The following is a 54,807-nucleotide window of genomic DNA, read 5'->3' on the forward strand; positions in this document are numbered from 1 at the left end:
CGTCGCGGGGAGGGTGACGCGCAGGCCGTCGTATTCCAGCAGTGTCATCAGGAGTCCCTCCCCGCGAGACGGTCGCCGAGGTCTTCCCCGACGACGTTGAAGGCGACGACGACCAGGACGACGGCCACGGCCGGCGCGATCGCGGACAGCGGCTGCCCCTGCAGGACGGCCGTCTGGCCCTGATTGATCATGGCGCCCCAGTCGGGGGTGGGGGGCTGCACACCGAGCCCGAGGAAGGAGAGCGCGGCGAGGTCGAGCAGCGCGTAGCCGAAGTTGACCGTCGACTGCGCGAGCAGGGTCGGGGCGATGTTGGGCAGCAGCCTGCGGACGGTGACGTACAGGGCGGAGTGGCCCTGCACCCGGTAGGCGGCGATGTAGGGGCGGGACTTCTCCTGCAGGGCGAGTCCGCGGACCACGCGCGCCGTGTACGGCATGTAGGCGATCGCCATGGCGAATACCGGAGCCGTCATCCCCTTGCCGAACAGGGCCACGGCGAGGATCGCGAGCAGCAGCGCCGGAAAGGCGAACAGGACGTCGAGCGCGCGGCCGACGGCGGTGTCCGTCCAGCCGCCGCGCCAGGCGGTGAACAGGCCGACGGCGATGCCGAGGACGGTGGAGAAGAGCACGACGGCGAGCGGGCCGGTGAGGCTGGTGCGGGTGCCGACGATCAGCGCCGAGAGGGTGTCGTGTCCGCCCTGGTCGGTGCCGAGCCAGTGCCCGGCGCTCGGCCCGAGCAGGGTGTCGCCGAGAGCGCCGAAGGCCGGGTCCTGCGGGGCGACCCAGGGGGCGAACAGCGCGACCAGGACGAAGAGGACGAGCAGGACGAGGCAGGTCCGCTGGAGCGGGCCGCCGCCGAGGCGGCGGAGCCGGGCGAACCGGTCGGGCCGGGTGCGCACGGGACGCGGGGCCTGCGGGGTGCGGGCGCCGGTGCCGGTGCCCGCTTCGTGAAGGGTGCTCACCGGGCGCTCCCCGCCGCGGCCGAGCGCGGGTCGATCAGCGGCTGGAGGAGGTCCACGAGGGCGTTGACGATCACGAACGCGGCCACCACGAGCAGCACGATCGCCTGCACCACCTGGAAGTCCAGCTGGTCCACGCTCTGCACGAGCAGGGAGCCCACTCCGGACATGCCGAAGGCGGTCTCCACGATCGCGGTGCTGACGAGCATCCCCGAGACGAGCAGCGCGGAGACGGTGACGATCGGTCCGAGCGCGTTGCGCAGGACGTGCCGCCTGATGACGGTCCGCCGCGGGGTTCCCCGGCTCAGCGCGACCTCCACGTGTTCGCGTCGCAGTTCGTCGAGCATGGCCGAGCGGGTCACGCGGGTGACCAGGGCGGTGAAGGTTACGGAAAGGGCCGCGGCCGGAAGGATCACGTGGTGCAGCCGGTCCAGGACGCCTTCGCCGTTGCCGATCGTCGGGAACCAGCCGAGCCGTACGCCCAGGAACGACCTGAGCAGCAGGGCCGCGACGAAGGCGGGCGCGGCGGCGCCCACCGTCACCAGGAGCATGAGCCAGCGGTCGGTGCGCGATCCGCGGCGCAGTGCGCCGACGACCCCGGAGCCGATGCCGAACACGGCGATCATCAGGGCGGACACGCCGATCAGGAGCAGGGAGGAGGGCAGCCGCGACCAGATGACCGTGCTCACGTCCTGGTGGAAGAGGTAGGAGCGGCCGAAGTCGCCGTGCAGCACTCCTTCGAGCCAGTTCCAGTAGCGGACGAGGAACGGTTGGTCGAAGCCGTACTGGTGGCGGATCTCGGCGAGTTGCCCGGGGCTGGGGCTGCGGCCCTTGGTGAGGAAGCTCGCCGGGTCCCCGGGCGCGAGGAAGAGGGAGGAGAAGACGAGGAAGGAGGTGACGAGCAGGGTCGCCGCCATGGCGGTCAGCCGGCGCAGCACCCGTCCGGCCCGGGCCAGGACGGCGGTCGCCGCCGGGGCCGTCATCCCCTGGCCCCGATCTCGGCCGCCCACGGGTAGTAGAGGTAGGCGATGGAGGGCTGGACGCCGGTGATCCTCTTGCCGAGGAAGACGCTGACGGGCTGGGTGTACAGGGGCAGCCAGGGCAGTTCCCGCAGGGCGGTCTTCTGGGCCTCGGCGTTGGCCTCCGCGTGCAGCTCCCGGTCGTAGGTCGCGGCGGCCTTGTCGACGGCCGCGTCGAAGGCGGGGTCGGACCAGTTTCCGTAGTTGCTGTAGGCGCCGGTGCGGAGGGAGCCGTACATGTCGAGCGGGTCGGTGATCGACGTGTACCAGAAGGTGAGGAACAGGTCGATGCCCTCGCGTGCGGCCGGGTCGGTGAAGAGAGTGCTGTACTTCTCGGCGGAGAGGGAGTTGATCTCCGGCTTGAGGCCGATGGCCGTGGCGGCCTGGGCAATGGCCTGGGTGATGATGGTCGTCTGCGAGTCGAGCGGACTCGTCGCGATCACGACTTTCTGGCCGTTCACCCCGGCCTCGGCGGCGAGCGCCTTGGCCTTGGCCGGGTCGTACGGGTACTTCGGCAGGTCCTGCAGGAACTTGGCGCGGGTCGCGTCGGAGGCCTCGGCCCAGAGGTTGTCGGTGACGAGCGAGTCGGCGACCTCGCCGACACCGCCGACGCCGGCCTTCACGATGCCCTTGCGGTCGGTCGCCATCAGCAGGGCCTGGCGCACCCGGGGGTCGCCGAGGGGGCCCTTGAGGTTGCTGACGATCTCGTCGGCGACGCTGGTGTTGCGGCCGAAGTAGAGCGTTCCGGCCTGCGTCGAGCCCAGTTGGGCGTATGCGTTGGGCGGTACCATCCAGCCGCCGTCGACCTCTCCGCTCTGGAAGGCGTTGACCCGGGTCGCGGTGTCGGCGAGGAAGACGAACTTGGCCTGTCCGGCCTTCGCCTTGAGTGCCGGGTCCCAGTAGTCGTCGAACCGCTTGAGCGTGAGGGACTGGCCGGCCGTCCAGTTCTCGAAGGCGAACGGGCCGGTGCAGTTCACGCCGGTCTGCGGATTGCCGTAGTTCTTGCCGGACTTGGCGAGGGTGGCGGCGGACTCCACGGTTCCGGGGCCGGCGGCGAGGTACTTGTTGAAGGTGGCGTCGGGCTGCGAGAGGGTGACGGTGACTTCCAGCGGCCCCGTCCTGTCGACTGACTTGACGTTGCGGAAGGGGTAGGCCCAGACGCTGGCCGTCTCCGGGTCGAGGTGGCGGCGCAGTGAGGCGACGACGTCGTCGGCGGTGAGCTTCGTACCGTCGTGGAAGCGCACGCCGGGGCGGATCTGGTAGACCCAGGTGGTGGGGGTGGGGTTGGTGTACGAGGTCGCGAGGTTCGGCGAGGTCGTCAGGTCCGGGTTCCAGCGCAGCAGGCTCTCGCAGACGTTGGCGAGGATCTGGTTCGGCGGGTAGTCGAACGCGAAGGCGTAGTCGATGGTGGCGGGTTCCGCGAAGGTCGACCAGGTGAAGGAGTCGATGTTCCCGGCGGCGGCCGGCGTCCGGTCCGTGATCTTGTACGGGGTGGCCTGGTCCTTGGCGGGGTGGGCGGTACCGCTGCAGGCGCTCGTGACGAGCATCGCGGTGGCGGCGAAGGCGGCGGCGGTGAGGGTGCGGCGGGTCAGCGGGGTTCTCTTACGGGCTGATGACATCGTCTGGCTCCCTGAGGGATGAGCTCTGCGGGGTGGGTGACGCCCGGCCGGGGGCGGACCGGTCGTGATGCTCAGTCGGTGACGGCCGTGCCGGGGGGGCTCAGCGGGTGGCGGCGAAGACCAGTTCGCCGTCGATGTACGTGCGCAGGACGCGGGTGTCGGCGATCTCCAGCGGAGGGTGCTCGAAGGGGTCCCTGTCGAGGACGACGAGGTCCGCGTACTTGCCGGGCTCGACGGTGCCGGTGACGTGGTCGAGGTGGTTCACCCACGCGCTGCCGGCGGTGTAGGCGGTCAGGGCCTGGGAGAGGGTCAGGGCCTGCTCCGGGAAGAACGGCGGCGCCGGTTCGAAGGTCTCGGGCGAGCCCGGGGCCTCGTCCGGTACGGAGCGGTTGACGGCCACGTGGATGCCCCACAGCGGGTTGGGGCTGCTGACGGACCAGTCGCTGCCCGCGACGAGCCGGGCCCCGGCGCGCCGGAGGTCGCCGAACGGGTACTGGAGGCGGGCCCGTTCGGGGCCGAGGAAGGGGATGGTGAGCTCGTCCATCTGCGGCTCGTGCGCGGCCCACAGCGCCTGGATGTTGGCGGCCGCCTCCAGTTCCGCGAAGCGGCCGATGTCGTCGGGGTGGACGACCTGGAGGTGCGCGAGGTGGTGGCGGTTGTCGTTGGTCCCGTTCGCGGCGCGGGCCACGGCCAGCGCGTCGAGCACCTCGCGGACGGCGCGGTCGCCGAGGGCGTGGAAGTGGATCTGGAAGCCCGACCGGTCGAGGCGGGACACGGCCTCGGTGAGCACGTCGGGGTCGATGAAGCTGAGCCCTGAGTTGCCGGTGGGGCAACCGCAGCCGTCGAGGTAGGGCTCCAGCATGCCGGCGGTGAAGTTCTCGGCGATGCCGTCCTGCATCATCTTCACGCTGGTGGCGTTGAAGCGGCCGGCCCGGCCGGTGCGGCGGCGCTCCTCCAGGTCGGGGATCTGCTCCAGGCCGCGTTCCCGGTCCCACCACAGGGCGCCCACGACCCGGGCGCGCAGGGAGCCCTCGCGCGCGGCGCGCAGGTAGACGCCGTAGTTGTCGGGGTGACCGGGGAAGGCGCCGATCATGGCGTCCTGCCAGCTGGTCACACCGAGCGAGAACAGGTGCTCCTGGGCGGCGAGCAGTCCGGCGAGCGCCTCGTCGGGGGTCGCGATGGGCACGTGGCGGGCGACCAGCTCCACGGCCCCCTCCTGGAGGGTGCCGGCCGGGCCGCCGTCCGCCTCGCGCTCGATGCGGCCGTCGGCCGGGTCGGGGGTGGTGGCGTCGACGCCCGCGACTTCGAGAGCCCGGGTGTTGGCCCAGGCTCCGTGGCCGTCGCGGTTGGTGAGCAGCACGGGCCGGTCGGGGACGACCGCGTCGAGCATGGCGCGGGTGGGGGTTCCTCCGGGGAAGACGTCCATCGACCAGCCACCGCCGCGGATCCAGTCGGCCTCGGGGTGGGCCTCGGCGAAGGCGGCGACCACGGCCAGGTAGCCGTCGGTGGTGCGCTCCCCGCTCAGGTCGCAGCCGAGCATCTGGACGCCGGCCACGACGGGGTGCACGTGGGCGTCCTGGAAACCGGGGATGAGGAGGCCTCCGGCGAGGTCGACCACCTCGGTGGCGTCGTCCGCGAGGGCACGTACCGCGGCCTCGTCGTCGACGGCGAGGATCCGGCCTCCACCGACGGCGACGGCCGCGTCGACGGGGGTGGGTGAGGTGCCGGTGAAGACCCGCCCCCCGGTGAAGACGATGTCGGCCCGCTGCCTGGTGTTGCCCATCCGCGCATCCTCCGGCTCGGCGGGTCGCAACCCGCACGGCGTGTTCGTTGAGGAGGAGTGAACGGGAGCGCAACAGTGTTGTCAACGGTGTTGCGCCCGCTCCGGTCCAAATCGATACACTGGCCGCACCATGCCGAAGTCATCTGAGACCACCCCCCGGTCCAAGCGTTCGGGCAGCCAGCTCACACCCGACGCGATCATCGAAGCGAGCCTGCGCATCGCGGCCCGCGGCAGCGAGGACGCCTTCACCGTCCGGCGTCTGGGAGAGGAACTCGGCGCGGACCCGACGGCGATCTACCGGCACTTCCGCGACAAGGACGAGCTGCTGCTCTCCGTCGCCGACCGCACCCTCGGCGAGGTGCTCGACAGCATCCCCGAGGGCCTCGGGTGGCAGGACCGCCTCCGGGCGCTCGCCGACGGTTCCCTCGAAGTCGCGCTGAAGTACCCGGTGGTCGGCTCCACCATGGCCAGCCGGACCACCCGCCGGCCCAACGAGTTCCGGGTCGTCGAGCTGATCCTCGGCGCGGTCACGGAAGCCGGACTCGAAGGGGCCGAGGCCGCCGTCCACTACCGGATGGTCGGTGACTCCCTGCTCGCGTACGTCGGCCAGCGCGCGGCCTACCTGCTGTTCGCCCCGGAGATCCGGCAGGCCGACGAGAACTCCTGGAACCGCGAGTACCGCCTGGTCGACCCCGAGGGCTTCCCCCACATCACCCGGCTGAGCGGCGAACTGGCCGAGGTGACGGACGAACAGATCTTCCGGGCCCGGGTCGAGGCGCTCATCACCTCCGTCGAGACCCGGGTCCGCACGCTGCGCGGAGCGTAGCCCCCGCGTCTCACCGACCCCCCCTTCCGCGCCTCTGCACGCCCAAAGTGGCGCAACACCGTTGACAACAGTGTTGCGCCACCGCTTCACTCCCCCTCAGTCCGCATCCGTGCCCGTCTCCGCAGGATTCCGAGAAGAGGGACCACATGCAGCACGTGCCCCGGCCCGCCCATCGCGCGGGCATCCCCGACCCACTGCGCCGCGCGTTCTCGCTCCACGCCGAAGCCCGCCGCCGCGGCATGCCCGTCGCCGAAGTCGCCGGGGAGCACACCGAGCACGCCCGGCGCACCCGCGTCGAACGTGCCCGCCGCGCCGCCGAAGCGGACTCCGGCCGTACTTCCGCGCCCAGCCGCCGCCGGATCCTCGGCGCCGCGGGCGCGGCGGCCCTCGCCTCCGCCCTCCCCGGCGGCCTGCTCTCCCCGCGCCGGGCCGCGGCGGCCACCGGCCCCACCGCCCCGCGCATCGTGATCGTCGGCGCGGGACTCGCCGGACTGCGCTGCGCCCACCGGCTCTGGAACGCGGCGAACCCGGTCGCCACGACCGTGTACGAGGCGGACCCCGCCCGCATCGGCGGCCGCTGCTGGTCCCTGCGCGGCTTCTTCTCGGCGGGCGCCGTCCACGAGCACGGAGGCGCCTTCATCAGCTCCACCGACACGGCGGTCCTCCAACTCGCCCGGGACCTCGGCCTCCAGCGGGAGGTGGCCAACGGCGGCGAGCTCCACGCCGGGGACTACGCGGCCTGGGTCGACGGGACCTCCTACCCCGGGCTCCAGCAGCAGGACGACTGGATCGCCGCCGCCTACGACGCGTTCAGCGCCTCGTACACGGCCGCCGGCACGGCCCGGTACGACGCGCACACACCGGAGGCGTACCGGCTGGACCACCTCTCCTGCCTGGAGTACCTCGACGAGATCGGACTGGCCCCCGGCTCCAGGCTCGGCCAGGTGATCCAGTCCCTCCAGCTCCAGGCGGGCGGCGAACCCGCCGAGGCCTCCGCCCTCGGCATGATCGGCTTCCTCGGCTCCTCGTCGGTCTTCGACGGCGGGCGCGGCTTCGACGAGAAGTACCACCTCGTCGGCGGCAACGACCAGCTCGTCAGCGGCATGGCGGGCCGGCTCCCGGCCGGGACGGTCCGCCAGGGGTACCGGCTCATCGCCCTGCGCCGGAACGGCGACGGCTCGTACACCTGCACCTTCGACCACGGCGGCAGCACGGTCTCGGTGCCCGCCGACCACGTGGTGCTGGCCCTGCCGTTCAGCACCCTGCGCGACGTCGACCTGTCCGGGGCGGGCCTGTCCGCCCGCAAGCTCAACGCCGTCCGGCAGCAGGGCATGGGGCAGAACGGGAAGATCGTCACCGAGCTCTCGGCCAAGACCTGGCCCCGGCTCGGCTACAACGGGATCAGCAACACGGGCCCGGCCGGCTACCAGACGGCCTGGGACGGCTCGGTAGCGGGCGCACCCGACGGCACGCCCGCCCTGCTGGTCGGCTTCCCCGGCGGCGACACCGCCCGGGACCTGCTCACCGGCGCCGGGCACGGCCCGGCGCCCGCGGCCGACGTCGACTGGTTCCTGAACCGGATCGAGCACGTGTTCCCGGGCACCAGGGCCGCGTTCACCGGCCGGGCGTACGAGGACCACTGGTCACGGGCCCCGTGGCAGCGGGGCGGCTATCACTTCTACAAGGTGGGCCAGTACACCTCGATCGCCGGGTGCGAGGCACTCCAGGAGGGCCGGATCCACTTCGCGGGCGAGCACACGGACGTGGAGAACGCCACGCTGAACGCGGCGGTCTCCTCCGGTGAGCGCGTGGCGGCCGAGATCAGCAGCCAGATCTGATCCCGGGCAGCCGGCCGCCGCGCGGCGCGCGGTCCGGCCGGTCACCTCGGCGGGGTCAGCCGCTCCCACAGGAAGGTGTGGACGAGTGCCTCGTTGAAGGCGGTCTGCCCGTGGTCGGTGGCGCCCGCGTGGCCCCCGCCGAGGTGCTCGTGGAAGAGGACCGGATGCCCGTGCTCGCGCAGCCGGGCCGCCATCTTCCGGGCGTGGCCGGGGTGGACCCGGTCGTCCCGGGTCGAGGTCAGCAGGAGCAGCGGCGGGTAGGCGGGCCCGTCCGTCCGGACCTGGTGGTACGGGGAGATCCGTTCCAGGTGGGTCCGGTCGGCCGGGTCGTCGGGGTCGCCGTACTCGGCGATCCAGCTGGCACCGGCCAGCAGCTTGTGGAAGCGGAGCATGTCCAGCAGCGGAACGTGGGCGACGACCGCCCCGAAGAGCTCGGGGTCCCGGGTGAGCATCGCGCCCATCAGCAGCCCCCCGTTGCTGCCGCCCTCGATGCCCAGCTGGGCGTGCGTGGTGATGTCCCGGGCGACGAGGTCCCGGGCGACGGCGGCGAAGTCCTCGTACGCCCTGACCCGGTTCGCACCGAGGGCCGCCTTGTGCCAGGCGGGCCCGTACTCGTGCCCGCCCCGGATGCCCGCGACGGCGTACGTGCCGCCGCGGGCGAGCCAGGCCCGGCCGGTGACCGCGCTGTAGCCGGGAACCATGGAGACCTCGAAGCCGCCGTACCCGTAGAGCAGGGTGGGCCCCGGGCCTGCGCCGTCCTCGGGGCCGACGACGAAGTAGGGCACGCTCGTGCCGTCCGCGGAGGTCGCGAAGTACTGGCGCACCGCGAGGCCGGAGGTGTCGAAGAGGGCCGGCTCCTGCTTGAGGCTCTCGCTGTCGCCGCCCGCCGTGCCCCGGTAGAGGGTGGAGGGCTGGAGGAAGCCGCTGACGTGGTGGAAGTACTCGTCACCCGCGTCGGGATCGGTGCAGGTCACCGAGGCCGTGGACAGCGGCGGCACGCCGGAGAGGGGTGCGCGGTCCCAGCCGTCCGTGCCCGGGGTGAGCAGCTCCATCCGGGAGGAGACATCGGCGCGGGTGCTGAGGATGAGGTGGTTGGCGGTCCAGCTGTAGCCGTCGAGCGCGGTGCGCTCGTCCGGGGTGAACAGCACCTCGGCCTCCCGCCCGCCCGCGAGGAACTCCTCGAACCGGAACGCGAGCAAGGTGCCCTCGGGGTGGCCGAGCCACGGCGACTTGGTGGTGACGGTCAGCCAGTCCCGGTGGACGTGCGCGCCGGCGTCGTCCGGGACGTCGACCTTCACCGGCGGAGCGTCGGCGTCCCCGGGGAGGAGGAACAGCTCCTGCCGCCAGAAGTCGATCTGCCGGTGCACGAAATCGCGGTCGAAGCCGGGGGTGTCGTCGTGCCAGCCCGAGGCCGACAGGTCGGTGTCCCGCCCCTGGTAGACCAGCTCCGCCTCGGCGAGCGGCGTGCCGCGCCGCCAGCGGCGCACCTGGAGGGGGTAGCCGGAACCGGACATCGAGCCGGGACCGAAGTCCGTGCCGATCCAGATCCGGTCCCGGTCGATCCAGCCGATGCGGGTCTTGGCCTCGGCGACCGTGAATCCGTCCGGGACGAACTGCAGGGTCTCGAGGTCGAACTCGCGCACCACGCACGCGTCGGCGCCGTCGCGCGACAGCATGACGAGCGCGTGCCGGTACTCCGGGGCCAGCACGGCCGCGCCCGCCCAGGCCCACTTCTCCCCCTCGGCCCCGGCGAGGGCGTCGAGGTCCAGGAGCACCTCCCAGGCCGGCCGCTCCGTGCGGTACTCCTCCAGCGTGGTGCGGCGCCACACCCCGCGCACGCGGCCGGCGTCCTGCCGGAAGTCGTACAGGTGCGCGCCGCGGCGGACGACGTAGGGGATCCGGCCGTCGTCGTCGAGGACCTCGCGGATCTCGCGTTCCAGCACCTTGAACCCGGGCTGCCCGGTCAGTGCGGCGACGGTCTCGGCGTTGCGCTCCCGCACCCAGGCGAGGGCTTCCTCGCCGGACACGTCCTCCAGCCAGAGGTAGGGGTCTTCATCACTCATCCGCCGATTGTGCAGGATGCCGGGCCCGCCGACGGTCCTCGCGCAGGGCCGTGTGCACCGCCCAGACCACCGAGACCAGGGGGACGGCGACCACGGCCCCGACCACTCCGGCCGCGATGGTCCCCGCGACGACGGAGATCGCCACCACCAGCGGGTGGAGCTGGACCGCCCGGCTCATCACCAGCGGATGCAGCACATGGCCCTCCAGCTGGCCGATGACGACGATCAGCGCGATCACCACCCCCGCGACCAGCGGCCCCTTCGCCGCCAGCGCGACGACGGCTGCGACCGCCAGCGCGACCGGTGATCCCACGAGGGGGACGAAGGCCGCGAGGAACTCCAGCAGAGCCAGCGGCAGGGCCAGCGGGACCCCGAGGATGAACAGGACCAGCCCGACGAGGACGGCGTTCACGGCCGCGATGACGACGATCCCGTGGGTGTAGCCGGTGAAGGTCCGCCAGGCCACTCCCCCGGCGAGGCCCACGCGCTCCCGCGCCGGCGCGGGCAGCTGCTCGCGAAACCACGCCCACTGCCGGTCGCCGCCGTAGAGGAAGAGGACCGAGCAGAAGACGGCGAGGGCGATGACGGTGAGCACGTGCACCACCTGCCCGGCCCCGCTGACCGCCCGGCTGAGCAGCGCGGAGCGGTGTGTGGCCAGGTACTCGCCGACCTTCGCCTGGAGGTTCGAGAGCGCGCCCGGGTCCATCCGGAACGGCGGCCTCCGCAGCCACTGCCCGATGCTGTCGAGTCCCTCGCGGAACTCGCGGGCCAACGTGGCGCTCTCCCCCGCCACCGCCTCCCCGACCAGCGTCAGCACGCCCAGCAGCAGCACGGCGCTGCCGACGAGGCTAAACGCGACGGCGATCGAACGGGGCACCCTGCGCGCCAGGCCCCGGGTGAGCGGCGACAGCAGTGCCGTCACCACGAGGGCGAGGAAGAGCGCCACCGCGATCTCGTGGAACCGGCCCAGCACGGCGAAGACCGCGTACACGGCGGCGCCGACGACCAGCAGGCGCCAGGCGTACGACGCGGCCGTACGCAGGAAGGGTGACACCGGCTGCATGGTCCATGGCTCCCACGGCGGAGCCGCGTTGCCACGCGCCGGGCGCCGGATTCCCCCGTCCGGGGCGATACCGGCGGGCCGCCGGCCCGGGCCCGCCGGGGACCGAAGCGGATATTCCGTTGCCCGCCCCCGGGCGGGGCGAGCAGGATGGCCGGTCGTGAACAGATCCCGTTGGGCCGCCGTCCTCCCCGACCTCTCCCCCTGGCGGTCCGGCCCCGATTTCCGGCTGTTGTTCTACCAGGGCACGGTCACCTTCTTCGGCTCGTTCATGGCGATGATCGCGCTGCCGCTCCAGATCAAGCACCTGACGGACTCGCCGTTCGCCGTGGGCGCCATGGGCGCGGTGGAGCTGGTTCCGCTGGTGGTGTGCGGGCTGTACGGGGGCGCGCTCGCCGACGCCGTCGACCGGCGGCGGATGATCCTGCTGACCGAGGCCGGGCTCGGGGCGCTCGCGCTCGTCCTGCTGGTGAACTCGCTGCTGCCGCACCCGGTGCTGTGGCCGCTGTACGTGGTCGCGGCGGGCGTGTCGGCGCTGACCGGGCTGCAGCGGCCGGCCCTCGACTCCCTGATGGCGCGGATCGTGCCGCACGACCAGCAGACGGCCGCCGCCGCGCTGAACGGGCTGCGCTACCAGTTCGGCGCGATCGCCGGACCCTCCCTGGCCGGCGTGGTCGTCGCGTACGCCGGTTACCCCTCGGCGTACGCGGTCACCGTCGCCGGGTTCCTCGTCTCCGTCCTGCTGTGCCGGCGGCTGCGTCCGGCTCCGCCGGTGGCGGGTGCCGGGCGCCCGTCGCTGAAGGGGATCGCGGAGGGTGCGCGGTACGCGTGGAGCCGGCCCGTGCTGCTCGGCACGTACGCCGTCGACCTCGCGGCGATGTTCTTCGCCTTCCCGAACGCCGTCTACCCCTTCCTCGCGGACGAGCTCGACGCGGTGTGGGTCCTGGGCCTGATGTACGCGGCGGGTGCGGTGGGCTCACTGCTGCTGGGGCTGACCAGCGGCTGGCTGTCGCGGGTGCGCCGGCACGGGCTGCTCGTGGTGTGCGGTGCGGCGGTGTGGGGGCTGGCGGTCGCGGCCGCCGGCTGGTCCCCGGACATCTCGCTGGTGCTGCTGTGCCTGGCGGTGGCGGGCGCCGGGGACATGCTGAGCGGGCTGGGGCGCGGGACGATCTGGAACCAGACGATCCCCGAGGAGCTGCGGGGGCGGCTCGCGGGCATCGAGGTGCTCTCGTACAGCGTCGGACCGCAGCTCGGCGCGGTCCGGGCGGGCGCCGTGGCCGGCTGGACCGGTACCCGTTCCGCCTTCTGGAGCGGTGGTCTGGCCTGCGTGGCGTCGGTGACTCTCCTCGCGGCGCTGCTGCCGAAGCTGGTGTCGTACGACTCCGGCACCGACGAGGACGCCCGGCTGCGGCGCGCCGAGAAGGAGCGGGAGGAGCCCGTCTTTCAGCCGTAGTGCGCGCGGGCCGCCGGCGCCCGAACTGCCCCCGCCCCGGGGCGAAGTGACGGATGAGGGGCCGGGCGGGGCCGGGCCACTACGCCCGTAGACCCTTGCGCGGTTACTCGCGAGGAAACACGGCCTTTGGCTATGGTGAGCGCCCCGCCGACCGGGTGACCTTCGGATCCCATGAACAAGCACGGATCCGGCGCCCCGATCGAAGGAAGTCCCACCAATCCGGGACGCATTCGCACAGTGCGCAGCGACGCGGTGCCGGCAACACCGCCCGGCGTCGGCTCCGCACCATCCGGCCTGCCCTCGCCCTGCCATCCAGGGCTCGAGAGGCGGCGGTCTTCTCATTCACCTACCTCGCAAGGCAAGGCAGAGATGGCACGCATCACCTCACCGTCCTCCCGGCGGTCCTCCCCGCAGCAGTCCCACCCCGTCGACGAACTGCTGCCGGCCTCCCGGCTCGCGCTCTACGGCTTCCAGCACCTCCTCGCGTTCTACGCGGCGGCGGTCATCGTCCCGGTCCTCGTCGGCAACGCGCTCGGCCTCTCCCGCCAAGAGCTCGTCCACCTCATCAACGCCGACCTCCTGACCTGCGGCATCGCCACGATCATCCAGGCGCTGGGCGTCTGGAAGGTCGGGGCCCGGCTGCCCCTGGTCCAGGGCGTCACCTTCACCGCGGTCTCCCCCATGATCGCCATCGGGACGGGCGCGGGCGGCGGCACGGCCGGCCTGCTCGTCGTCTACGGAGCGGTGATCACGGCGGGCATCGCCACGTTCGCGTTCGCCCCCGTCTTCAGCAAGCTGGTCAAGTACTTCCCGCCGGTCGTCATCGGCACGATCCTCACCATCATCGGGATCACGCTGATCCCCGTGGCCCTGCAGGACGCCGCCGGCGGCGCCCACCTGATAGGCACCCCCGCCTACGGGACTCCGAAGAACCTCGCCTACGCCCTGGGCACCCTGCTCTTCATCCTCTCGATGGTCCGGATCGGCAGGCCGTTCCTGTCCAGCCTCGCCGTCCTGCTCGGGCTCGTCGGCGGCACGGCGGTGGCGTGGGCCTTCGGTGACGCCGACTTCTCGGCTGTCGGCGAAAGCGACTGGTTCGGGGTCACCACGCCCTTCCACTACGGCATGCCGCGCTTCGAGCTGCTGCCGATCGTCGCGATGCTCGTGGTCATGCTGATCACCATGGTGGAGACCACCGGTGACGTGTACGCCATCGGCGAGATCACCGGCAAGGAGGTCGACGCCGACACCGTCGCCCGGGCGCTGCGCGCCGACGGCGCGGCGACCGTCCTCGGCGGTGTCCTCAACTCGTTCCCGTACGTGGCCTTCGCGGAGAACATCGGCATCGTGCGCATGTCCAAGGTGATGAGCCGGTACGTGGTCGTCGCGGCCGGGCTGTTCATGGTCGTCCTGGGGCTGCTGCCGAAGGCGGGCAGCCTGGTCGCCTCGATCCCGCACCCGGTCCTGGGCGGGGCGGCCATCTCCATGTTCGGCATCGTCGCCGCGGTCGGGGTCCAGATCCTGGGCAAGGTCGATCTCCGGGAGGAGCGCAACACCCTGATCCTGGCGGTCAGTCTGGGCGCGGCCCTGCTGCCGACGACGGTCGCGCCGTTCTTCGACCGGATGCCGGACGACGTAAGGGCCGTCCTCGACAGCGGGATCACGCTGGGCGCCCTCACGGCCATCGTCCTGAACCTGCTGTTCAACGTCTTCACCAGCCGCAGCACGATGGAGATCGACTGGGACGACCTCGGGGAGCCCGCCCACTGAGGCGGGGTCATCCGTGGGCCGCGCGCCGGGACCCCCTCCCGGCGCGCGGCGTGCTGCCGTCAGCCGCCCGGGAGGAAGGGCGGCGCTTCGCCCGCCTCTCCGATCAACTCCCAGAAGTGGTCGACGAGTCGGCGCAGGAACGCGGCGCGTTCGGCCGCGATCTCCTTGAGCCGGGCGTCGTTGTTGCGTGCGACGAGATGGCCCATGTAGCGCTCCGAGAACCCGGAGAACTCGGCGTGCATCGTGCGCAGCGCGTCGCCCACGCTGGTCTCGTCGACGACGACGATCTCCGCCACGGGCTCGACGTACGTCTTCCAGCGGCCGGCGACGGCGGCGCGCAGGCACTCCTCCAGTTCCTCCACCCGTCCCATGATTCCCACGAGCCCCCGGAGGGACAGTCCCAGCGCCTCGACGAGCGCCCTGGTCTGCCGGGCGTCGCCGTGCCATTGCCCCGCGTCCTCGGCCGCGCGGTACTCGAAGGGGTCCATGCCTATGCGGTACGCCAGCCGCCCGACGGTGAGCTGCCGGGCCAGCCGGTGCTCGGCGAGGGTCCGCGGCCGGACTCCCATGAGCGTGGTCGTGTCGCACCACAGGGCGGCGGCGAGGGCGAAGAGCTGCTCGTCCGTGGGCACGTGGGAGCCGTGCTCCCAGGCCGCGACGAACTGGGGGTGGACGGGGACGCCGCAGGCGGCCATCGACTGCGCCACCTGTTCGGACGTCAGGCCCATGCGCTCACGCGCGGATCTGGCCTCTGCAGGGGAGAACGGAGTGCTGTACACGTACGAGACACCTCGCAACACCCTCGGACGCGGGGGGCGTGCGAGGAGGGGACGGATTGATGGATGAACACCAAGCGCGGGCACACTAACAGATGTTCAGCGGGGTGGAACCATCAATTCACCTTGGATTTGAAGGCTGTACACAGCTACAACCTCCTGACACAAAGTCAGGGCAGGCGGACACCCCGGGCCGTGATCCAGAGTTCGTACCACTCCTCGTGCGTGAGGTCCGGCTCGCGGGTCGCCGCGTCGCGGCAGGCGCGGATCCGCTCCGGCCGCGAGGTGCCGATGACCGGCGCGATGGCGGCGGGGTGCCGGGCCAGCCACCACAGCAGCACCGACTCGGGGGTGGTGTCCTTGCGCGCGGCGAGCTCGGCGAGGAGCGCGGCGGTGGCCCGCTCGGCGGGCGTCTCCTGGAGGCCGGTGTACCGGCCTTTGGCCAGGGCCCCCCAGGCCTGGAGGCGGATGCCGTGGTCACGGCAGTGCTCCAGCGTGCCGAAGGGGAAGCCGTTGTCCGCGGAGCCGGGTGTGTTGACCAGCACCCCGGCCTCGACCCAGTCGCGCCGGTACAGGCTCATCTCCAGCTGGTTCGCCACCAGCGGCACGTCGAGCCGGGCCTGGAGGTGGGCGATCTGAGCGGCACCCATGTTGGACACGCCGAAGTTCCGTACGAGGCCCTGCCGGTGCAGGGAGGCGAGGGCCGACGCGATCTCGTCCGGGTCGGCCAGCGGGTCGGGCCGGTGCAGCAGCAGTACGTCGATGTGGTCGGTGCGCAGCCGGGCCAGGCTCTCCTCGACCCGCCGGGTGATGGTCCGCCCGCGCAGGTCGTACATCCCCGGACGCTCCCCCTCGGGCAGCCGGATCCCGCACTTGGTCTGGAGGGTGATGCGTTCGCGCAGCCCCGGTGTCCGGGCCAGCACCTCGCCGAAGACGGCCTCGGACTTGCCGCCGCGGTAAATGTCGGCGTGGTCGAAGGCGGTGATCCCGCTGTCGAGAGCCGCGACGACCGCGGCCTCGGCGGCATCGATGTCCGCCGCACCGTAGGGCTCGTCCCCCCAGCTTCCGCCCAGCCCCATGCACCCGTACAACACCCGCTCGCCCACACCCGCATCAGCCGTCATGGGCCCACCCTAGAAGGGCCGCTCCCGGGCCCCGAAGAGCGCCCGGCCTCGTACTACCTGGGGAGTACGCCGGAACCGCCACTCCGGGGTGACGCGGGTGACGGCGGGTGCGCTCTAGCGTGGCTTCATGGACGAGCAGTACGGGCGCCCGGGCCCTCCGTGGCGGCGATGGGTGGAGCGGACCGGGCGGAGCCCGGCCTGGCGCTCGGCGCTGCTCGTCGCCGTCGTCGCCCAGGTGGGCTCCGGATGGGCCGATCGGGCCCAGACCGGGCGGGTGTCGCTGGACTGGTTCGGGCGGCTCCTGCTGCTGCTCGGGCCGGCGCTGCTCGTCGTGCGGCACCGGCATCCGGTGGCCGTGGTGTACGCGGTCGCCGCCGTCGATCTGGTGTACCTCGGGGCGGGCTACCCCTACGGCCCGGTCTTCATCAGCGTGGCCGTGGCCTGCTTCGCCGCCGTGGTCGCCGGCCGCCGAAGAGCCGCCTGGGGCGCCGTCGGACTGCTGTGGGCCGGGCACCTGCTCATCGCCCACTGGCTCTACCGGTGGCTCCCGCCCGCCGGGGACGGACCGGCGCCCTGGGCGCAGGAGCTGGGCATCACCGCCTGGGTGCTGGCCATGCTCGCCCTCGCCGAGGTGGTCCGCGCGCGCCGGGAGCAGTGGTCCCGCGAGCGGGCCGAGCGGGCGGCGGCCGAGAAGCGCCGCGTCGGCGAGGAGCGGCTGCGGATCGCGCGCGAGCTGCACGACGTCCTCGCCCACAGCATCTCGGTCATCAACGTCCAGGCGGGGGTGGGGCTGGCCCTCCTCGACACGGATCCCGAGCAGGCGCGTACGGCGCTGACCACCATCAAGGCGGCCAGCAAGGAGGCGCTCGGCGAGGTCCGCCAGGTCCTCGACACCCTGCGCGCCCCCGGGGACGCCCCGCGCGCTCCGGCCCCCGGCCTCGACCGGCTGCCCGAGCTGGTGGAACAGGCCGCCGCGGCGGGGCTCACCGTCGGGGTGACCGTCGACGGCACCCCCAGGCCGCTCGCGCCCGGCATGGACCTGGCCGCCTTCCGCATCCTCCAGGAGGCACTGACCAACGTGGTGCGGCACTCCGGCTCGCGCACCGCGCGCGTCGGCATCGGCTGGCAGCCGGGCGCACTGCGGCTGTGCGTGGACGACGAGGGCCCGCCCACCGCGGACCCGGCGGGCGGCAGCGGCAACGGTCTGATCGGCATGCGCGAGCGGGCTGCCGCCCTGGGTGGCAGCATCGAGGCCGGTCCGCGTCCGGACGGCGGTTTCCGGGTGGTGGCGCGGCTCCCGCTGACGGCCGTTGCGAAGGAGGAGGCTCCGTGATCCGAGTGCTGCTCGCCGACGACCAGCTGCTGGTGCGGGCGGGCTTCCGGGCCCTGCTCGACGCCCAGCCGGACATCGAGGTGTCCGGTGAGGCCGCCGACGGGAACGAGGCCGTACGACTGGTCCGCGAGCTGCGCCCGGACGTGGTGCTGATGGACATCAGGATGCCGGTGCTGGACGGGCTGGCCGCCACCCGAAGGATCACCGCGGACGGGGCGCTCGCCGGTGTCCGGGTGGTCATGCTCACCACCTTCGAGCTCGACGAGTACGTCTTCGAGGCCATCCGTTCCGGCGCCTCGGGCTTCCTGGTCAAGGACACCGAGCCGGCGGAACTGCTGCGCGCGGTCCGTGCGGTGGTCGACGGCGACGCCCTGCTGTCCCCGGGCGTCACCCGCAGGCTGATCTCCGAGTTCGCGGCCCGCTCGAAGCAGCCCTCCGCCGCGGCCGGGCTGGAGCGGCTCACCGACCGGGAGCGGGAGGTGATGGCGCTGGTCGGGATGGGCCTGTCCAACGGGGAGATCGCCCGCCGACTGGTGGTCAGCCCGCTCACCGCGAAGACGCACGTCAGCCGGACGATGGTGAAACTCGGCGCGCGCGACCGCGCGCAGCTGGTCGTCCTGGCCTACGAGTCGGGGCTGGTGCGGCCCGGCTGGCTCGGCTAGGGGGTGTTGTGAAAGTCCTGTGCGGTGCCCGCGGTGTCCGGTGCGTGCTCTCGGCGTGCCGGGCGAAGCCCCTCGTACTTGGGCGTACTCGGGGCTTCGGCCGGTGCGGCGAGAGCGCGTGCCGGGCGCCGTGGGCGCCGTGCGGGACTTTCGCAACACCCCCTGGTGCCGGCGTACTCCCGGGGGAGCAGACGGGGTCCAGCCGGCCGTAGGACGACCCGGGGCCCCTGCCGGAGCGACTCTCGGAGCAGGACGAGAGGTCCACGCTTCCAGAGGAGTCGAACCGCCATGAACACCTTCACCACCCTTGCCTACGACGGGCCCGGCCCGTGGGTGCTGCTCTTCCCGCTGATCTGGGCGACGGTCGTGATCACCGTCGTCACCGTGCTGCGCCGCACCGTGTGGCGCGGGCGCCGAGGGCCGTGGGCGAGCCGGGGCGCCGCCTACGGCGAGCACTCCCCGATCGCGGTCCTGGGCCGCCGCTTCGCCTCCGGCGAGATCGACGAGGACGAGTACTGGCGCCGGCTGTCCGTCCTGGACGAGCAGTTCGGCCGCTCCCTCAGGGACGGCGCGGCATGACCCGCCGGTGACGTGCCGGTCAGCCACGATCCGGCGCCCGTGGAACGGGAGGAACGGCCCGCTGACCGGCCGGACGGCCGGTCAGCGGGCCTTACGCGCCGTGTCCGCCACCTCGATGATCGTGTCCATGAACAGCTGGGCGCGGACGGATTCGCTGCCGGTGGGCCACATGAGCCCGTACCGGATGGGCGGTGCGTCGCGGAAGGGGACGAAGGCGACTCCGGGGTGCATGTGGTGGTGGACGGCACGCGCGCAGACGGTGGTGACGCCCTTGCCGGCGCTGACGTCGGGGAGGACCTCCTGCCAGTAGGTGACGGCGCGGCCGCGCGGGACCGGCTTGCCGGAGGGCGTACGGGAGGGGAAGTGCGCCTCCAGCCAGTAGTCCGGGACGTTCCCCTCGACGGTGATGAGCGGGGCCAGGGCGTAGTCCTCCAAGGACACGGTCTCCTGGCGGGCGAGCGGGTGGTCCGCGGGGACGAGGAGGGCGCGGGGCTCGTTGAGGACGACGGGGCCCGTGGTGATGTCCGGCTCGATGATCGGGAACTCGGAGAGCTGGAGGTCGAGTTCACCGGCGCGCAGCGCGCCGATGGGGTTGTGGATGAGGACTTCCTTGATGCGGACGTCGACGTCGGGGTGGCGCATGCGGAAGAGGTCCGCGGCCCGGACGACGAGGTCCCCGCACCACAGGGTGGTGTAGCCGACGCGCAGGGTCCCGCCGACCGCGCCCGTGGCGGCCATGGCCTTCTCCAGGCCGGCCTTCAGCTGGTCGTAGGCGGGCCGCAGGTCGTCGTGGAGCTGCCGTCCGGCCGGGGTGATGGTGACCGTACGGCTGGTCCGGGTGAACAGCGGGGTGCCTATGCGGCGTTCCATCTGCTTGAGCGTCTGGCTGACCCGGCCGGTGCTGACGTGCAGCCGGGCCGCCGCCCGGCCGAAGTGCAATTCGTCCGCGAGAGCGAAGAGCGTCTCCAGCTCGAACCGTTCCAGCATGCCGCGCTCCCATCGTTGAGTCTGCCTAAAGGACGCGTTCCATGATCGCTCCTTGATGAGCCGGAAACCAACCAGCAGGGTATTCATGGGCGTTGCTCGGACAGCGCTTTCCGGAGAACACCGGCCGAACCCCTTTCTGGAGGCATGGGCATGAGCAAGCTGGTTGCGGTGACCTACCTGTCGATGGACGGGGTCGTGGAGGAACCCTCCTGGACGGCGCCGTTCTGGAACGACGACCACGGCAAGTTCCAGGCGGGACAGCTGGCCCGCAGCCGGGCGCTCGTGCTGGGGCGCAGGACCTTCGAGGAGATGGCGCGGGTGTGGCCCACGATGGGGGACGCCGACGAGGGCGCGGCCCGGATCGGCAACATGCCCAAGTACGTAGCGTCGACGACCCTGCGGAACCCGCAGTGGAACGCGGCGGTCCTGAAGGGGGACGTGGCCGGGGAGGTGGCCAGGCTCAAGAGCGAGCCCGGCCGGGACCTCCTGGTCTACGGCAGCGGCCGGCTCCTGGGCCACCTGCTGTGCCACGGCCTCGTCGACGAACTCAAGCTGTTCCTGTACCCCGTCGTCGTGGGCGGCGGGCGGCGGCTCTTCCCCGACCACGGCGCGTCCACGACGTGGAACCTCGCCGGTACGACCACCTTCGACTCGGGCGCGGTCGTCCTCGACTACCGCCCGGCCGCGGTGGGCGGCCCGGTGACCGGGCCCGCGCCGTGACACCGGCTCAGCGGGTGGCCTCGGTGATGTGGCGCGGGTCGAACCCCTCCGCCGTCCGGACGAAGGCCCGCAGCAGGGCGCTCTCGTCCGCGGTGGGCCAGACCAGCGCCCATTCCGTGACCGGGGCGTCGTGGATCGGCAGGAAGGAGATCCCGGGCGGGGTGTAGTAACGGGGGACGTGCGCGTTGACGGGACAGGCGATCTGCCCCGCCACGACGAGGGCGAGGACCTCGTGGAAGGTACGGCCGACCGGCCCGCGCCCGATGCGGCGTCCGAGCGGGGTGCAGGCCGGGATCATGGCCTCGAACCAGTACCTGGGCACCTCGGGGCCCGGGTCGAGCAGGCGCAGGTCCCCGAGGTCCTCCATGGAGACGGTCCCGCGCTCCACGAGGGGCGAGTCGGTGGCGATCGCGAGCACGCGGTCCTCGGTCAGCAGGGTCGCGCCGACGCTCAGGTCGGGTTCGTGGACGGGCCGCCACATCAGCTGCACGTCGGTCCTGCCGGTGCGCAGCGGAGTGAACGGTTCACTGAAGTGGATTTCCAGCACCTCGACGTCGCATTCGGGGTAGCGGGTCTGGAAGGCGTCGATCACAGGGCGCAGTTCCTGCCCCAGTACACCCATCACGCCCAGTCGCAGTGTCCCCCGCACGCCCAGCGCGGCCTCGCTCGCCCGGGCGAGCCCTCCCTGGATCAGGTCGTACGCCTGCTGGAGCTCGGCGCGCAGGACCTTGCCGACGGGAGTCAGCGTCACCGCGCGGCTGGTCCGGTCGAAGAGGGCGGCGCCGATGCGCCGTTCCTGCTTCTTGATCGCCTGGCTGACCCTCGGCGGGGAGACCCTCAGCCGTTCGGCCGTCCTGCCGAAGTGCAGTTCCTCGGCCAGGGTCAGGAAGATCTCTATGTCCCTCAGTTCCATGGCCGCCCCCGTACCGCGATAACCGCAAGGTTATTGATCAACTCGCCGATTCTACGTTGATCGCGAGTTCCCGCGGGCGGAGAGTGTCCATGCCCGGCGCATTCCCCGTCCGACGGCGGGCGCTGCTCCGCCGGCCCCCGCTCCCCCTATTCGCTGGAGGAATCGATCATGCGCAGCCGCCCACCCGCGGGAGGGGAAGGACAGCCGTGAGCGACAGGCTCGACATGACCGTGATGTACGCGACGCACAACAAACTGCGACGGGAACTGGCCCACATCGCCCGGGCCACAGCCCGGTTCGACTCGGATCCCCGGTGCATCCTGCGGGTGGGCGCCGACTGGGAGTTGTTCAGGCGGGCCCTGTCCGCGCACCTGTCGGCCGAGGACGACGCGCTGTGGCCGCCGCTGCGCCGGGCCCTAGAAGGCAGCCCGTTCGACCTGGCGCGGCTGGAGGCCCTGGAGGCCGAGCACGCCGCGATCGCCTCCCTCGTCGGTGCCGTCAACGGGGCCCTGACCGCCCCCGGCATCGGGCTCGACCTGTTCGGCGAGCTCACCGAAGCCCTGCTGTCCGGTCTCGCCGGTCATCTCGACCACGAGGAGGACACCGTCTTCCCCCTGGTCCAGTCCGTCCTGGGCCCGGACGTGTGGCGGCACTTCACACAGGTGCACGCCGTGCGGGTCGGTCCGTACGCACCGCAGCTGCTGCCCTGGCTCCTGGACGGCGCCGACGACCGGACGGTCTCCTTCGTGCTGGCCTCGTTCCCCGCGCCCGCCCGTCGGGCGTACGAGCACCGGTGGCGGCTCTCCTCCGGGACAGCCTTCTGATGTCCGTCCGTTCACAACCCTCGAGGAATCCCTTATGTGCAAGCGCTTCGACGTCGTCGTCCTCGGTGCCGGCCCCGGCGGTTACGTGGCCGCCGTCCGCGCCGCCCAACTCGGCAAGCGGGTGGCGGTCGTGGAGGAGAAGTACTGGGGCGGCGTCTGTCTGAACGTCGGCTGCATCCCGACGAAGGCGCTGCTGCGCAACGCCGAGCTGGCCCACCTGTTCACGCACGAGGCGAAGACCTTCGGCATCGAGGTGGAGGGCAGCGTGTCGTTCGACTACGGCGCCGCCTTCCGGCGCAGCCGCCAGGTGGCCGACGGGCGGGTCAAGGGCGTCCACTACCTGATGAAGAAGAACGGCATCACGGAGTTCGACGGCCGGGGCACCTTCCTGGACGCGAACACCCTGGAGGTCGCCCAGTCGGACGGCACGATCTGCACGATCTCCTTCGACCACTGCATCATCGCGACCGGCGCCACGCCGCGGCTGCTGCCGGGCACCCGGCGCAGCGAGCGCGTGGTCACGTACGAGGAGCAGATCCTCAGCGAGGACGTCCCGCGGTCCATCGTGATCGCGGGGGCGGGCGCCATCGGCATCGAGTTCGCGTACGTCCTGCACAACTACGGCGTGAAGGTCACCGTCGTCGAGTTCCTCGACCGCATCGCCCCGCTGGAGGACGCCGACGTGTCGGCGGAACTCGCCAAGCGGTACCGCAAGCTCGGCATCGACGTGCTCACCTCGACCAGGGTCGAGTCGATCGACGAGTCGGGCCCGCGGGTGCGGGTGACGGTCACCGGGAAGGACGGCGCCCGGAAGGTGCTGGAGGCCGACAAGGTGCTGCAGGCGATCGGCTTCGCGCCGAACGTCACGGGCTACGGCCTGGAGGCCACGGGCGTACGGCTGACCGAGCGCGGCGCCATCGACGTCGACGGGCGCTGCCGCACCTCGGTGCCGCACCTGTACGCCATCGGCGACGTCACGGCCAAGCTGATGCTCGCGCACACCGCCGAGGCCATGGGCGTCATCGCCGCGGAGACGATCGCGGACGCCGAGACGATGGAACTGGACTACCCGATGATCCCGCGGGCCACCTACTCCCAGCCGCAGATCGCCAGTTTCGGCTGGACCGAGGCGCAGGCCCGGGAGAAGGGGTTCGACGTCAAGGTCGCCAAGTTCCCCTTCACCGCGAACGGGAAGGCGCACGGCCTGGGCGACACGGCCGGCTTCGTGAAGCTGATCGGCGACGCCACGCACGGCGAGATCATCGGTGCCCACCTGATCGGACCGGACGTCACCGAGCTCCTGCCCGAACTGACCCTCGCCCAGCAGTGGGACCTGACCGTGCACGAGGTCGCCCGCAACGTGCACGCCCACCCGACGCTGGGCGAGGCGGTCAAGGAGGCCGTGCACGGACTCGCCGGTCACATGATCAATTTCTGACGGACCCCACCGCCCCCACTGCACCGAAGGAAGGAACCCACCATGCACACCACGGACGGAAACGCCGGGCGAGTCTGGTTCATCACCGGCGCCAGCCGGGGCCTCGGCCGCGCCTTCGCCGACGCGGCACTGGCCGCCGGCGACCGTGTGGCGATCGCGGCCCGTACCGTCGGACCGCTGGAGGAGACGGCGGCCGCCCATCCGCGGCGGGTGCTGCCCCTGGCCCTGGACGTGACGGACCGCGACGCGGTGTTCGCGGCGGTCGGCGAGGCGGTGGGGCACTTCGGGCGGCTCGACATCGTCCTCAACAACGCCGGCGCGCTGTCGATGGGCATGGTCGAGGAGTTCACCGAAGCGGAGGCCCGGGCCCAGCTGGACCTCAACTTCTTCGGAGCGCTCTGGGTGGCCCAGGCGGTGATGCCCACCCTGCGCGCCCAGGGCTCCGGGCACATCGTCCAGACGTCCAGCATCGCCGCCCTGGGCGGCTTCCCCTCCACCGGTCTCTACAGCGCGAGCAAGTTCGCCCTGGAGGGGCTGAGCGAGGCGCTCGCGATGGAGGCCGCCGGCTTCGGCGTGAAGGTCAGCATCATCCAGCCGGGCGGCTACTGGACGGACCTGTACGCGGCCATGCACAGCACGAGCCCGCTGGAGGCCTACGCACCGCTGCGCGCCGAGCAGGAGCAGCAGTACGCCAAGGGTTCGGTCGACAGCGATCCGAAGCTCGCCGCGGAGGCGCTCCTGCACCTCGTCGACAGCGAGGAGCCGCCGCTGCGCCTCCTGCTGGGCAACATGGCCTACGACCTGGCCTTCGACATCGCGCGCAAGCGGGTGTTCACCTGGGCCGCCTGGGAGCACGTCAGCCGCGCCGCGGAACACGCCGTCCCCGCACCCGGTTCCACGGCCCTGGCCGGGGCCGGGGGCGCGGCGGGCTGAGCACTCCGTCCGGGATCCGCGCGGGTCCCGGACGGACCCCTTCCCGCCACCGGGGCTCAGGGGCGGCCGCCCACGGGGGTGGTGGCCGCCCGCCGGGTCGTGACGCGGAACATCGAGGGGTCGGGGTACGTCGCCTCCTCCGCCCGCAGCACCTCCTCGACCGTCTCCCCGAAGGAGGGCTCGAAGAGGTCCACCGATCCGAGCAGCCGCAGCCCGCTCACGGTCGGGTCGAGCAGGGGGCGGGCCATCCGGGCCGCGCCGCCCGCCAGGGCGGTGAACCCCTTGCACGCCATCTCGTACCGACCGGCCACCCGGTCCTCGAAGCCCGCGCTCGCGTAGCCGACGATCAGCGCGAGGTCGGCGAGGAACTTGCGGGCGCCGCGCGCCATCTCCTCCGCGCCCTGCAGGGTCTGGACGGAGCCGCCCGCCACCTTGAAGTCGTCGCCGTTGCGCTGGAGACCTCGCGCCTCGTACACGGCCAGCGCCTCCTCGAAGAGCCGGCCCGCCTCGTCGACGCTCTTCATCGCCGTCACGAGCTGCTCGATGTCGATCTCGCGCTTCACGCTGCCTCCTGATCCGGGACTGTGCTGCACCGACCGTAGGAGGCGAGGTGTCCGCTGCGGAACACCCCTGCGGCAACGAGATCTCCTGGGTTCCGACGGCACCCCGGACCCCTCCCCCGCCCCGCGCGCCCAACTCCCGACGCGGTCTTGCGGGTTGGAGCGGAGGTCTCAACAATGCGCATGACAACCGAAGGATCTTCGGTCGCGTTCTGTCCTCAGAGGGGAACCCCCACATGAAGAAGCCTCTCGTCGGCGCGTCACTCACCCTGCTCCTGATCGGAGCCGCCGCCGCACCAGCCGTGGCCGCACCCGGGGAGACCGCCGTCGCGGTCGACTTCGCGGGCACCGTCGCGCTCAGCAACTGTTCCGGCTCCGTCGTCCGCGCCCCCGGCTCGCAGCCGAACGACCCGGCGCTCGTCCTGTCCAACGGGCACTGCCTGGAGACGGGCTTCCCCGCGGCCGGCGAGGTCATCAAGGACCAGCGGTCCAGCCGCTCCTTCACCCTGCTCAACTCGGCCGGCTCCAGGGTCGCCACGCTGCGCGCGAGCAAGATCTCGTACGCGACGATGACCGACACGGACATCTCGATCTACCAGCTGACCAAGACGTACGCCCAGATCCAGAGCCAGTACGGCATCGGCGCGCTCACCCTGAACGACGCGCACCCGGTGCAGGGTTCGGCGATCAGCGTCGTGTCCGGGTACTGGAAGCGGATCTACAACTGCGACATCGACGGTTTCGCCTACCGCCTCAAGGAGGGCGACTGGACCTGGAAGGACTCCGTCCGCTACACCTCGTCCTGCAACACCATCGGCGGCACCTCCGGCTCGCCCGTGATCGACAAGGCGACGGGCAAGGTCGTCGCCGTCAACAACACGGGCAACGAGGACGGCGCGAGCTGCACCGTGAACAACCCGTGCGAGGTGGACGAGAACGGCAACGTGACGGTCCGACAGGGCATCAACTACGCGCAGGAGACGTACATCATCGTCCCCTGCATAGGCCCCAAGAACGTGATCGACCTGAACCGCCCCGGCTGCACCCTGCCCAAGCCGTAGCGGCCACCGCCCGGGCCCGAGTCTCCCCGCCCGGACCGAAAAGCCCCACGGCCGGGGCCCGGGCGGGGATACTCGGACGCGTGGAACTGCACATCGATCACCGCTGGCTGCTGGAGCGGCAGGAGGCCCTGTTCAAGGACGTGGCAGTGGCCGACCACTCCGCGCTGGTCGCCGCCGTCGCCCGGCACCGGGTGAACACACCCAGCCTGGACGTGGACGACCCGGACGCCTACTGGCGCGCGGCCGCGCTCCTGGAGGCGATCGTGCTGCTCCGCCCGCTCCCGGGTTCCAACGAGTACTTCGCGTACGGGGTCGCCGTCGCCTACATCGAGGCGTCCGGCCGGACGGTGGAGGCCTCCTACGAGCAGTGGCGCGAGCTCATCACGGACATCCGCACGCTCCGCGCCACCGTCTACGAGGTCGCCGACCGCCTGCGCTCCTGGCGCACGGCCTGACCCCGCTCAGCGCCTGCGCTGGGCGGGCGTCCCGACCAGGAGGGCGTCGCTGACGAGCCGGGCGCCCCGGGCGAGACGGCCCAGCTGTTCGAGCTCCACCGCGTACATCCGGATCGTGTTCTCTATGACCGACTCGGCCATGCCCATCATGGGCAGTTCGGCCCTGCTGGTCTGCATGGCCACGCGCACCGCGCGCATCTCGTGCTGCAGCTGGAGCTGTACGTGCCGGGCCAGGAGCGCGTGATGGCGGGTCAGGGTCAGATAGCTGCCGTAGCGGGCCGGGAGGAGGTCCCGCAGCCAGCGCGTGGCGCTGCGTTCCCAGTCGTGGGTCCCGGGGGCCTTGACCTGGAGGGGCCAGTCCGGGCTGCGCGTGAGGGTCGCGGTCTGGGGCATTCTCGTCACTTCCGAGTGGTGTCGAACTCTGATCGAGACGTTGCTTGGGGGGCGGCCTCGGCCCAGGGGTTGACCGAGGCCGCCATGGGCGCTCTGCGGGATCCGAAAGCCTGGACTCGGCGCCCGGCCCGACGTGAGGAGGTTCGTCGTACCGGCCGCCCGTTCAGGAGGACCTGGGGAGGGTCCTCCTTGGCATCGTGGTAGATCCGGAGCGCCGTCGTCAGTAAACATATATACCGTCGAGTAAGCAAGGGTATGAAAAATTTCATGCACCTCGCGGCGTGAATATGTCCAGGTCCAAGCCGTTTCGAGGGGCTGAAGGACCGGTTCCGCCGCCCGGGCGGGCCCTACAGGAAGAAGTGGTGCTGCTCCGCGGCGTGCTCGTACTGCTCCAGCCGGGCCTGGGTGCGCTCCGGATCGGCGTCGGCCATCGACTGCAGCAGGGCCGCGGAGAGCATCCCGGGGGCCGCGTAGGAGTCGAACACCAGGCGCGAGCCGGTTCCGGCGGTCAGCACCACGTCAGCCTCGTCCACCATCGGCCCCACCGTGGGGTCCGTGATCAGTACGACGCGCAGCCCGGTGCTGCGGGCGGACCGGAGCGCAGCCAGGGTCTCCTTGGCGTGCCGGGGCATGGCGAAGGCCAGCACCCAGGTGCCGCCGGCCTCCCTGGACTGGAGCAGGGCGTCGAAGGCGACGCTGCCGCCGCGGGTCACCAGGCGCACGTCGGGGTGGATGCGCCGGGCCGCGTACGCGAAGTACTCCGCCAGCGAGACCGAGATGCGCAGGCCCAGGACGGTCAGGGGCACCGAGGCCGCCAGATCGCGGCCGATGTCGAGCACCTGGTTGGTGTCGGCGAGCAGCCGGCGCACGTTCTCCAGGTTGTCGATCTCGGCGTCGACGGCCGCCTGCAGCTCGTTGCGCCGGATCTGCTCGCGGGTGTCGGGGGCACCGGCGACCGCGCTCAGCGCGATCGGCTGGAGCACGTCACGCAGGGCCGGGTAGCCGCTGAAGCCGAGGGAGACGGCGAACCGGGTCACCGAGGGCTGGCTGACGCCCACGCGTTCGGCGAGCTCGGTGATCGAGAGGAACGCGGCCTCGGTGAGGTGGTCGATCAGGTACTGCGCGATGCGGCGCTGGCCGGGAGAGAGCCGGCGGCCGTCGAAGAGCGCGAGGACCCGGTCGGCCGGAGGACGGACCGTCTCGGACGATTGGCCGCTCGGCTTGATCGCCGCCGCTTGCGCGCGTGCCTGCTGCCCCGATGACACGGGAGGGCCTCCTTCTCACCACACTCGCGCTCAAACATAGCTCACCGGCCGCCGCACGAAGATCAATCCTGGGCTCTGGCGGTGACCGGGGCGTCCGTGCGGTCGCCCAGGAACTCGTACCAGCGGCGCTGCAGGCACAGGTAGCGCGTGTCCGCCTCGACGAGGTCCAGGAAGGAGCCGATGGTGACGCCGAGCCGCTCGGCGAGCCCCAGGTCTGCGAGGGAGCCGTCGTCCTCGAAGGCGTGGTGGGCGCCCGCCAGGCTGAACATGTCGGGGTACACGCGGGCGCCGAGGTGCTCCAGCGGCACCCGCAGGGCCCAGAGCCCGCGGTTGCCGCCGACCATCGAGGGCGAGGCCGAGACCAGGAGGGTCTGCTTGTCCTTGAAGGGCTGCGGGCGGTAGCGCGAGACCCAGTCGATGGCGTTCTTCAGCACCCCCGGGACCGAGGCGTTGTACTCCGGGGACGCGATGACCAGGGCCTGCGCGGCCTCGATCCGCGCGCACAGGGCCAGCGCACCGGGCGGCAGCCCCTCGTCGGCCTCCGCGTCGCCGTCGTAGGGCGGCATGGGGAAGTCGCCCAGCGCGGCGGGGTCGGCGACCGCCCCGGCCCGGCCGATCCGGCCGGCCACGAGTGACGCGAGCCGGGCGTTGACCGATCCGGTGCGGGAGGACCCGGACAGGACGAGCACGCGCAGCGAGCCCCGGCCGTGGTCACCGTCGTGCGGACGGGCCGGATCCGTCGGGAAGTGGTCTGTGCCGTGGTCGTCGCCACTGCCGATCGGGGTCATCGCCGTCTCCTGGTCTTCCGGTCTTCCTGCGGGGGGCGGGTGGGGCACGCGCGGCGGGACCCGCACACGCGGGTGTGCGGGTCCCGTCCGGGCCGCCGGGTCACATGGCGCGGGGGTTCTCCCAGCGGTAGAACTCGTGGGCCATCGCGTCCTTCGGGCTGCGCCAGGTCTCCGGGTCGTGCGCACTGACGTACGCGGTGAGCCGGTCGCTGAGCTGCCGGAACTCGGGGTGCTCGGTGACCTTGGCGATGGCCGGGCCGGGGGGCCGGTCCGACTCGATCAGGTGGAGGTACACGTCGCCGAACTGGAACAGGCTGCGGTTGGTGACCCCGACGAGGTGCGGGAGTTCACCGGCGTCCGAGTCCGCGAACAGACCTGCGATGTCGGGGGCCGACCCCGGCGCCATGCGGGCGACGATGAGAGCGCGGTGCTTGCTGTGCATCCGGGTGTGCGCCTTTCGTTCCTACTCGTTTCTACGCGTTCCTATGCGTTCCTACGCGTTCGTGCTCGTGCCTGCCCGGGCCTACCGACGGCTGCTGACGGATTCGCGGCTCTCGCGCTCGCGCTGCTCGATCTTGTCCCGGATCAGCGCCATCTGGATCTTGGAGTTCTTGTTGATGTTGTCGGTCATCCAGGCGTCGTCGACCGGGGCCGTCGGCTTCATCGCGAAGTCCTGGATCCACTTCATCCGCGTGCCGCCACCGGGCACTTCGGAGTACTGCCAGTGGATGTCCATGTGGGCGAACGGGCCGGTCTCCACGCGCCGCGCCCTGACCTGGAGGCCCTTGCGGTCGACGGTCCGCTCCGAGACCCAGCTCCACACGGTGCCGTTCTCGTCGGGGTGCATGGTCAGCCGGAAGCGGGTGGTGTCCCCCTCCTGTTCGAGGATGTCGAGGGAGGCGTACTCGCTGAACAGCTTCGGCCAGTTCGGGAGGTCGTTGGTCACCTCCCACACGAGGTCGACGGGCGCGTCGACGTGGATCTCGTTCTCGGTGTGTCCTGCCATCTCATGCTCCAGTCATCAGGCTGTTGTTGACGAGGTCGAGGAATTCCCCGGGGGTCCTGCAGCGATCGGCGTCCGTGGGCAGTGCCCGTCCGCGCCGGTTCTCCAGCTCGCCGACGATGCCGAGCAGGCCCAGCGAGTCGAGGCCGAAGTCGTCGAAGGCGGAGTCCGGTCGGCTCGCCATCTCGTGGGGGTCGACGGTGATGCCGGCGGTCTTCATCAGGCCCGCCAGCTCCTCCAGGGTCAGTCGGTCGGACATGGTCGCTCTCTCTTCCTGGAAGGGGACCGCGCGAGGTCCCGGCGGACTACTGGGGCTCCGGGGAGCCCTTGCGGAGGACGAGGGCGGAGTTCGACCCCATCCGGCCCCGGCTCAGCACGAGCGCGGTGCGCAGCTGCGCGGGGCGCGCGCCGCCGGTCACCACGTCGAGGTCGTGGCACACGTCGAAGACGTTCGGCGTCGGCGGGACCACGCCGTGCTCCAGTGCCAGGACCGCGGCGGCCGTGTCGAGCGCGGGCGCCGCGCAGTAGGCCCGTCCCGTGCCGGACTTGGGCGCCGTGACCGCCACCTTGTGCCCGTGCGCGCCGAGGGCGGCGGTGATGGCCGCAGCCTCCGCGGCGTCGGCCTCCGGGGTGCCGAGCGCGTCCGCGAAGACCACGTCGATCTCCTCGGGGGCGCAGCCGGCCTCCCGCAGCGCCCCGCGGATGGCGTGCGCCAGGCCCTCGCCGGACTCCTCCGGCCGCAGGGTGCCGGTGAAGGTGGCCGCGTGGCCGGCGAGTACGGCGCGTGCGGTGGCTCCGCGGCGCCGGGCGGCCTCCTCGTCCTCGACCACGAACATCGCACCGCCCTCCGCGGGCACGTACCCGCAGGCCTTGGCGGTGAACGGCCGGTAGGCCCGCTCGGGTTCGTCCTGGGTGCTCAGCCCTTCGTACTGGAGCTGGCAGACGATGGAGTACGGCGCGAGCGGGGCCTCGGTGGCTCCGACCAGCATCGCGCGGCTGCCCTGGCGGATGGCCCGGGTGGCGTGCGCGAAGGCGTCCAGTCCGCCCGCCTCGTCGCTGGCCACGACCCCGCAGGGGCCCTTGAGGCCCCGCCGGATGGAGATCTGGCCGGTGCTCGCGGCGTAGAACCAGGCGATGGACTGGTACGGGCCCACGTAGCGCGGCCCCTGTTCCCACAGGTGCTGGAGCTCGCGCTGTCCGAACTCGCCGCCGCCGGAGCCGGCGGCGGTGACGACCCCGATGGAGTAGGGGTCGCCCTCGTAGTCGGCGCGGCCGAGCCGGGCGTCCTCCAGGGCGAGGTCGGCGGCGGCGAGCGCGTGGTGGGTGAAGCGGTCGGTCTGGACGAGGAAGCGGTCCTCGACGAGGGTGCCGGGGTCGAAGCCCCGGACCTCGCCGGCCACGCGCAGCGGCAGGTGCTCGCACCCGGCCCGGGTGACCCGGTCCAGCACGCTGGTGCCGGACTGGGTCGCCTTCCAGAAGGCATCGGCCCCGATGCCGTTGGGCGCGACGACCCCGATGCCCGTGATGACCGTACGGCTGCCGCTCATGACACCTCTTCCTTCGGCCGGGACATGACGACGGCGGACTGGAACCCGCCGAAGCCGCTGCCGACGGACAGGACGTTGCGCAGGGTGCGGGCGCGGGCGGTGCGGGGGACGTAGTCCAGGTCGCACTCGGGGTCGGGCGTCTCGTAGTTGGCGGTCGGCGGGACCACCTGGTGGTTCATCGCGAGGACGCAGGCCGCCAGTTCGATCGCGCCGATGGCGCCGAGGGAGTGGCCCACCATGGATTTGATGGAGGTCATCGGCGTCTTGTAGGCGTGGTCACCCAGGACCCGTTTGACCGCCGCCGTCTCGTGGCGGTCGTTCTGCTTGGTCCCGGAGCCGTGCGCGTTGACGTAGTCGATCTCCTCGGCGCCCACCCGGGCCTGGGCCAGGGCGGTCTCGATGGCCCTGGCCATCTCCAGGCCCTCGGCGGTCAGCCCGGTCATGTGGTGGGCGTTGCCGAAGGTGGCGTAGCCGCCGATCTCGCAGTAGACGGTCGCACCGCGGGCGCGGGCGTGTTCCATCTCCTCGAGGACGAGGACCGCTCCGCCCTCGCCGAGGACGAACCCGTCCCGGTCCGCGTCGAACGGGCGGGAGGCGTGGGCCGGGTCGTCGTTGTTCGGCGAGGTCGCCTTGATGGCGTCGAAGCAGGCCACCGTGATCGGCGATATCGGCGAGTCGGAGGCGCCCGCGATGCAGACGTCCATCCGGCCCTCCGCGATGGAGTGCACGGCGTACCCGATGGCGTCGAGTCCGGAGGTGCATCCCGTGGAGACGGTCTGGACCGGTCCCCGCGCCCCCGTCTCCTCCGCGACGGCGGAGGCGAGGGTGGCGGGCGTGAACGCCCGGTGCAGGTGCGGTCCGGCGAGCTTGTGGTCGACGTCCCACCAGGCACCGGACTGGCTCACGGCCACGTAGTCGTGCTCCAGGCGGGTGGTGCCGCCGACGGCGGTGCCGAGGGAGACCCCGGTCCGCCAGGCCTCGTCGGCGGTGAGGTCGAGTCCGGAGTCGCGCAGCGCCTCGCGGGCCGCGACCAGGGCGAACTGGATGTACCGGTCCGCCCGGGCCGTGTCCTCCTCGGTGAGGCCGTGCGCGGCGGGGTCGAAGTCGACCTCGGCGGCTATCCGGGAGCGGAACCCCTCCGGGTCGAAGAGCGTGATGCCCCGGGTCGCCGTGCGGCCGTTGGACAGCAGGTCCCAGAAGGCCTCGACCCCGATCCCGCCGGGAGCGACGACGCCGACCCCCGTCACCGCCACCCGGCGGCGGGTCACGAGACCGCTCCCGTGCGGTCCGGAGGCTGCTCCCAGGCGGTGCCCTCCGGGTGCGGCGCCTGCTCGGTGTCGACGTGACCGAGTTCCGGTCGCGGGGCGAGCGGGCCGAGGTGGAAGACCATGCGGGCCTCGGTGTCCCCGATGTTGCGGAACCGGTGGCGCACGTTGAGCGGGACGAGCAGGCCCTGGTCGGTGCGCAGCGGATGGGCCTCGCCGTCGAGGTCCACCTCCAGCCGGCCGGCGACCACGTACACGAACTCCTCGGAGTACGGGTGGTAGTGCTCGGCGATGGACTCCCCGGGCGCCATGATCGCCAAGCCCATGAAGCCGCTGGTGGAGCCCACCGAGGTCGGGGTGAGCACGGCCCTCAGGTCACCACCGCGCCTGCGGTTGGGCGGGGTCTCGCCGAGGTCCACGATGCGTGGGCGCTGTCTGGTCATGACGGGTTCCTCCTGGCGTGTGGGGTGCCTGGACGGGGATGTGGGATGGAGCCGGGGCGGCTCGGTGGGGGGACCGGGGGTCAGGACTGCGCGGGGGCCCGGCGGTCGGTGATCAGGTTCATGGTGTGCCGCGCGGGGCCGGTCCGCCCGCCGGGTGCGTCCATCAGGCGGTCGAGCACGGCCGCCTTGCGCGGGTCCGCGGCGCCGGGGGCCGCCACCTGCCCCTCGTCGAACGGCCCGTTCACATCGATCAGCCGGACGACGATGTCGTCGCGCTGGAAGATGCTGCTGCTCCGAACGGGGTTCGCCGGGACGTGCGCGGCTTCCTCGTCCTGCCGGGCCAGGAACTCGGCGAGCGCGGCTCCGCGTCCGGGCTTGGCCGGGTAGAAGAACGCGTGGCGGGTCACGTCGGCGGAGTCGGGCTCCTCGGCGGCGATGTGGTGGACGGCGGGGAGGGCCGCGCGCATGAAGAACATGCGGGCGGACTCGTGGTCGCCGAGGTCCCGGTCCACTTCGAGGTAGGGGTTGATGGCCTCCTCGACGGCGCGCACCTCGGGCTGTTCGGAGACGTGGCGCAGGGCCGCCATCAGGTCGCCCTGGACCTCCACCGTGCGTACGACCCGGTTGCCGTGCATGAAGAGCGAGGTGCGGCACAGGCGGGTGTGGCCGTCGACGCGGGCCGCCGGGGAGGCGTAGCTGGAGAGGATCGCGGCGACCTCCTTCTCGCTGCCCGGCTTGACGGTGAAGGTCAGGGCGTGGCGGACGATGCCGGCGCCGAGCCGGGGCACGGGCTGGAGGCGGGCGCCGGCCGGCCGGGAGGCCTGGTCGTAGCCGCGGCCGGTCTCGCGCAGGACGGTGAACTTGAGCGGGCGCATGGCGCGGGCGCAGGCCCCCAGCGGCTTCACCTGTTCGGCGTGGTGCTCGCTGTTGACCCAGGCGAGGTACTGCGGGGCGCTCTCCCACTCGCTGGTGATGAGCCATTGGGAGGGGTCCTCGAAGGACTGGCACAGCTGGTCGCTGATGTGTCCCGGGACCGACGCGATGTCGTGGCGGAGCCGCTCGTACGCCTCGAAGAACTCCTGCTGTCGGCCCTCATGGAGGTCCATCAGCAGGACGACCCGGAGCATGGAGCCGTCGAAGGCTGACTGCGACACCCGTTCGGACAAGGTGGTTGTCATCTACTCACTCCTTCATGAGGGGGTGGAGATCCATCGCGTACGGACCCCTCGTCCGTCACCGGTGGCGTCCACCCGGGGCCGGCGGCCGCCTCGGTCGGGAACGGCGGGCCGGGCGCGTCTGTCGGGGGCGCCGCTGTCGCTCATCGTCGTCCGGGTGGGGGCGTACCGCTACATGTCCGGATCAAGCGGGTGACAACCGGCGAATCAACCGGGCCTGGTCTTCGATCGGTGGCATAAAGACTCCACTCCCCCACACAGAAAACAGGAGCCCGCAGCTGATGGAAGACAAAGCCGATGTTCGCGTACCGGTTCTCGTCGTGGGCGGCTCCCTGGTGGGCCTGTCCACGTCGCTTTTCCTGAGCCGCCACGGAGTACGTCACCTGCTGGTCGAGAAGCACTCCGGTACGTCACTGCACCCGCGCGGCCGAGGCATCAACGCCCGGACGATGGAGCTGTTCCGGACGGCGGGAGCCGAGCCCGCGATCCGCCGGGCGGCCTCCGTCCTGGAGGGCAACCAGGGCATTCTGCAGGCCACCTCACTGATCGACAGCGAGCAGCACAACTGGCTGATCAAGGAGATTGACCCCTCCGGTCAGCTGAGCCGGTTCAGCCCGACCGGCTGGTGCCTGTGCAGCCAGAACAACATCGAGCCGGTGCTGGCCGCGCAGAGCGGTGCGATGTGCGGCGACATCCGCTTCTCCACCGAGCTGATGAGCTTCGACCAGGACGCGACGGGGGTGAGCGCCGTCGTGAAGGACCGGGAGACCGGCGAGCACACCACCGTGCGCGCAGACTTCCTGATCGCGGCGGACGGCCCGCGCAGCCCCGTGCGGGAGCAGCTGCGCATCCCCCAGACGGGTGGCGGCGAGCTGTTCCACAACGTGAGCGTGACCTTCCGCTCGCAGCGGCTCCCCGAGGTGCTGGGCGATCTGCGGTTCATCGTCTGCTACTTGATGCGTCCGGGCGCCGACGGGGCGCTGCTGCCGGTGGACAACGGCACCCAGTGGGTCTTCCACGCCCCCTGGCACCCGGAGGACGGCGAGACCCTGGAGGACTTCACCGACGAGCGGTGCACGGAGCAGATCCGGGCCGCGATCGGCGTGCCCGACCTCGATGTGGTGATCGGCGGAAAGGCTCCGTGGCACGCCGCCGAACGGGTGGCGGAGCAGTATTCCGTCGGCCGGGTGTTCCTGGCGGGCGACGCGGCCCACGAGATGTCCCCCACGGGAGCGTTCGGCTCCAACACCGGCATCCAGGACGCGCACAACCTGGCCTGGAAGATCGCCGCGGTGCTGGACGGCTCGGCCGGACCGGAGCTGCTCGACACCTACGAGGCCGAGCGGCTGCCGGTGGCCATCGCCACCAGCGAACGCGCCTCGGCCCGTTCGGCGGAGCACAGCCACCCGGGGTACGCCCCGCCGCCCACCATGGGCGGCGGGCCGGGCAGCGGGGTGCTGACCACGGCGATGGGTTACTGCTATCCGCGGGGCGCCGTCGTCGGCGGGGACCCCGGCCGGCCGATCATCCCCGAGAAGCTGCGGCTGAAGGGCGACACCGGCACCCGGGCCCCGCACATGTGGTTGTCCCGGTCCGGCGAGCGCCTGTCCTCACTGGACCTGTACGAGCGCTCGTTCGTGCTGCTCAGCGGCGTGGGCACGCCGTGGCGGGAGGCGGCCGAACAGGTCGCCCGCGATCTGTCGGTACGGCTGGACGCCTACGCCATCGGCTCCGGGCCGGGCGCGGACCTGGTCCCGCAGGGCGGCGCCGACTGGGCGGAGGTCCACGGGATGAGCGCCGAGGGCGCGGTGCTCGTACGGCCGGACGGGTTCGTGGCGTGGCGCTCGGAGGGCGCCGCGCCGGATGCCCGGGCGGCGCTGCGCAGCGCCCTCTCGACGGTGCTGCGCCGGGCGTGACCACCTCGCTCTCCCTCCCGCCGGCCGTGCGCGCGGCCGGCGGGCGGGGTTCAGCGGCAGGCCCAGCAGCCTGCCCAGCAGCCGGTGCCCGAGCGGGCGGGACGGTGCCCCGGGCGGTGCCCGGCGCCCCGCGCCGTGGTCCCGGACCTGTCCCGGCCCGCGGCGCCGGCGGCGCCGACGGAGGTGCGCCGCGCGCAGCAGGCGACCACGAGGGCGATCGCGGCCAGTTCCTCGGGCCCGGCGGAGCCCTTCTCGATACGCAGGAAGCTCGCCTCCGGGGCGACGGGGGCGCTCGGCGCTATCGGGGCGTCGTTCGTCATCGGCACGGCCTCTCTCACGGGGGCTGCGCGTGCGGCCGGACACCGGGTCGCGAGGGGCGGACCGGCTCGGCGCCGGCGCGGGCTGCACACGTGCGGCTCGGTGCGCCGGCGGGACGTGTACCGCGGGTGCGAACCGGCCTGCGGAGTCCTGTCCGTTCACCGGGACTCCTGACGCGACCGACGCTACAAGCGCGCGGCCTGCCCGGCACTCGGGGGAACCGGCTCCGCCGTCCGGGCCCCGCCGCGGCGTGGGCGCCGGACGCGGTGCCCGCGGAGGCGCCGTGAGCGGGCACCAGCTCCTGTTCTGCCGGGGCTGCGCCGGTCAGCTGTACGCCGTCTGCACCACCGACCGCGCGGGCCGCGGCGGCGGGCGCGGCACGGTCGGGGAGTGGGAGGTGGACCACGAGATGCCCGTGGTGTGCCCGCTCTCCTCCCTGCTGCCGCTCACGGGCAGGGCGGCGTCCGTCCACGAACTCCCGGGCGCGCAGGAGGTCCTCGGCCCGGCCTACTGAACTCCTCCGGCGGACTGGGCCTGACGGGTGACGGCCGAGCGTTCGACCAATGAACCGCTCCGCCCCGCGGGCCCTTTCCCGGTTCCATCTCTTGACGCCCGAACGGGTGGGGAGCACAGTGTCCAGCGGCGCGTTCCTGAGAGCGCTCTCAGACGGCTTTCACCGCGCCTGCGAACGGCGAACTCCCCTGGCTCTTCCCCCCGCACCGCGCCGCACGGCGCTTCAGAGAGGGCACCCATGCGAGAGACACCCCGAAGGACGAGGCCGCAGTTACGGCGGGCCGTCCTGGCCGCACTCGGCACGGCCGCCGTGGTCGTGGCCGCCGCTGCCGCCGCCACCCTGCCCGCCGGCGCCGCGGCTCCCCCCACCCCGGCCGGCTGGACCCAGGTGTTCCTGGACGACTTCGACGGGCCGGCGGGCTCCGGCGTGAACACGGCCGACTGGCAGTACACGACCGGGACGAGCTATCCCGGCGGTCCCGCCGCCTTCGGCACCGGCGAGGTCGAGACCATGACCGCCGATCCCGCCAACGTCTCCCTCGACGGGGCGGGCAACCTGCGGATCACCCCGAGGAGGGACGCCGCGGGCCGCTGGACCTCCGGGCGCGTCGAGACCCGCAGGTCCGACTTCGCCCCGGCACCGGGAGGCAGGCTCCGCACGGAGGCCCGCATACAGATGCCGAACGTGACGGGCCCGGCGGCCAAGGGCTACTGGCCGGCCTTCTGGATGCTCGGCGCCCCGTACCGCGGCAACTGGTGGAACTGGCCGGGTATCGGCGAGCTCGACATCATGGAGAACGTCCAGGGCATCGACAACGTCTGGGCGACCATGCACTGCGGCACCACCCCGGGCGGCCCCTGCAACGAGACCTCCGGCATCGGCGGCCAGCGCGTCTGCCCGGGCACCAGCTGCCAGGGCGGGTTCCACACGTACGCCGTGGAGTGGGACAGGTCCACGGCCGTCGAGGAGATGCGCTTCTTCGTCGACGGGGTGAACTACCACACGGTGCGCGCGAACCAGGTGGACGCGGCCACCTGGACCGCCGCCACGAACCACGGCTACTTCGTCATCCTGAACGTCGCCATGGGCGGCGGCTTCCCCGACGCCTTCGGCGGCGGGCCCGACGCCGGCACCGAGCCCGGCCACCCCATGGTGGTCGACTACGTCTCCGTCCTGCGGTCGGCGGGCACCGGGCCCACGACGCCCCCGCCCACGACTCCCCCGGCCACCACCCCGCCGGCGGGCCACCGCGACGCGTACGCCGCCATCCAGGCCGAGTCGTACGACGACCAGGCGGGCGTGGGCAAGGAGACGACCTCCGACACCGGCGGCGGACAGAACATCGCCGCCGTCGGCAACGGCGACTGGGCCCTGTACCGGGGCGTCGACTTCGGGTCCACGGCCGCGCGGCAGTTCTACGCGCGGGTCGCCTCCGGTGCGGCCGGCGGGGTCAGCGGGCTCGTCGAGGTCCGGCTGGACAGCCGCACGAGCGCCCCGGTCGGCAGTTTCTCCGTGGCGAACACCGGCGGCTGGCAGAGCTGGCGGACGGTCCCGGCGAACATCGCCGCGGTCACCGGCACGCACGACGTCTACCTGACCTTCACCAGCGGCCAGGGCTCCGACTACGTCAACGTCAACTGGTTCGACTTCGGCCACTGACCGGCCCGGACCGGACAGGTCCGGACCACGGACGGCCCGTACCGCCCGGAGCGCCCCCGGCCTCCCGGCGGTACGGGCTAACCTGCTGCCCGGCGCGGCGACCGCCCGCGGACACCCAGGAGGAGCGCCGATGCCCGAACAGCGTCCCGGCAGCCGGCCCACCCTGGAGGCGGTGGCGACACGCGCCGGGGTGTCCCGGGCGACCGTCTCCCGGGTGGTCAACGGCGGCGACGGGGTCCGCGCACACCTGGCGGACAAGGTGCGCCAGGCCGTACGGGACCTGGGCTACGTCCCCAACCCCGCGGCCCGCACCCTGGTCACCCGGCGCACCGGCGCCGTGGCGGTGATCATCGCCGAGCCGGAGACCCGAATCTTCTCGGACCCCTTCTTCTCCCGGCAGGTACGCGGTATCGCGAAGGAACTCACCGCGCACGACACGCAGCTGGTACTGCTGCTGGTGGAGGACCGGGGCGACTACGAGCGGATCGAGCGCTACCTGGCCGGCGGGCACGTCGACGGAGCCCTGGCCTTCTCCCTGCACACCGACGACCCGCTGCCCGGGATCACCCGGCGGATCGGCATGCCCACGGTCTACGGCGGCCGGCCCGGCTGGACGGGGGGCCCCGCCGGGGGCGAGGAGGTGGCGTACGTGGACGCCGACAACCGCGGGGGCGCGCGGGAGGCCGTACGGCACCTGGTCGCGCAGGGCCGCCGGCACATCGCCCACATCGCCGGGCCGCTCGACCAGACCTCGGCCGCCGACCGGCTGAGCGGCTACCGGGACGTGCTGCCCGCCGCCGCGGACGCGCTGGTCTCCGAGGGGGACTTCACCGTGGCGGGCGGGGCCCGCGCCATGGCCGCCCTGCTCGACCGCTGCCCCGGCGTCGACGCGGTGTTCGCCGCGAACGACCTCATGGCGACGGGTGCGCTGCGGGTGCTGAGGGAGCGCGGCCTGACGGTTCCGGATCAGGTGGCGGTCGTCGGCTTCGACGACGCCGAACCGGTGGCGGAGAGCGCCGACCCGCCGCTGACGACGGTACGTCAGGACATCGAGGGGATGGGGCACCTGATGGCGCGGATGCTGCTGGAGACCCTGGGCGCGGGGCCCGGGGAGCGCGCCGCGCCCAGATCGGTGGTCACCGCCACGTCCCTGGTGCGGCGCGCGTCCGCCTGACCGTCCGGTCCCGTCAGCGCTTCGCGCACTGCTTCCAGGAGAAGTGGTACTTGCTGTTGATGCTGCCGTCCGTCGAGTCGAGGGCCATGAAACTGATCTTCGACGGGTCGGAGGTGCCGACCTCGGCGCGCAGTTCGGTGTTGATGTTGAAGTTGCGCTGTTCCCCGCAGGGCGCGAAGACCAGGGCCTCGATGCCCGTGGTGTCGGTCGCCTGCCAGTTGTCGTCGAGCGCGCCCGCGAACCTGTGGCTGCGCTGGGCTGTCTGGCTCATGCCCTGGAAGTAGTAGCTGGCCTTCTGCGTGCCGACGGCGCCCGGCTGCAGGCTGCCGAAGCCCCGGTAGTCGACCTGGGCCACGGCGTAGGTGAAGCCCTGCGGGACGTGGACGACCAGCGAGAGGAGACAGTTCTTGCGGCCTTCGACGGCGGAGATGCCCCCGCCGGCCTGGGCGACGTACTCGCTGTAGGTGACGGTGAAGGCCGAGTTGTCAGGCGCCACGGCGACGGTGGCGCTGCCCGGCCGGCAGCCCGATCCGTTCACGGTGGCGACGTCCACGGTCACCTTGTCGGAGGGGGCCAGGGTGGCGGAGGACGGGGCGGAGGCCCCGGCCGAGGGGGTGAGCGTGACGAGAGCTGCGGTCACGGCTGCTGCGGTGAATCCGGTACGGAGCGACTTGATCACGTCGACATGGATAGCGCTCCGCGGCGGCCCCGGACGCCCGGCGCGGTCGACGCGCGGCCCGCTCTCACCTCTATGGCCGCAGGGGTGACGTCACGTCACCCCTGCGGGCCGCTACCGGAAGCAGACCAGCGCCGCATGCCCGGAGGCGTCGAGGTAGTCGAGGAAGTCGCCCGTCACCAGGACCGCGTCGTACGGGGCCAGCGCGAGGTCCGGGGTGCGCCCCACCCGGACCGTGGCGGCCCCCTCCAGGGCGACCAGCAGCAGGGTCTCGTCCGACACGACGGCGCGCGAGAGCCGGCCCCGTACGACGGCGGTCGCGGCCTCGACGGCGCCCCTGCGGTGCATCACGTTGAAGTTGACGACGGGGCCCGACAGGAGCCGGCAGCCGGTCGGCTCGTCCCCGGGGAAGTCCTGCGGCGCGAACCGCTCGTCCACGAGACGCCGCCGGCCCCCGACCACGAGGTCCATCCCCGCGCCTTCGGCCAGGGTGAGGGTGCGGTCGATCCCGGGGAAGGCCGAGAAGGGGCCGTCCTCGGTGACCTCGGCGAGGCTCGCCCGCCACAGGAAGTCGTCCATGCCGGCCCCGTCGGGGAAGACGGCGATCTCGCGGGTGACTCCCCCGCCGTTCTTCCAGACGGAGGCGGCGCGGCCGGCCGCCCGCAGGATCCGGACCTGGGCGCCGCTCCTCACGCCCGTGCCCCGGCGAGCCGCTCGCGCAGCTCGTCGTCGTCGGCGACGAACCAGGTCTGGGTCCCGCGGTTGCACTCGCGGACGAAGTCCCGCAGCGCCGGACTGGCCTCGGTGTGACGGGAGATGTCGCCGAGGACGATGATCCCCACGCGATATTGGACGAACTTCTGGATGATCGCGCCGGCGACCCGGGTGCTCAGCCGGAAGAACGATTCGTCGAAGCGCCCGGCGGGGACGACCACCCACTCGGCACCCTGGTAACCCGCGTTCCCGATGTGGTCCAGGGCCTCGCGTTCGCCCGCGATGGGCTCGCCCTCGGCCTCGCACATCAGCACCGGCACGTCGTTGATCGTCCGCAGAGTACTCATGGGAGCCGAGGCTACTTCAGGCGTGCTTCTCCATGGTGGGCCGCAGCCGTTCCAGCAGGGCGTAGAGGGTGGCGCTCTCGGCCTCGTCGAGGGTGTCCAGCGCGCCGTGCGTCGCCTGCATCTCCTCGCGTACGCGCCGGATGATCTCGCGGCCCTCGTCGGTGGCCACCACGTTCTTCACGCGGCGGTCGGTGGGGGCGGGCTCGCGGCGCACCAGCTCGCGGGCCTCCAGGCGGTCGACGATGCCGGTCACGTTCGAGGCGTCGCACACCAGCAGCGCGGCCAGGCCGCGCATCGGCACGGGCCCGTCGAGCTGCGCGAGGACCCGGGCCTGGGTGGAGGTGAGGCCGTAGCGGGCCGCCGCTGCGGCGAAGTCGCGCCACTGGGCGGTGCCGATGGCGGCGAGCAGTTCCAGCAGCTGGAGCTTGGCGGGGGCGTGCGGGGCGGCGGTGTCGCTCATGTCTGGAGCGTACTCACAATGCTTCACATTATCAATTGTTTACTTGACCATCTGAACTATTGAGGTCTACCTTCGGTCGAGTTACTTGACGACATCAAACATCTGCACCCTGAAGCTCCCGAGAAGGACCCGCCCGCCATGAGCACCCCCTCCCCCGCCGCCCCGGCCGCCGGGTACAGGAACGAGACGGTCATCGTCTTCGCCCTGAGCCTGGCCGCCATGGTCGTGTCGATGATGCAGACCCTGCCGGTCCCGATCCTCGGCCTCATCCGCACCGACCTCGGCGCCTCCACCGCCGGCGTGAGCTGGGTCACCACCGCCACCCTGCTCTCGGCGGCCGTCTTCACCCCGCTGCTGGGCCGCTTCGGCGACCAGCACGGCAAGAAGCCGACCCTGGTGGCCGTGCTCGGCGTCATGGTCGCCGGTTCCGTCATCGCCGCCCTGGCCTCCTCGCTGCCGCTGCTGATCCTGGGCCGGGTGCTCCAGGGAGCCGCCACCGCGATCTTCCCGCTGGCGCTGTCCGTGCTGCGCGAAGAGGTCCGGCCGCAGAAGCTGCCCGGCGCGATGGCACTGGTCAGCGGCACGCTCGCGTTCGGCAGCGGTCTCGCCCTGGTCGCCACCGGTCTGCTGACCTCCGGCTCCGGGGCCGACTACCGCAACGCCTTCTGGATGGCGACCGGCTTCGCGGTCATCGCCCTGCTCGCCGTCCTCCTCCTCGTCCCGGCGACGCGCCACAAGACCGGCGGACGCACCGACTTCCTCGGCGCCCTGACCCTCGGCATCACGCTGCTGCTGCTCCTGCTGCCGATCTCCCAGGGCCACGAGTGGGGCTGGACGTCAGGCCGTACGCTGGGCAGCTTCGCCGGCGCCGCCGTCATGGCCGCCGTCTGGGTCCTGACCGAGCTCAAGGTCCGCGAGCCCCTGGTCGACATGCGGATGTTCGTCCACCGCCCGGTGCTGATGGCCAACCTGGCCGGCATCCTCGTCGGCTTCGGCATGTTCGCGAACTTCCTGGGCGTCTCCTACCTCGTCCAGATGCCCGAGGCCCTCACCGGCTACGGCTTCGGCGCGTCGATCCTGCGCGCGTCCGTCCAGTTCCTGCTGCCCGGCGCGATCGTCTCGCTGCTCGCCTCCCCCCTCGGCGGCCAGCTGGTCCGCCACCGCGGTCCGCGCGTGGCGCTGGGCCTGGCCGCCGCGCTCGGCGCCGCCGGCTTCGGCTGGCTGGCCCTCGACCACGGCCACACCGCCTCGGTGATCGGCGCCGGTCTCGTCGTGGGCGCGGCCGTGAGCTTCGGCTACGCGGCCATGCCCGCCGTGATCATGTCGAGCGTCCCGCACCACCAGAGCGGCATCGCCAACGGCATCAACTCGATCTCCCGCTCGACGGGCAGCGCCATCGGCAGCGCGATCGTCACCACCATCCTGGCCTCGAAGACCATCGAGCACCTGCCCGCCGGGGTGCCCCCGCTGCCCGCCGAGTCCGGCTTCACCCTCACCTTCGCGATCGGGGCCGTGGCCTTCGCCCTGGTCGCGGTGATCGGCTGGCTCGGCCTGCGCGGCGGCCGGGGCACGGTGGCGACCGGGTCGGTCCCGGCCTCCGCGGGGGCCGTGGGTGCGGCACGGCCCGAGAAGGCGGAGACGACCGCCTGAGCCCGGCCGCCGGGAACACGGGCGCCCGGAACACGGCCGCCGTCCCACCGCGTGTCGCACACGGCGGGACGGCGGCCCGGCCCCGCATGGTGGGTGCATGAAGGCTACGGAGGTCATCGCCGACGGGTTCGGACGTATCCGGGAGCTCGTCCACGAGGTCGTGGACGGGCTCCCGGCGCAGTCGCTCAACGCCCAGGTCGATCCGGCCGCGAACTCGATCACCTGGCTGGTCTGGCACCTGACCCGGATCCAGGACGACCACATCGCCGACGCGGCGGACCTGGAGCAGGTCTGGCAGTCCGGGGACTGGGCGGCCCGGTTCGCCCTCCCCGTCCCCGCCGGCTCCACCGGGTACGGACACACCCCGCGCCAGGTCGCCTCGGTGCGGGTCGACTCGGGCGAGCTGCTCCTCGGGTACCACGACGCGGTGCACGAACAGACCCTCCGCTTCGTCCGCGGCCTCGCCGCCGCCGACCTGGAGCGGGTGGTGGACGAGCGCTGGGACCCGCCGGTCACCCTGGGCGTCCGCCTGGTGAGCGTGCTGGGCGACGACTGGCAGCACGCGGGCCAGGCGGCCTTCGTACGGGGCCTGCTGGAGCGCCGCGGCTGAACATCCGGCCCCTCCGGCGTTCGAGGCGCGGAGGCCCGGTGGTGGAGCCCCCCAGCAGCGGGCGCCGCACCGAAATCACCGGGGCCGCCCCACGCGGGAGGCCCGGTCCCGGACGCCCGTGGAGCCCCCGGCAGCGGCGCCGCACCGGATCACCGGGGCCCGCCATACGCACGAGGGCCGGTGCTCCGTACGAGCGCCGGCCCTCCGCAGCGTTACGCGCCGCTCGCGTCGAGCATGTCCTCGCGCTCGACGATCTTCACCCGCTCGCGGCCCTGCGGCTCGCCCAGCGCCTTCTCGGCGGCGTCCAGCTTGTACCAGCCCTCCCAGGTCGTGTAGCGCACGCTCCGCTCGGCGAGGAAGGCCTCGACGGCCTCCGGCTCCGGGGCCTCCGGAACGGTCAGCCGGCCCGCGGCGTGGTCGGCGAGCAGGCTGGCGACGGTTTCGTTCGCGTCGCCCTTCGTGTGGCCGATCAGGCCGATCGGTCCGCGCCGGATCCAGCCGGTCACGTACGTCGAGGGCAGGTGGCTGCCGGACTCCATCACGCGGCCGGCCTCGTCCGGGACGGTGCCCGACTCGGCGTCCCAGGGGAGCTTCGGCAGTTCGTCGGAGAGGTAGCCCACGGCCCGGTAGACGGACTGGACGTCCCAGTCCGTGAACCGGCCGGTGCCCCTGACGTTGCCCGTGCCGTCGAGTTCCGTGCGCTCGGTGCGCAGGCCCACGACCTTGCCGTCCTCGCCGAGCACTTCGGTGGGCGACTCGAAGAAGTGCAGGAACAGCTTGTGCGGGCGCTCGCCGACGTCGCGGATCGCCCAGTTCTCCAGGGTCTTGGCGACCATGTCGGTCTGCTTGTTCCTGCGGCGCTCGGCGATCGAGCCCTCGTCGTAGTCGATGTCCTCGGGGTTGACGATGACCTCGATGTTCGGCGAGTGGTCCAGTTCGCGCAGCTCCATCGGGCTGAACTTGGCCTGGGCCGGACCGCGGCGGCCGAAGACGTGCACCTCCCGGGCCTTGTTCGCCTTGAGGCCGTCGTAGACGTTGGCCGGGATCTCGGTCGGCAGCAGTTCGTCGGCCGTCTTGGCGAGGATGCGCGCGACGTCCAGGGCGACGTTGCCGACGCCGAGCACGGCGACCTTCTCGGCCTCCAGCGGCCAGGTGCGCGGGACGTCGGGGTGACCGTCGTACCAGGAGACGAAGTCGGCGGCACCGTAGGAGCCGTCCAGGTCGACGCCCGGGACGGGGAGTGCGCGGTCGGCCGTGGCCCCGGTGGAGAAGATCACGGCGTCGTAGAAGGACCGCAGCTCGTCGAGGCTGATGTCGTTCGGGTAGTCGACGTTTCCGAAGAGCCTGACCTGGGGCTTGTCGAGCACCTGGTGCAGGGCCGTGATGATGCCCTTGATGCGGGGGTGGTCCGGTGCGACGCCGTAGCGGATCAGACCGAAGGGCGCGGGCATCCGCTCGAAGAGATCGATGGACACGCCGGGTTCGACGGCGGTCTCGGACTTCAGCAGGGCGTCGGCGGCATATATGCCGGCGGGGCCGGCACCGACGATTGCTACTCGCAGAGGGCGAGGCATGGCAATGGTTCCCTTCGAGCGACAGCACGGTGGATCATGCTGAACCCTAAACGAAGGGAAGCCTTACCTAGCACCCGGTGCCGACTTATACCCCCATAATCGCAACTTATGACTGGTCCAAGCTCCGCTTTGACATGCCGTCGACCTGCCGCGAGGCGCCTCCTCCTCCGGGAACTCGCTGGTCAGCGCCGACCCCGGCTGACAGACTGAATCCGCTTGATCACTCCAGGAGGACACATGGCAGACGAGACGCAGACCCCGCCGGACGAATCCCCGGCGGAGGCGGCCAAGCGCAAGTTCCGGGAGGCCCTGGAACGCAACGCGGCGAATGCCCGGTCCCAGCAGGCGCACCAGAACCGCGCGAAGGTCCAGGGGGCCAGCAGCGGCGGCGGAGGCAAGAACAAGAAGGTGCGCCGCAAGACCGGCTGAGCCCGGGACGCACGAGCCCACACCGGGTGGCCCGGTGTGCCGAATGGGCCACCCGGGTGATGGGGGATAACCCCTGGCGCCGTCAGCAGTTGATCAGCCTGTCCCGCCGAGGGCAGCTATCTCATGCGACAGTGCGACAGAAGGATCCCCGACATGTTCAAGAAGCTCATGGCATCCGCCGCGGTCACCGCCTCCGTCCTGGGTGCCGGTGCGGCCGTAGCCACCCCGGCGATGGCGATCGGCAACGACAACGGCGTCAACACCGTCAACGGCAACGGCGCCGCGCAGGTCTTCGGCAACCAGGAGACCCAGGGCGCGATGAGCCCGCAGGCGAGCCTGGTCCAGGGCTCCCTCAACAAGCTCTGCGTCGGCCTGCCCGCCAAGGTCAACGCCCAGTCCATCCTCGCCCTGGTCAACGTGGGCGTCCAGGACATCCCGATCGCGTCCAACCCGCAGAACCAGCAGTGCGCCGAGAACTCCACCCAGGCCAAGGGCGACGAGACGGCCTCGCACATCCTCAGCAACATCCCGGTCCTGTCCGGCAACCTCTCCGCCGGCAGCTGACACCTTCGTCAGGACCCCGGCGGCGCGCCGGCGTAGCACCCGCTACGCCGGCGCGTTCCGTTTGGTCAGGGCGGTGGCCAGCTGGGCCCGCGACCGCACGTCGAGCTTCTGGTAGATGCGCGTCAGCCGGGCCTCCACCGTCTTGACGCTGACGAACAGCTTCGCCGCCGCCTCCTGGTTGCTGGCCCCCTGGCTGACGAGCAGCGCGAGCCGGGCCTCCGCCTCCGTGAGGGCCGGTGCCGCGGCCGATTCCGTACGGGTTCCCTCGCCGGCGGCGGTCTCCCCCGCGAGCTCCGCCCACGGAGTGGCCCCGGCCCGGCCGAACACCTCGGCCGCCGCCATGAGCGCGGCCCGGGCCGGTGCGCGCCGGCGGCGGCGCCGTTCGACGCGGGCCAGGGCCAGCAGCGTCCTGCCCCGTTCCAGCGGCAGTCCGAGGGCGTCGAACCGCTGAGCGGTGGTTTCCAGCAGGTGCACGGCCGCGTCGGCCTCGCCCTGCGCGGACAGGCACAGGCCGCGCGCCCGGTCCAGGGCGGCGACGACCCCTCCCCGGCCGAGACCGACGGCGACGGTACGGACGCGGTCGACCAGCCGGGCCGCCTCCCCGGGGGCGTCGGCGGCGACCAGTGCCTCGGCGAGCTCCCCGTGCCAGCGCAGGATCGACGGGTCGGCCACCTTCTGGGCGGCTTCCAGTTCCTCGACCTGCCGCAGGGTGGCGACGGCCTTCGCCGCTTCCCCCGTGGCCAGTTCGACGAGGCCGAGCGCGTGCAGGCTGCGGGAGAGGAACACCTGGTCCCGTTCCTCCCGGGAGGCCTGGATGCCGCGGCGGGCGTATCCGGCGGCCCGCGCGAAGCTGCCGCCGCCGGCCTCCGCCATCGCGGCGAGGTACCAGGCCGGGCCGGGCGAGAGGCCCGCCTCTATGGTCAGTTCCAGGGCCTGTCGGGCCCGCAGGGACGCGGCCCCGCAGCGGCCGCCGCGCAGTTCCACCTCGGTGAGGCTGCGCAGCACCTCGAAGACGTCCTCGGCGGATCCCGTGGCCTGGACGGCCGGGAGCAGCACCATCAGCTGGCGGCGGGCGTCGTCGAGGCTGTCGTCGAACAGGGCGTGCCGTACGGCGAGGTACTGCGGCGCGTTGCGCATGCCGAGGGGGACTTCGGGCACGGGCAGTGCGAGCGCCTCGGCCAGGATCGCCTCCGCGCCCGGGTCGCCGAGGATGCGGCCCATCCGGGCCCGCACCGTCAGGGCCATGGCCTGGGCGACCTGGTCGCCGCCGAGCGCGGCGAGGGCTCCGGCCCGGGCCGCGGCGTCGCGGGCGCGGACGGGGTCGCCGTCGCTGAGGTTGTGCTTCCAGGCCATGCGCAGCTGGACCGCGGCCTGCAGCGAGGGATCCCCCGCCGCGTCGGCCATGGCGTACGCGAAGGTCTCGTCGAGGGTGCCGAGGGCCTGTCCGGCGGCGTCCATGACGGCGAGCCGGGCCCGGACCCGGTCGGCGGGCGAGGCGTCGCGGGCGAGCACGGCCCGGGTGGCCCGATGGGCGAGGTCGGCGCGCCCGGCCCAGCCCGCGTCCTCGGCGGCAGTGACGAGGCGGGCGAGTTCCTCACCGGCCAGGCAGGACGGGGTCCGTTCGGCGGCGAGCAGGCCGAGTTCGGCCGCGAGGGCCCGTCGGCCCAGCCGGCGGCAGACGTCCGCGGCCTCGCTGATCTCGGCGGCGAGCCACTGGTCGGGGGTGTCCACGGCGAGGGCCCGGTGGCGTACGGCCTGGACCGGGTCGTCCACGGCGTCGGCCAGGGCCGCGTGCCCCGCGGCGCGTTCGGGCCAGCCCGCGTCGGCGGCGAGCGCGGTGGGCAGGGCGCCGGCGGTGAACTCGACGCTGCCGTCCTCCCCGACCCGTACCAGTGCGGCCCGTTCCGCCGCGGCCAGCTCCGCCTCGGCGTCGGGGCGTCCGGCCCGGCGCAGCAGGGCGGTGGTGGGGCGGGCGGCGAGCGCGGCGAGGAGCAGGGTGCGGCGGGCCTCGGCGGGGACTCCGGCGAGCAGTCTGCGGGCCACCTCGCGGGCCTGCCCGGAGACGGGCAGGGCGTCGGCGTGGTGCGCACCGCCGTCACGGGCGCCGGCGGCTTCGGCAAAGGAGTGGCCGAGGGCGAGCGCGAGGCGCGGGTTGCCGCCGCTGGCCTGGTGGATACGGCCGGCGAGGCGGGCGGGCAGGCCGTGGCGGACGAGGAGTTCGGCGACCTCGTCGGCACCGAGCGGCGGGATCCGGATCGCGGGGGTGCCGGGCCCGCAGAGGGGTTCGCCGACGGGGGCGCCCTCCTGGGGCTGTTCGGCGACGAGGACCCGTACGCGGGGCGGGGTCAAACGCAGCGCGAAGCGGAGCAGGTCGGTGCTCTCGGGGTCCATCCACTGGGCGTTGTCCAGGACGAGCAGGACGGGTTGGCGGGCGGCGAGCGTCCGCAGCACCTCGACGACGGCCAGGCGCAGGGCGACGTGGTCGCGGCCGACGCGCGGGGCCTCGGCCTCGCGGCACAGCAGGGCGATGGCGGTGCGCTGGGGCCGGGCGAGCTGTTCGAGCCCGGATCCGGGCACGGAGGACAGCAGGGCGGCGGCGGAGGCCTCGGGTATCCGCTGGTCACCCGCCTCGGGAGCCAGTCGCAGCACCGTCTCGCGGCGCGCTTCGGCCGCGGCCGCGACGGCGCGCACCAGCTCCGTCTTGCCCGCGCCGGCGGGTCCGGTGACGAGCGCCCGGCCGTGCGTGGTCAGCGCGCGGTCGACCGCCTTGATGAGTTCAACGTGTCCGACACTTGTGTCAGCGTGCCCCGCCGCCACCACGCACAGCCACCAGCCTCTCGGTCCCCAGCTCCTGTGCCGTTCCTGTGAGAGGCGACAATACGAGGTCAAAGGGCTGGCGGGCTCCGATTGTGACGCAGAAATCAGTCGGCCGACGGGAAAAACCGCCGGACCTGCCGATACGAGGAGTATCAGCAGGTCCGACGGGTTCACTTGGTCCGTACTATCGCCCCGTCAGCCCGAGTTGGGGGGCTCGGCGCGGCGGCGGGCACGGGCCCGGTCAGAAGCCGAGGTTCCAGGAGTCGATCCTGCCGGTGTCGCCGGCGGCGTTGTCGTTGACCCGGAGCTTCCAGGTGCCGTTGGCGACCTCGGAGGAGGCGTCGACGGTGTAGGTCTGGTTGATGTTGTCGGCGCTGCCACCCGCACGGTTGTGCAGGGTGTAGACCGTGCCGTCCGGGGCGACCAGGTCGACCTTGAGGTCACCGATGTAGGTGTGGACGATGTTCACGCCGACCTTGAGCGAGGCCGGCGCGTTGCCGGTCTTGCCGGTGACGGTGATCGGGCTCTCCACGGTGCTGTTGTCGGCGATCGCGTAGTCCGTGGTGTTCTCGAAGCCCGTGGTGGGCGCGGTCACCGCGGTGATGGTCGCGGCCGCGTCGGCGAGGCCGGCGCCGCAGCCGCCGGTGCAGGTGCCGGCCAGCGGGCGGGCGTTGTCCTTGATGGCGCTCTCGATCTGCGCCGGGGTCAGCGAGGGCTTCGCCGACTTCATGAGGGCGGCGAGGCCCGCGATGTGCGGGGCGGCCATGCTGGTGCCCTGGTACGGCTTGTAGATCTCGGAGCCCGGGGTGGTGGTGCCGGCGTTCAGCGTCGAGAGGATGCCGTTCTCGGGGGTGGTGACGGTGCCGGGCGTGTCGGTGCTGCGGCGGGTCTCACCGCCCGGGGCGGCGATGTCGATGATGGCGCCGTAGTTGGAGTAGAACGAGCGGTCGCCGGTCCGGTTGGTGGAGGCGACGTTGATCACGTTGTTGCAGCTGGCCGGGGAGAAGTTGGCCGCGTCCGCGTTGCTGTTGCCGGCGGCGACGACGACGGTCGTGCCGCGGGCGACGGCCGCGTTGATGGCGTTCTGGTAGGTGGAGCTGCAGGCGCCGGAGCCGCCGAGGCTCATGTTGATGACCTTGGCCGGGGTGGCGTTGGCGGGGATGCCCGCCACGCTGCCGCCGGAGGCCCAGGTGATGGCGTCGACGATGTCCGAGGTGGCACCGCCGCACTTGCCGAGCACGCGGACGGGCTGGATCTTCGCCCCGTACGCGATGCCCGCGACGCCCTTGGAGTTGTTCGTGGCGGCCGCGATGGTGCCCGCGACGTGGGTGCCGTGCCAGGAGGAGTTGCTGGCCGTGGAGCCGGTGCCGCACTCGCCGGCCGCGCTCCAGTCGCCCTGGTCGGACGGGTCGCTGTCGCGGCCGTTGCCGTCACGGGCGGCGGTGGAGCTGGTGATGAAGTCGTAGCCCGCGACGATGTTGGGGGCGACGTCCGAGTGGGCCACGTAGCCGGTGTCGATCACGGCGACGGTGACGCCGGAGCCGGTCGTCTTGTCCCAGGCGGCGGGGACGTTCATGCCGGCGGTGGGCTCGAAGAGGTCCCACTGCTTGGCGTACTCGGTGTCGTTCGGGGTGACGGCCAGCGGGTAGGCACGCGCGTCCACCTCGACGTACGCGACGTCCGGGTCGGCGCGGAACTGGGCCATCACGTCGGCGGCGTCCTTGGGAGCGACGGTGCCGCCGAGGTTGACGAGGGCGGCGCCGGTGCCGAGGCGGCGGTCGAACTTCGCCTTCTTGCCGGCCTTCTTCCCCTTGGCCGTGGCATCGGCGGCGGCCGCCGTGTTGGAACTGGCCTCGGAGGCCGAAGCCTTGTATCCGACGATGAGGTTCTCCACCGGCGCGGTGCCGGCCGCCGCGGCGGCGGGGGCCCCGGCGGGGGTCTCGACGGCCACGGACGCGGTGGCGGTGCCGGCGAGCAGGGTGACGGAGATCGCCGCCACGGATATGAGCCTACGACGTCTGGATGCGTGCACGGTGTTCCCTTTCACGGGCCGGTTCCGGGCAGGCCGGAGCGGCCGGTCGGTGCAGTGTGGGAGGTGAACCGGCGGCTGCGGGGCCGGGAGCGAGCTGGTCGAACTCGCCCCGGCCGCCACCGCGCGCCACGTCGCTCCGGCCTCGACGGCGGGGCAGGGCAACGGCGGTACCGACGGTCCGCCGGGCGGCGCGGATTCACGCCATGTGGGGTTGGCGTGGGTTCCGACCGGCCCGGGGAAGATCGCCGATGGGCAGACAGTAGGCAACAGGCTGGTGAACTGGATACGGGGAAAACCCTTGTCGGGCCCCCCGGAGATCCCCCTGCCGGATATTAGGCGCAGCCTCCGGGTGGAGGTTCGGCGGGGTGTGCACCGGTTGGGCGACGGGTGCGCCGGTGCGGCGTTTTCAGTGGGGACGGGCCAGTTTGCGGAAGTACGTCCAGCTCGTCTCGTTCGGCTCGGTCCACTTCTCCGGTGCCCGGGCGAACTCCGGGTGGCGGGCCGCGACGTAGGCGCGGGTGCGTTCGGGCACCTCGTCGTAGGAGCCGAGTTTGCGGCCCCGGCAGTGGAAGGCGAGGCCGCCGGGCCGCGGGCCCTGTTCCATCCACGGCAGCCACGGGGACATCCGCGTCCACGACAGGGTGGCGGGCACGCTCGGCGCGTCGGTGGTCGTCACGTCCGCCGGTGCGAAGTACTGGAAGAGCTCCAGCGCCCGGTAGGTGTCGTCCGCGGAGTTCAGCGGGAACTCGGCGACCGGCAGCGGCGAGGGGTAGGCGAGGGGGATCTCCAGGCTGAAGCAGACCTGGTCGCCGAGCTCTGTCATGGGAACGGGGAAGGGCCGCAGCCGCAGGTTCGCCGGATCGTTCCAGACGTGGACGACCGGTTTGCCCTCCCAGGTCTCCATGATCTCCCGGGTCACCGGGTCCAGGTAGAACGCGGCCTCCCGGTTCAGCAGGAGCCAGCCCCCGGTCTCCTCGTCCGGCAGGAGGCGGGCGACGCTGACCCCTTCGAAGCCGAAGAGGTGCCGGTACGGCTCCCCCGGGCCCCACGAGTGGACGTCGCCGGACCACCACAGGGTGACCTCGGAGCCGTCGAGCGACGCGCGGGTGCGGGCGAGGGCGTTCACGAGCTCGGCAGGTGTCATGGGACGTACTCTGCGCATCCGCCGCGCCGCCGGACAAGAACGCCCCGGGGCGGCGCCCGGCATGCGGATGCCAGGTTGACGGCGGTGGCACCACCGGCAACCGTGACCGGCATGGGGAACGAACGCCGACTGCTCACTCTCGTCATCTGCCTGGTGCTGGGCGGCGGGCTGCTCGCGGCCGTGCTGGGCGCGTCGCGGGCGGCCGGTCCGGGACACGGCGCGGGGCACGGCGCGGGGCACGGCGCGTCGGGGCCGGCGCCTTCCGACTACGTGGACATCAAGGACGTTTCACCCTCCGCCCCCACCTCCCCCGACCCGGCTCCGGCCACCGGGCCCGACGGCTCGGCGGGCTCGGTGACCGTGGAGTGCGGGCGCAACGGCGAAGGCCACTACAACGAGGACAACCTGGTGGTCTCCCCCGGTGTCCGGGCCGGCGCCCACCACACGCACGCGTACGTCGGGAACCTCTCCGCGGACGCGATGTCCACCGACGCCTCCCTGGACGCGGCCGCCACCAGCTGCACGGGCGGTGACCGGTCCACGTACTACTGGCCCGTCCTGCGCCGCACCGACCGTCCGGGCACCCTCCCGTACGAGACCTCGGCCGGGCACGGCAACGTCGGCGAGATCCTGCCCGAGGCCTCGGTCCGGGTGGAGTACCGGGGGAACCCGGTGAGCAAGGTGGTGGCGATGCCCCGGTTCCTGCGCGGGATGACGGGCGACGCCGTGGCGTTCACGGCGGGCACCGGCGCCGACGTCCGGGCCCGCTGGGGCTGTTCCGGCTCACCCGACCGCTCCACCACCCGCTATCCGCGCTGCCCGGCCGGCGACCTCGTCACCCGCACCCTGGCCTTCCCGAGCTGCTGGAACGGGCTGGACACGGCGAGCGCCGGACACCGGTCCCACCTGCGCTTCCCCGAGGCGGGCGGCGTCTGCCCGCGCGGCACCTTCCCCGTGCCCGAACTGCGGCTCACCCTCGCCTACGAGGTCCCCGCGGGCGCGCCGATCGCCCTCGACTCCTTCCCCGAGCAGCGGCACAGCCCCAGGACGGACCACGCCATGTTCGTGAACGCGATGACCGACGGACGGATGGCCGGGGTCGTCGACTGCCTCAACACCGGCCGCGACTGCCGCATCTGAGCGTGAGAGTGACCCACGTCACCTGAACCGCTCGCCCGCCGGCGGCGTGTTCCGACCGCACGGCAATGCGAGGAAGACGGAGAGGGTGAGATGGCCGGACCACTGTGGCCCCGCACTCGGCGGGGCTCGACCGACGAGGCACTGATCAAGTCGGTGTACGAGGAGCACGGCCACGCCCTGCTCGCGTACGCCACGAGGCTGACCGGGGACCGGGCCGCAGCCGAGGACGTCGTCCAGGAGACCCTCATCCGCGCCTGGCGGCATTCCGAAGTCCTGGTCAACGGAAAGGGTTCGGTGCGCGGCTGGCTGCTCACCGTGGCCCGCAACATCATCACCGACCGCTACCGGGCCAAGGCCGCCCGGCCGCCGGAGGTGTCCGGAGCCTCGGCCGCTCCCCCGGTGGAGGCGGACCACGCCGAATCCGTGGTGGACACCATG

54 protein-coding genes (2 of these 54 only partly in view) are annotated in these 54,807 nt (G+C 72.4%); 23 read left to right on the plus strand and 31 right to left on the minus strand.

Going from position 1 to position 54,807, the window contains the following annotated elements:
• The 5 genes from ACZ6Y1_RS04085 to ACZ6Y1_RS04105 form a co-directional block, all read right to left on the minus strand.
• A protein-coding gene (locus ACZ6Y1_RS04085; RefSeq protein WP_469622433.1) for an ABC transporter ATP-binding protein crosses the window boundary here: on the minus strand, positions 1-48 show its beginning. Its footprint begins 927 nt before the window's first position; only the first 48 of its 975 coding nucleotides appear in the window; the start codon lies at positions 46-48; its stop codon lies off the left edge, out of view.
• On the minus strand, positions 48-959 hold the full coding sequence (locus ACZ6Y1_RS04090; RefSeq protein WP_469622436.1) for an ABC transporter permease: 912 nt from the start codon (positions 957-959) through the stop codon (positions 48-50). The genes ACZ6Y1_RS04085 and ACZ6Y1_RS04090 overlap by 1 nt, the downstream gene beginning before the upstream one ends.
• On the minus strand, positions 956-1,939 hold the full coding sequence (locus ACZ6Y1_RS04095) for an ABC transporter permease (protein ID WP_469622440.1): 984 nt from the start codon (positions 1,937-1,939) through the stop codon (positions 956-958). Before ACZ6Y1_RS04095 ends, ACZ6Y1_RS04090 begins: the two co-directional genes overlap by 4 nt.
• Positions 1,936-3,594: an ABC transporter substrate-binding protein gene (locus ACZ6Y1_RS04100; RefSeq protein WP_469622443.1), complete on the minus strand. Its 1,659-nt coding sequence runs from the start codon at positions 3,592-3,594 to the stop codon at positions 1,936-1,938. The genes ACZ6Y1_RS04095 and ACZ6Y1_RS04100 overlap by 4 nt, the downstream gene beginning before the upstream one ends.
• 100 nt (positions 3,595-3,694) lie before the next feature.
• Positions 3,695-5,377, minus strand: a complete 1,683-nt coding sequence (locus tag ACZ6Y1_RS04105; protein WP_469622446.1) for an amidohydrolase — start codon at positions 5,375-5,377, stop codon at positions 3,695-3,697.
• A gap of 130 nt (positions 5,378-5,507) precedes the next feature.
• On the opposite strand from ACZ6Y1_RS04105, the gene ACZ6Y1_RS04110 reads away from it, so the two are divergent.
• Both ACZ6Y1_RS04110 and ACZ6Y1_RS04115 read left to right on the plus strand, forming a co-directional pair.
• On the plus strand, positions 5,508-6,203 hold the full coding sequence (locus ACZ6Y1_RS04110) for a TetR/AcrR family transcriptional regulator (RefSeq protein ID WP_469622449.1): 696 nt from the start codon (positions 5,508-5,510) through the stop codon (positions 6,201-6,203).
• 146 nt (positions 6,204-6,349) lie between these two features.
• Entirely contained in the window at positions 6,350-8,041 is a 1,692-nt protein-coding gene (locus tag ACZ6Y1_RS04115) for a flavin monoamine oxidase family protein (RefSeq protein ID WP_469622452.1), read from the plus strand.
• A gap of 41 nt (positions 8,042-8,082) precedes the next feature.
• Here ACZ6Y1_RS04115 and ACZ6Y1_RS04120 read toward each other — a convergent pair whose 3' ends face one another.
• Together ACZ6Y1_RS04120 and ACZ6Y1_RS04125 are read right to left on the minus strand one after the other, a co-directional pair.
• The gene (locus tag ACZ6Y1_RS04120; protein WP_469622455.1) at positions 8,083-10,104 is read right to left on the minus strand and encodes a prolyl oligopeptidase family serine peptidase; all 2,022 of its coding nucleotides are present in this window, start codon (positions 10,102-10,104) and stop codon (positions 8,083-8,085) included.
• On the minus strand, positions 10,097-11,167 hold the full coding sequence (locus ACZ6Y1_RS04125) for an AI-2E family transporter (protein WP_469622459.1): 1,071 nt from the start codon (positions 11,165-11,167) through the stop codon (positions 10,097-10,099). Before ACZ6Y1_RS04125 ends, ACZ6Y1_RS04120 begins: the two co-directional genes overlap by 8 nt.
• Before the next feature lie 157 nt (positions 11,168-11,324).
• Here ACZ6Y1_RS04125 and ACZ6Y1_RS04130 point away from each other — a divergent pair, with 157 nt between their 5' ends.
• Both ACZ6Y1_RS04130 and ACZ6Y1_RS04135 read left to right on the plus strand, forming a co-directional pair.
• Positions 11,325-12,617: an MFS transporter gene (locus tag ACZ6Y1_RS04130; protein ID WP_469622462.1), complete on the plus strand. Its 1,293-nt coding sequence runs from the start codon at positions 11,325-11,327 to the stop codon at positions 12,615-12,617.
• Positions 12,618-12,986: 369 nt separating this feature from the next.
• Complete coding sequence (locus ACZ6Y1_RS04135; protein ID WP_469622464.1) at positions 12,987-14,387, plus strand: nucleobase:cation symporter-2 family protein; 1,401 nt, start codon at positions 12,987-12,989, stop codon at positions 14,385-14,387.
• 59 nt (positions 14,388-14,446) lie between these two features.
• Here the strand turns inward: ACZ6Y1_RS04135 and ACZ6Y1_RS04140 are convergent, their stop codons facing one another.
• Complete coding sequence (locus ACZ6Y1_RS04140; RefSeq protein ID WP_469622467.1) at positions 14,447-15,166, minus strand: helix-turn-helix domain-containing protein; 720 nt, start codon at positions 15,164-15,166, stop codon at positions 14,447-14,449.
• Positions 15,167-15,333: 167 nt separating this feature from the next.
• Positions 15,334-16,287: an aldo/keto reductase gene (locus ACZ6Y1_RS04145; RefSeq protein WP_469622475.1), complete on the minus strand. Its 954-nt coding sequence runs from the start codon at positions 16,285-16,287 to the stop codon at positions 15,334-15,336.
• Positions 16,288-16,414: 127 nt separating this feature from the next.
• On the opposite strand from ACZ6Y1_RS04145, the gene ACZ6Y1_RS04150 reads away from it, so the two are divergent.
• The 3 genes from ACZ6Y1_RS04150 (at position 16,415) to ACZ6Y1_RS04160 (ending at position 18,861) form a co-directional block, all read left to right on the plus strand.
• A complete protein-coding gene (locus ACZ6Y1_RS04150) occupies positions 16,415-17,620 on the plus strand; it encodes a sensor histidine kinase (protein WP_469622478.1) in 1,206 nt (401 codons plus the stop codon).
• Positions 17,617-18,282: a response regulator transcription factor gene (locus ACZ6Y1_RS04155; protein WP_469622484.1), complete on the plus strand. Its 666-nt coding sequence runs from the start codon at positions 17,617-17,619 to the stop codon at positions 18,280-18,282. The genes ACZ6Y1_RS04150 and ACZ6Y1_RS04155 overlap by 4 nt, the downstream gene beginning before the upstream one ends.
• A 288-nt stretch (positions 18,283-18,570) precedes the next feature.
• Positions 18,571-18,861 carry an SHOCT domain-containing protein gene (locus tag ACZ6Y1_RS04160; RefSeq protein ID WP_469622487.1) on the plus strand — a complete coding sequence of 97 codons (291 nt, stop codon included), beginning with the start codon at positions 18,571-18,573 and terminating at the stop codon, positions 18,859-18,861.
• A gap of 81 nt (positions 18,862-18,942) precedes the next feature.
• Here the strand turns inward: ACZ6Y1_RS04160 and ACZ6Y1_RS04165 are convergent, their stop codons facing one another.
• Positions 18,943-19,848: a LysR family transcriptional regulator gene (locus ACZ6Y1_RS04165; RefSeq protein ID WP_469622491.1), complete on the minus strand. Its 906-nt coding sequence runs from the start codon at positions 19,846-19,848 to the stop codon at positions 18,943-18,945.
• A gap of 150 nt (positions 19,849-19,998) precedes the next feature.
• On the opposite strand from ACZ6Y1_RS04165, the gene ACZ6Y1_RS04170 reads away from it, so the two are divergent.
• A complete protein-coding gene (locus ACZ6Y1_RS04170; protein WP_469622496.1) occupies positions 19,999-20,568 on the plus strand; it encodes a dihydrofolate reductase family protein in 570 nt (189 codons plus the stop codon).
• Between the two features lie 7 nt (positions 20,569-20,575).
• Here the strand turns inward: ACZ6Y1_RS04170 and ACZ6Y1_RS04175 are convergent, their stop codons facing one another.
• Positions 20,576-21,481 carry a LysR family transcriptional regulator gene (locus ACZ6Y1_RS04175; protein WP_469622499.1) on the minus strand — a complete coding sequence of 302 codons (906 nt, stop codon included), beginning with the start codon at positions 21,479-21,481 and terminating at the stop codon, positions 20,576-20,578.
• Between the two features lie 206 nt (positions 21,482-21,687).
• Here ACZ6Y1_RS04175 and ACZ6Y1_RS04180 point away from each other — a divergent pair, with 206 nt between their 5' ends.
• The 3 genes from ACZ6Y1_RS04180 to ACZ6Y1_RS04190 are packed head-to-tail and all read left to right on the plus strand — an operon-like array spanning position 21,688 to position 24,676.
• Positions 21,688-22,305, plus strand: coding sequence for a hemerythrin domain-containing protein (locus ACZ6Y1_RS04180; protein WP_469622504.1), 618 nt, complete (start codon positions 21,688-21,690; stop codon positions 22,303-22,305).
• 34 nt (positions 22,306-22,339) lie between these two features.
• Complete coding sequence (gene lpdA, locus ACZ6Y1_RS04185; protein WP_469622507.1) at positions 22,340-23,743, plus strand: dihydrolipoyl dehydrogenase; 1,404 nt, start codon at positions 22,340-22,342, stop codon at positions 23,741-23,743.
• A gap of 42 nt (positions 23,744-23,785) precedes the next feature.
• Positions 23,786-24,676: an SDR family NAD(P)-dependent oxidoreductase gene (locus ACZ6Y1_RS04190; RefSeq protein ID WP_469622510.1), complete on the plus strand. Its 891-nt coding sequence runs from the start codon at positions 23,786-23,788 to the stop codon at positions 24,674-24,676.
• A 56-nt stretch (positions 24,677-24,732) separates the two neighbouring features.
• Here the strand turns inward: ACZ6Y1_RS04190 and ACZ6Y1_RS04195 are convergent, their stop codons facing one another.
• The gene (locus tag ACZ6Y1_RS04195; RefSeq protein WP_469622515.1) at positions 24,733-25,239 is read right to left on the minus strand and encodes a hypothetical protein; all 507 of its coding nucleotides are present in this window, start codon (positions 25,237-25,239) and stop codon (positions 24,733-24,735) included.
• Between the two features lie 233 nt (positions 25,240-25,472).
• On the opposite strand from ACZ6Y1_RS04195, the gene ACZ6Y1_RS04200 reads away from it, so the two are divergent.
• Positions 25,473-26,297 carry a S1 family peptidase gene (locus ACZ6Y1_RS04200; RefSeq protein WP_469622518.1) on the plus strand — a complete coding sequence of 275 codons (825 nt, stop codon included), beginning with the start codon at positions 25,473-25,475 and terminating at the stop codon, positions 26,295-26,297.
• 80 nt (positions 26,298-26,377) lie between these two features.
• Entirely contained in the window at positions 26,378-26,752 is a 375-nt protein-coding gene (locus ACZ6Y1_RS04205) for a toxin Doc (protein ID WP_469622521.1), read from the plus strand.
• Positions 26,753-26,758: 6 nt separating this feature from the next.
• Here the strand turns inward: ACZ6Y1_RS04205 and ACZ6Y1_RS04210 are convergent, their stop codons facing one another.
• From ACZ6Y1_RS04210 to ACZ6Y1_RS04255, 10 genes are all read right to left on the minus strand, one after another.
• Complete coding sequence (locus tag ACZ6Y1_RS04210) at positions 26,759-27,145, minus strand: hypothetical protein (RefSeq protein WP_384583548.1); 387 nt, start codon at positions 27,143-27,145, stop codon at positions 26,759-26,761.
• 347 nt (positions 27,146-27,492) lie between these two features.
• Positions 27,493-28,410, minus strand: a complete 918-nt coding sequence (locus ACZ6Y1_RS04215) for a MurR/RpiR family transcriptional regulator (RefSeq protein WP_469622525.1) — start codon at positions 28,408-28,410, stop codon at positions 27,493-27,495.
• Positions 28,411-28,472: 62 nt separating this feature from the next.
• Positions 28,473-29,105 carry an NADPH-dependent FMN reductase gene (locus tag ACZ6Y1_RS04220; protein ID WP_469623667.1) on the minus strand — a complete coding sequence of 211 codons (633 nt, stop codon included), beginning with the start codon at positions 29,103-29,105 and terminating at the stop codon, positions 28,473-28,475.
• 193 nt (positions 29,106-29,298) lie between these two features.
• Complete coding sequence (locus ACZ6Y1_RS04225; RefSeq protein WP_469622528.1) at positions 29,299-29,640, minus strand: TcmI family type II polyketide cyclase; 342 nt, start codon at positions 29,638-29,640, stop codon at positions 29,299-29,301.
• 81 nt (positions 29,641-29,721) lie between these two features.
• Positions 29,722-30,204 carry an SRPBCC family protein gene (locus tag ACZ6Y1_RS04230; RefSeq protein WP_469622531.1) on the minus strand — a complete coding sequence of 161 codons (483 nt, stop codon included), beginning with the start codon at positions 30,202-30,204 and terminating at the stop codon, positions 29,722-29,724.
• A 1-nt stretch (position 30,205) separates the two neighbouring features.
• The gene (locus ACZ6Y1_RS04235; protein ID WP_469622534.1) at positions 30,206-30,460 is read right to left on the minus strand and encodes an acyl carrier protein; all 255 of its coding nucleotides are present in this window, start codon (positions 30,458-30,460) and stop codon (positions 30,206-30,208) included.
• Between the two features lie 46 nt (positions 30,461-30,506).
• A complete protein-coding gene (locus ACZ6Y1_RS04240) occupies positions 30,507-31,748 on the minus strand; it encodes a beta-ketoacyl synthase N-terminal-like domain-containing protein (protein ID WP_469622537.1) in 1,242 nt (413 codons plus the stop codon).
• Positions 31,745-33,016: a beta-ketoacyl-[acyl-carrier-protein] synthase family protein gene (locus tag ACZ6Y1_RS04245; RefSeq protein WP_469622540.1), complete on the minus strand. Its 1,272-nt coding sequence runs from the start codon at positions 33,014-33,016 to the stop codon at positions 31,745-31,747. The genes ACZ6Y1_RS04240 and ACZ6Y1_RS04245 overlap by 4 nt, the downstream gene beginning before the upstream one ends.
• Complete coding sequence (locus ACZ6Y1_RS04250; protein WP_469622543.1) at positions 33,013-33,456, minus strand: cupin domain-containing protein; 444 nt, start codon at positions 33,454-33,456, stop codon at positions 33,013-33,015. Before ACZ6Y1_RS04250 ends, ACZ6Y1_RS04245 begins: the two co-directional genes overlap by 4 nt.
• Before the next feature lie 80 nt (positions 33,457-33,536).
• Positions 33,537-34,634 (minus strand): SchA/CurD-like domain-containing protein, encoded by a 1,098-nt coding sequence (locus tag ACZ6Y1_RS04255; RefSeq protein WP_469622547.1) that lies wholly within the window; start codon positions 34,632-34,634, stop codon positions 33,537-33,539.
• Positions 34,635-34,912: 278 nt separating this feature from the next.
• Between ACZ6Y1_RS04255 and ACZ6Y1_RS04260 the strand changes: the two genes are divergently transcribed.
• The gene (locus ACZ6Y1_RS04260) at positions 34,913-36,547 is read left to right on the plus strand and encodes an FAD-dependent oxidoreductase (protein WP_469622550.1); all 1,635 of its coding nucleotides are present in this window, start codon (positions 34,913-34,915) and stop codon (positions 36,545-36,547) included.
• A 50-nt stretch (positions 36,548-36,597) separates the two neighbouring features.
• Here ACZ6Y1_RS04260 and ACZ6Y1_RS04265 read toward each other — a convergent pair whose 3' ends face one another.
• On the minus strand, positions 36,598-36,867 hold the full coding sequence (locus ACZ6Y1_RS04265; protein ID WP_469622553.1) for an acyl-CoA carboxylase subunit epsilon: 270 nt from the start codon (positions 36,865-36,867) through the stop codon (positions 36,598-36,600).
• Between the two features lie 281 nt (positions 36,868-37,148).
• On the opposite strand from ACZ6Y1_RS04265, the gene ACZ6Y1_RS04270 reads away from it, so the two are divergent.
• The 3 genes from ACZ6Y1_RS04270 (at position 37,149) to ACZ6Y1_RS04280 (ending at position 40,212) form a co-directional block, all read left to right on the plus strand.
• The gene (locus tag ACZ6Y1_RS04270) at positions 37,149-37,379 is read left to right on the plus strand and encodes a hypothetical protein (RefSeq protein ID WP_469622556.1); all 231 of its coding nucleotides are present in this window, start codon (positions 37,149-37,151) and stop codon (positions 37,377-37,379) included.
• Positions 37,380-37,616: 237 nt separating this feature from the next.
• The gene (locus ACZ6Y1_RS04275; protein WP_469622559.1) at positions 37,617-39,038 is read left to right on the plus strand and encodes a glycoside hydrolase family 16 protein; all 1,422 of its coding nucleotides are present in this window, start codon (positions 37,617-37,619) and stop codon (positions 39,036-39,038) included.
• 130 nt (positions 39,039-39,168) lie between these two features.
• Positions 39,169-40,212: a LacI family DNA-binding transcriptional regulator gene (locus ACZ6Y1_RS04280; RefSeq protein WP_469622563.1), complete on the plus strand. Its 1,044-nt coding sequence runs from the start codon at positions 39,169-39,171 to the stop codon at positions 40,210-40,212.
• 13 nt (positions 40,213-40,225) lie between these two features.
• Here the strand turns inward: ACZ6Y1_RS04280 and ACZ6Y1_RS04285 are convergent, their stop codons facing one another.
• The 4 genes from ACZ6Y1_RS04285 to ACZ6Y1_RS04300 all read right to left on the minus strand — a co-directional run bounded on the left by ACZ6Y1_RS04285 (position 40,226) and on the right by ACZ6Y1_RS04300 (position 42,409).
• On the minus strand, positions 40,226-40,891 hold the full coding sequence (locus ACZ6Y1_RS04285) for a DUF4360 domain-containing protein (protein WP_469622566.1): 666 nt from the start codon (positions 40,889-40,891) through the stop codon (positions 40,226-40,228).
• A 111-nt stretch (positions 40,892-41,002) separates the two neighbouring features.
• Complete coding sequence (locus ACZ6Y1_RS04290; RefSeq protein WP_469622569.1) at positions 41,003-41,581, minus strand: HutD/Ves family protein; 579 nt, start codon at positions 41,579-41,581, stop codon at positions 41,003-41,005.
• The gene (locus tag ACZ6Y1_RS04295; protein WP_469622573.1) at positions 41,578-41,949 is read right to left on the minus strand and encodes a DUF4180 domain-containing protein; all 372 of its coding nucleotides are present in this window, start codon (positions 41,947-41,949) and stop codon (positions 41,578-41,580) included. The genes ACZ6Y1_RS04290 and ACZ6Y1_RS04295 overlap by 4 nt, the downstream gene beginning before the upstream one ends.
• A gap of 16 nt (positions 41,950-41,965) precedes the next feature.
• Entirely contained in the window at positions 41,966-42,409 is a 444-nt protein-coding gene (locus tag ACZ6Y1_RS04300; protein WP_469622576.1) for a MarR family winged helix-turn-helix transcriptional regulator, read from the minus strand.
• A gap of 138 nt (positions 42,410-42,547) precedes the next feature.
• On the opposite strand from ACZ6Y1_RS04300, the gene ACZ6Y1_RS04305 reads away from it, so the two are divergent.
• Positions 42,548-44,059: an MFS transporter gene (locus ACZ6Y1_RS04305; RefSeq protein WP_469622579.1), complete on the plus strand. Its 1,512-nt coding sequence runs from the start codon at positions 42,548-42,550 to the stop codon at positions 44,057-44,059.
• 97 nt (positions 44,060-44,156) lie between these two features.
• Positions 44,157-44,669 (plus strand): mycothiol transferase, encoded by a 513-nt coding sequence (locus ACZ6Y1_RS04310; RefSeq protein ID WP_469622582.1) that lies wholly within the window; start codon positions 44,157-44,159, stop codon positions 44,667-44,669.
• Positions 44,670-44,881: 212 nt separating this feature from the next.
• Here ACZ6Y1_RS04310 and ACZ6Y1_RS04315 read toward each other — a convergent pair whose 3' ends face one another.
• Positions 44,882-46,243 carry an FAD-dependent oxidoreductase gene (locus ACZ6Y1_RS04315; protein WP_469622585.1) on the minus strand — a complete coding sequence of 454 codons (1,362 nt, stop codon included), beginning with the start codon at positions 46,241-46,243 and terminating at the stop codon, positions 44,882-44,884.
• 237 nt (positions 46,244-46,480) lie between these two features.
• Between ACZ6Y1_RS04315 and ACZ6Y1_RS04320 the strand changes: the two genes are divergently transcribed.
• Positions 46,481-46,672 (plus strand): DUF5302 domain-containing protein, encoded by a 192-nt coding sequence (locus tag ACZ6Y1_RS04320; RefSeq protein WP_469622588.1) that lies wholly within the window; start codon positions 46,481-46,483, stop codon positions 46,670-46,672.
• Between the two features lie 153 nt (positions 46,673-46,825).
• Entirely contained in the window at positions 46,826-47,236 is a 411-nt protein-coding gene (locus tag ACZ6Y1_RS04325) for a rodlin (protein ID WP_469622591.1), read from the plus strand.
• Between the two features lie 42 nt (positions 47,237-47,278).
• Here the strand turns inward: ACZ6Y1_RS04325 and ACZ6Y1_RS04330 are convergent, their stop codons facing one another.
• From ACZ6Y1_RS04330 to ACZ6Y1_RS04340, 3 genes are all read right to left on the minus strand, one after another.
• Positions 47,279-50,056 carry a helix-turn-helix transcriptional regulator gene (locus tag ACZ6Y1_RS04330; RefSeq protein ID WP_469622594.1) on the minus strand — a complete coding sequence of 926 codons (2,778 nt, stop codon included), beginning with the start codon at positions 50,054-50,056 and terminating at the stop codon, positions 47,279-47,281.
• Positions 50,057-50,294: 238 nt separating this feature from the next.
• Positions 50,295-52,052, minus strand: coding sequence for a S8 family peptidase (locus ACZ6Y1_RS04335; protein WP_469622597.1), 1,758 nt, complete (start codon positions 52,050-52,052; stop codon positions 50,295-50,297).
• Positions 52,053-52,491: 439 nt separating this feature from the next.
• Positions 52,492-53,229 (minus strand): DUF1838 family protein, encoded by a 738-nt coding sequence (locus ACZ6Y1_RS04340; protein ID WP_469622600.1) that lies wholly within the window; start codon positions 53,227-53,229, stop codon positions 52,492-52,494.
• A gap of 111 nt (positions 53,230-53,340) precedes the next feature.
• On the opposite strand from ACZ6Y1_RS04340, the gene ACZ6Y1_RS04345 reads away from it, so the two are divergent.
• Positions 53,341-54,369, plus strand: coding sequence for a DUF1996 domain-containing protein (locus ACZ6Y1_RS04345; RefSeq protein ID WP_469622603.1), 1,029 nt, complete (start codon positions 53,341-53,343; stop codon positions 54,367-54,369).
• A gap of 90 nt (positions 54,370-54,459) precedes the next feature.
• Positions 54,460-54,807, plus strand: partial view of a sigma-70 family RNA polymerase sigma factor gene (locus ACZ6Y1_RS04350; protein WP_469622607.1) — the 5' portion only. It continues 264 nt past the right edge of the window; the window shows 348 of its 612 coding nt (coding positions 1-348); the start codon lies at positions 54,460-54,462; its stop codon lies beyond the right edge, outside the window.

It is taken from the genome of Streptomyces sp. NPDC053432, from assembly GCF_055585365.1.

Bases quoted from the DNA above. Each gene is read 5' to 3' on its own strand.
- ACZ6Y1_RS04095 (WP_469622440.1), bottom strand. From the start codon at position 1,939: ATGACGGCCCCGGCGGCGACCGCCGTCCTGGCCCGGGCCGGACGGGTG.
- ACZ6Y1_RS04100 (WP_469622443.1), bottom strand. From the start codon at position 3,594: ATGTCATCAGCCCGTAAGAGAACCCCGCTGACCCGCCGCACCCTCACC.
- ACZ6Y1_RS04105 (WP_469622446.1), bottom strand. From the start codon at position 5,377: ATGGGCAACACCAGGCAGCGGGCCGACATCGTCTTCACCGGGGGGCGG.
- ACZ6Y1_RS04110 (WP_469622449.1), top strand. From the start codon at position 5,508: ATGCCGAAGTCATCTGAGACCACCCCCCGGTCCAAGCGTTCGGGCAGC.
- ACZ6Y1_RS04115 (WP_469622452.1), top strand. From the start codon at position 6,350: ATGCAGCACGTGCCCCGGCCCGCCCATCGCGCGGGCATCCCCGACCCA.
- ACZ6Y1_RS04120 (WP_469622455.1), bottom strand. From the start codon at position 10,104: ATGAGTGATGAAGACCCCTACCTCTGGCTGGAGGACGTGTCCGGCGAG.
- ACZ6Y1_RS04125 (WP_469622459.1), bottom strand. From the start codon at position 11,167: ATGCAGCCGGTGTCACCCTTCCTGCGTACGGCCGCGTCGTACGCCTGG.
- ACZ6Y1_RS04135 (WP_469622464.1), top strand. From the start codon at position 12,987: ATGGCACGCATCACCTCACCGTCCTCCCGGCGGTCCTCCCCGCAGCAG.
- ACZ6Y1_RS04145 (WP_469622475.1), bottom strand. From the start codon at position 16,287: ATGACGGCTGATGCGGGTGTGGGCGAGCGGGTGTTGTACGGGTGCATG.
- ACZ6Y1_RS04150 (WP_469622478.1), top strand. From the start codon at position 16,415: ATGGACGAGCAGTACGGGCGCCCGGGCCCTCCGTGGCGGCGATGGGTG.
- ACZ6Y1_RS04160 (WP_469622487.1), top strand. From the start codon at position 18,571: ATGAACACCTTCACCACCCTTGCCTACGACGGGCCCGGCCCGTGGGTG.
- ACZ6Y1_RS04165 (WP_469622491.1), bottom strand. From the start codon at position 19,848: ATGCTGGAACGGTTCGAGCTGGAGACGCTCTTCGCTCTCGCGGACGAA.
- ACZ6Y1_RS04170 (WP_469622496.1), top strand. From the start codon at position 19,999: ATGAGCAAGCTGGTTGCGGTGACCTACCTGTCGATGGACGGGGTCGTG.
- ACZ6Y1_RS04175 (WP_469622499.1), bottom strand. From the start codon at position 21,481: ATGGAACTGAGGGACATAGAGATCTTCCTGACCCTGGCCGAGGAACTG.
- lpdA (WP_469622507.1), top strand. From the start codon at position 22,340: ATGTGCAAGCGCTTCGACGTCGTCGTCCTCGGTGCCGGCCCCGGCGGT.
- ACZ6Y1_RS04190 (WP_469622510.1), top strand. From the start codon at position 23,786: ATGCACACCACGGACGGAAACGCCGGGCGAGTCTGGTTCATCACCGGC.
- ACZ6Y1_RS04200 (WP_469622518.1), top strand. From the start codon at position 25,473: ATGAAGAAGCCTCTCGTCGGCGCGTCACTCACCCTGCTCCTGATCGGA.
- ACZ6Y1_RS04210 (WP_384583548.1), bottom strand. From the start codon at position 27,145: ATGCCCCAGACCGCGACCCTCACGCGCAGCCCGGACTGGCCCCTCCAG.
- ACZ6Y1_RS04225 (WP_469622528.1), bottom strand. From the start codon at position 29,640: ATGCACAGCAAGCACCGCGCTCTCATCGTCGCCCGCATGGCGCCGGGG.
- ACZ6Y1_RS04230 (WP_469622531.1), bottom strand. From the start codon at position 30,204: ATGGCAGGACACACCGAGAACGAGATCCACGTCGACGCGCCCGTCGAC.
- ACZ6Y1_RS04235 (WP_469622534.1), bottom strand. From the start codon at position 30,460: ATGTCCGACCGACTGACCCTGGAGGAGCTGGCGGGCCTGATGAAGACC.
- ACZ6Y1_RS04240 (WP_469622537.1), bottom strand. From the start codon at position 31,748: ATGAGCGGCAGCCGTACGGTCATCACGGGCATCGGGGTCGTCGCGCCC.
- ACZ6Y1_RS04250 (WP_469622543.1), bottom strand. From the start codon at position 33,456: ATGACCAGACAGCGCCCACGCATCGTGGACCTCGGCGAGACCCCGCCC.
- ACZ6Y1_RS04255 (WP_469622547.1), bottom strand. From the start codon at position 34,634: ATGACAACCACCTTGTCCGAACGGGTGTCGCAGTCAGCCTTCGACGGC.
- ACZ6Y1_RS04260 (WP_469622550.1), top strand. From the start codon at position 34,913: ATGGAAGACAAAGCCGATGTTCGCGTACCGGTTCTCGTCGTGGGCGGC.
- ACZ6Y1_RS04265 (WP_469622553.1), bottom strand. From the start codon at position 36,867: ATGACGAACGACGCCCCGATAGCGCCGAGCGCCCCCGTCGCCCCGGAG.
- ACZ6Y1_RS04275 (WP_469622559.1), top strand. From the start codon at position 37,617: ATGCGAGAGACACCCCGAAGGACGAGGCCGCAGTTACGGCGGGCCGTC.
- ACZ6Y1_RS04280 (WP_469622563.1), top strand. From the start codon at position 39,169: ATGCCCGAACAGCGTCCCGGCAGCCGGCCCACCCTGGAGGCGGTGGCG.
- ACZ6Y1_RS04295 (WP_469622573.1), bottom strand. From the start codon at position 41,949: ATGAGTACTCTGCGGACGATCAACGACGTGCCGGTGCTGATGTGCGAG.
- ACZ6Y1_RS04300 (WP_469622576.1), bottom strand. From the start codon at position 42,409: ATGAGCGACACCGCCGCCCCGCACGCCCCCGCCAAGCTCCAGCTGCTG.
- ACZ6Y1_RS04305 (WP_469622579.1), top strand. From the start codon at position 42,548: ATGAGCACCCCCTCCCCCGCCGCCCCGGCCGCCGGGTACAGGAACGAG.
- ACZ6Y1_RS04310 (WP_469622582.1), top strand. From the start codon at position 44,157: ATGAAGGCTACGGAGGTCATCGCCGACGGGTTCGGACGTATCCGGGAG.
- ACZ6Y1_RS04315 (WP_469622585.1), bottom strand. From the start codon at position 46,243: ATGCCTCGCCCTCTGCGAGTAGCAATCGTCGGTGCCGGCCCCGCCGGC.
- ACZ6Y1_RS04320 (WP_469622588.1), top strand. From the start codon at position 46,481: ATGGCAGACGAGACGCAGACCCCGCCGGACGAATCCCCGGCGGAGGCG.
- ACZ6Y1_RS04325 (WP_469622591.1), top strand. From the start codon at position 46,826: ATGTTCAAGAAGCTCATGGCATCCGCCGCGGTCACCGCCTCCGTCCTG.
- ACZ6Y1_RS04340 (WP_469622600.1), bottom strand. From the start codon at position 53,229: ATGACACCTGCCGAGCTCGTGAACGCCCTCGCCCGCACCCGCGCGTCG.
- ACZ6Y1_RS04345 (WP_469622603.1), top strand. From the start codon at position 53,341: ATGGGGAACGAACGCCGACTGCTCACTCTCGTCATCTGCCTGGTGCTG.